General features: G+C 65.8%; 53 protein-coding genes, 1 tRNA gene and 1 riboswitch (2 of these 55 running past the window's edge). Of the genes, 29 read left to right on the top strand and 25 right to left on the bottom strand.

Going from position 1 to position 56,377, the window contains the following annotated elements; all coding sequences use genetic code 11:
* The 4 genes from JY500_RS03140 to JY500_RS03125 all read right to left on the bottom strand — a co-directional run.
* Positions 1 to 168, bottom strand: the 5' portion of a protein-coding gene (locus JY500_RS03140) for a M48 family metallopeptidase (protein WP_172200928.1). Its footprint begins 1,725 nt before the window's first position; 168 of the gene's 1,893 nt are visible here — the first part of the coding sequence; it begins with the start codon at positions 166 to 168; its stop codon lies off the left edge, out of view.
* Positions 169 to 242: 74 nt separating this feature from the next.
* Entirely contained in the window at positions 243 to 1,022 is a 780-nt protein-coding gene (locus JY500_RS03135; protein ID WP_206255048.1) for an ABC transporter ATP-binding protein, read from the bottom strand.
* The gene (locus JY500_RS03130) at positions 1,019 to 2,032 is read right to left on the bottom strand and encodes a FecCD family ABC transporter permease (protein ID WP_425493191.1); all 1,014 of its coding nucleotides are present in this window, start codon (positions 2,030 to 2,032) and stop codon (positions 1,019 to 1,021) included. The genes JY500_RS03135 and JY500_RS03130 overlap by 4 nt, the downstream gene beginning before the upstream one ends.
* A 37-nt stretch (positions 2,033 to 2,069) precedes the next feature.
* Positions 2,070 to 3,893, bottom strand: coding sequence for a TonB-dependent receptor domain-containing protein (locus tag JY500_RS03125; RefSeq protein ID WP_206255047.1), 1,824 nt, complete (start codon positions 3,891 to 3,893; stop codon positions 2,070 to 2,072).
* A 166-nt stretch (positions 3,894 to 4,059) separates the two neighbouring features.
* A riboswitch (cobalamin riboswitch) is annotated at positions 4,060 to 4,277 on the bottom strand.
* Positions 4,278 to 4,342: 65 nt separating this feature from the next.
* Here JY500_RS03125 and cobU point away from each other — a divergent pair.
* From cobU to JY500_RS03060, 13 genes are all read left to right on the top strand, one after another.
* Entirely contained in the window at positions 4,343 to 4,867 is a 525-nt protein-coding gene (cobU, locus tag JY500_RS03120) for a bifunctional adenosylcobinamide kinase/adenosylcobinamide-phosphate guanylyltransferase (RefSeq protein WP_206255046.1), read from the top strand.
* Between the two features lie 97 nt (positions 4,868 to 4,964).
* The gene (gene cobT, locus JY500_RS03115; protein WP_206255045.1) at positions 4,965 to 6,023 is read left to right on the top strand and encodes a nicotinate-nucleotide--dimethylbenzimidazole phosphoribosyltransferase; all 1,059 of its coding nucleotides are present in this window, start codon (positions 4,965 to 4,967) and stop codon (positions 6,021 to 6,023) included.
* Positions 6,024 to 6,036: 13 nt separating this feature from the next.
* On the top strand, positions 6,037 to 6,798 hold the full coding sequence (locus JY500_RS03110) for an adenosylcobinamide-GDP ribazoletransferase (protein WP_206256393.1): 762 nt from the start codon (positions 6,037 to 6,039) through the stop codon (positions 6,796 to 6,798).
* Entirely contained in the window at positions 6,783 to 7,337 is a 555-nt protein-coding gene (gene cobC, locus JY500_RS03105) for an alpha-ribazole phosphatase (protein ID WP_206255044.1), read from the top strand. Before JY500_RS03110 ends, cobC begins: the two co-directional genes overlap by 16 nt.
* Before the next feature lie 21 nt (positions 7,338 to 7,358).
* Positions 7,359 to 8,480, top strand: a complete 1,122-nt coding sequence (gene rfaQ / locus JY500_RS03100; protein ID WP_206255043.1) for a putative lipopolysaccharide heptosyltransferase III — start codon at positions 7,359 to 7,361, stop codon at positions 8,478 to 8,480.
* Entirely contained in the window at positions 8,477 to 9,616 is a 1,140-nt protein-coding gene (locus JY500_RS03095; RefSeq protein ID WP_206255042.1) for a glycosyltransferase family 4 protein, read from the top strand. The genes rfaQ and JY500_RS03095 overlap by 4 nt, the downstream gene beginning before the upstream one ends.
* An 88-nt stretch (positions 9,617 to 9,704) precedes the next feature.
* Entirely contained in the window at positions 9,705 to 10,115 is a 411-nt protein-coding gene (locus JY500_RS03090; protein WP_206255041.1) for a hypothetical protein, read from the top strand.
* A gap of 123 nt (positions 10,116 to 10,238) precedes the next feature.
* On the top strand, positions 10,239 to 11,996 hold the full coding sequence (gene msbA, locus JY500_RS03085; RefSeq protein WP_206255040.1) for a lipid A export permease/ATP-binding protein MsbA: 1,758 nt from the start codon (positions 10,239 to 10,241) through the stop codon (positions 11,994 to 11,996).
* Between the two features lie 2 nt (positions 11,997 to 11,998).
* Positions 11,999 to 13,852, top strand: a complete 1,854-nt coding sequence (asnB, locus tag JY500_RS03080; protein ID WP_206255039.1) for an asparagine synthase (glutamine-hydrolyzing) — start codon at positions 11,999 to 12,001, stop codon at positions 13,850 to 13,852.
* Entirely contained in the window at positions 13,845 to 14,969 is a 1,125-nt protein-coding gene (locus JY500_RS03075; protein WP_206255038.1) for a glycosyltransferase family 9 protein, read from the top strand. The genes asnB and JY500_RS03075 overlap by 8 nt, the downstream gene beginning before the upstream one ends.
* 26 nt (positions 14,970 to 14,995) lie before the next feature.
* Positions 14,996 to 16,321 carry a hypothetical protein gene (locus tag JY500_RS03070; RefSeq protein WP_206255037.1) on the top strand — a complete coding sequence of 442 codons (1,326 nt, stop codon included), beginning with the start codon at positions 14,996 to 14,998 and terminating at the stop codon, positions 16,319 to 16,321.
* Entirely contained in the window at positions 16,318 to 17,388 is a 1,071-nt protein-coding gene (locus JY500_RS03065) for a glycosyltransferase family 9 protein (protein ID WP_206255036.1), read from the top strand. The genes JY500_RS03070 and JY500_RS03065 overlap by 4 nt, the downstream gene beginning before the upstream one ends.
* Entirely contained in the window at positions 17,385 to 18,425 is a 1,041-nt protein-coding gene (locus JY500_RS03060) for a glycosyltransferase family 9 protein (protein WP_206255035.1), read from the top strand. The genes JY500_RS03065 and JY500_RS03060 overlap by 4 nt, the downstream gene beginning before the upstream one ends.
* 6 nt (positions 18,426 to 18,431) lie before the next feature.
* Here JY500_RS03060 and gluQRS read toward each other — a convergent pair whose 3' ends face one another.
* On the bottom strand, positions 18,432 to 19,382 hold the full coding sequence (gluQRS, locus tag JY500_RS03055; RefSeq protein ID WP_246479772.1) for a tRNA glutamyl-Q(34) synthetase GluQRS: 951 nt from the start codon (positions 19,380 to 19,382) through the stop codon (positions 18,432 to 18,434).
* 56 nt (positions 19,383 to 19,438) lie between these two features.
* Here gluQRS and JY500_RS03050 point away from each other — a divergent pair, with 56 nt between their 5' ends.
* On the top strand, positions 19,439 to 21,322 hold the full coding sequence (locus JY500_RS03050) for a sensor domain-containing diguanylate cyclase (protein ID WP_206255034.1): 1,884 nt from the start codon (positions 19,439 to 19,441) through the stop codon (positions 21,320 to 21,322).
* A gap of 152 nt (positions 21,323 to 21,474) precedes the next feature.
* Positions 21,475 to 21,828: a hypothetical protein gene (locus JY500_RS03045; protein ID WP_172200979.1), complete on the top strand. Its 354-nt coding sequence runs from the start codon at positions 21,475 to 21,477 to the stop codon at positions 21,826 to 21,828.
* Between the two features lie 150 nt (positions 21,829 to 21,978).
* Here JY500_RS03045 and ychF read toward each other — a convergent pair whose 3' ends face one another.
* The 8 genes from ychF to JY500_RS03005 all read right to left on the bottom strand — a co-directional run bounded on the left by ychF (position 21,979) and on the right by JY500_RS03005 (position 28,833).
* Positions 21,979 to 23,070, bottom strand: coding sequence for a redox-regulated ATPase YchF (gene ychF, locus JY500_RS03040; RefSeq protein WP_172200982.1), 1,092 nt, complete (start codon positions 23,068 to 23,070; stop codon positions 21,979 to 21,981).
* Between the two features lie 95 nt (positions 23,071 to 23,165).
* Positions 23,166 to 23,756 carry an aminoacyl-tRNA hydrolase gene (pth, locus tag JY500_RS03035; protein ID WP_206255033.1) on the bottom strand — a complete coding sequence of 197 codons (591 nt, stop codon included), beginning with the start codon at positions 23,754 to 23,756 and terminating at the stop codon, positions 23,166 to 23,168.
* A 46-nt stretch (positions 23,757 to 23,802) separates the two neighbouring features.
* A complete protein-coding gene (locus tag JY500_RS03030) occupies positions 23,803 to 24,399 on the bottom strand; it encodes a 50S ribosomal protein L25/general stress protein Ctc (protein ID WP_172200988.1) in 597 nt (198 codons plus the stop codon).
* Between the two features lie 91 nt (positions 24,400 to 24,490).
* Positions 24,491 to 25,444, bottom strand: coding sequence for a ribose-phosphate pyrophosphokinase (locus JY500_RS03025; protein WP_172200991.1), 954 nt, complete (start codon positions 25,442 to 25,444; stop codon positions 24,491 to 24,493).
* 127 nt (positions 25,445 to 25,571) lie between these two features.
* Positions 25,572 to 25,648, bottom strand: a tRNA-Gln gene (locus tag JY500_RS03020).
* Positions 25,649 to 25,667: 19 nt separating this feature from the next.
* Positions 25,668 to 26,534 carry a 4-(cytidine 5'-diphospho)-2-C-methyl-D-erythritol kinase gene (ispE, locus tag JY500_RS03015; protein ID WP_206255032.1) on the bottom strand — a complete coding sequence of 289 codons (867 nt, stop codon included), beginning with the start codon at positions 26,532 to 26,534 and terminating at the stop codon, positions 25,668 to 25,670.
* Entirely contained in the window at positions 26,531 to 27,103 is a 573-nt protein-coding gene (locus JY500_RS03010; RefSeq protein ID WP_206255031.1) for an outer membrane lipoprotein LolB, read from the bottom strand. The genes ispE and JY500_RS03010 overlap by 4 nt, the downstream gene beginning before the upstream one ends.
* Positions 27,100 to 28,833, bottom strand: a complete 1,734-nt coding sequence (locus JY500_RS03005) for a tetratricopeptide repeat protein (protein ID WP_206255030.1) — start codon at positions 28,831 to 28,833, stop codon at positions 27,100 to 27,102. The genes JY500_RS03010 and JY500_RS03005 overlap by 4 nt, the downstream gene beginning before the upstream one ends.
* A gap of 92 nt (positions 28,834 to 28,925) precedes the next feature.
* On the opposite strand from JY500_RS03005, the gene mutM reads away from it, so the two are divergent.
* Both mutM and JY500_RS02995 read left to right on the top strand, forming a co-directional pair.
* Positions 28,926 to 29,738, top strand: coding sequence for a bifunctional DNA-formamidopyrimidine glycosylase/DNA-(apurinic or apyrimidinic site) lyase (gene mutM / locus JY500_RS03000; RefSeq protein WP_206255029.1), 813 nt, complete (start codon positions 28,926 to 28,928; stop codon positions 29,736 to 29,738).
* Positions 29,739 to 29,898: 160 nt separating this feature from the next.
* Positions 29,899 to 31,863 carry a dynamin family protein gene (locus JY500_RS02995; protein WP_172201005.1) on the top strand — a complete coding sequence of 655 codons (1,965 nt, stop codon included), beginning with the start codon at positions 29,899 to 29,901 and terminating at the stop codon, positions 31,861 to 31,863.
* 66 nt (positions 31,864 to 31,929) lie between these two features.
* On the opposite strand, the gene JY500_RS02990 is transcribed toward JY500_RS02995, so the two are convergent.
* From JY500_RS02990 to rsmD, 3 genes are read right to left on the bottom strand one after another with little or no spacing between them, the layout of a single operon-like run.
* Positions 31,930 to 32,181 carry a YfhL family 4Fe-4S dicluster ferredoxin gene (locus JY500_RS02990; protein WP_172201007.1) on the bottom strand — a complete coding sequence of 84 codons (252 nt, stop codon included), beginning with the start codon at positions 32,179 to 32,181 and terminating at the stop codon, positions 31,930 to 31,932.
* A gap of 17 nt (positions 32,182 to 32,198) precedes the next feature.
* Positions 32,199 to 32,693 carry a pantetheine-phosphate adenylyltransferase gene (coaD, locus tag JY500_RS02985; protein WP_172201009.1) on the bottom strand — a complete coding sequence of 165 codons (495 nt, stop codon included), beginning with the start codon at positions 32,691 to 32,693 and terminating at the stop codon, positions 32,199 to 32,201.
* Positions 32,690 to 33,229, bottom strand: coding sequence for a 16S rRNA (guanine(966)-N(2))-methyltransferase RsmD (rsmD, locus tag JY500_RS02980; RefSeq protein ID WP_172201011.1), 540 nt, complete (start codon positions 33,227 to 33,229; stop codon positions 32,690 to 32,692). Before rsmD ends, coaD begins: the two co-directional genes overlap by 4 nt.
* A 167-nt stretch (positions 33,230 to 33,396) precedes the next feature.
* Here rsmD and ftsY point away from each other — a divergent pair, with 167 nt between their 5' ends.
* From ftsY to ftsX, 3 genes are read left to right on the top strand one after another with little or no spacing between them, the layout of a single operon-like run.
* Complete coding sequence (gene ftsY, locus JY500_RS02975; RefSeq protein WP_206255028.1) at positions 33,397 to 34,527, top strand: signal recognition particle-docking protein FtsY; 1,131 nt, start codon at positions 33,397 to 33,399, stop codon at positions 34,525 to 34,527.
* Between the two features lie 25 nt (positions 34,528 to 34,552).
* Positions 34,553 to 35,209, top strand: a complete 657-nt coding sequence (locus JY500_RS02970; protein WP_172201016.1) for a cell division ATP-binding protein FtsE — start codon at positions 34,553 to 34,555, stop codon at positions 35,207 to 35,209.
* On the top strand, positions 35,206 to 36,123 hold the full coding sequence (gene ftsX / locus JY500_RS02965) for a permease-like cell division protein FtsX (protein WP_206255027.1): 918 nt from the start codon (positions 35,206 to 35,208) through the stop codon (positions 36,121 to 36,123). The genes JY500_RS02970 and ftsX overlap by 4 nt, the downstream gene beginning before the upstream one ends.
* A gap of 95 nt (positions 36,124 to 36,218) precedes the next feature.
* Here ftsX and JY500_RS02960 read toward each other — a convergent pair whose 3' ends face one another.
* A complete protein-coding gene (locus JY500_RS02960) occupies positions 36,219 to 37,154 on the bottom strand; it encodes a carbohydrate kinase family protein (RefSeq protein ID WP_172201022.1) in 936 nt (311 codons plus the stop codon).
* Positions 37,155 to 37,286: 132 nt separating this feature from the next.
* The gene (locus tag JY500_RS02955) at positions 37,287 to 37,904 is read right to left on the bottom strand and encodes an outer membrane beta-barrel protein (protein ID WP_206255026.1); all 618 of its coding nucleotides are present in this window, start codon (positions 37,902 to 37,904) and stop codon (positions 37,287 to 37,289) included.
* A gap of 349 nt (positions 37,905 to 38,253) precedes the next feature.
* Here JY500_RS02955 and JY500_RS02950 point away from each other — a divergent pair, with 349 nt between their 5' ends.
* Entirely contained in the window at positions 38,254 to 39,081 is an 828-nt protein-coding gene (locus JY500_RS02950; protein ID WP_206255025.1) for a hypothetical protein, read from the top strand.
* A gap of 877 nt (positions 39,082 to 39,958) precedes the next feature.
* Here JY500_RS02950 and tpx read toward each other — a convergent pair.
* From tpx to JY500_RS02935, 3 genes are all read right to left on the bottom strand, one after another.
* Positions 39,959 to 40,462, bottom strand: a complete 504-nt coding sequence (gene tpx / locus JY500_RS02945; protein ID WP_172201034.1) for a thiol peroxidase — start codon at positions 40,460 to 40,462, stop codon at positions 39,959 to 39,961.
* Between the two features lie 101 nt (positions 40,463 to 40,563).
* The gene (locus tag JY500_RS02940) at positions 40,564 to 42,357 is read right to left on the bottom strand and encodes an ABC transporter ATP-binding protein (protein WP_206255024.1); all 1,794 of its coding nucleotides are present in this window, start codon (positions 42,355 to 42,357) and stop codon (positions 40,564 to 40,566) included.
* On the bottom strand, positions 42,354 to 45,023 hold the full coding sequence (locus JY500_RS02935; protein WP_206255023.1) for a M1 family metallopeptidase: 2,670 nt from the start codon (positions 45,021 to 45,023) through the stop codon (positions 42,354 to 42,356). The genes JY500_RS02940 and JY500_RS02935 overlap by 4 nt, the downstream gene beginning before the upstream one ends.
* Positions 45,024 to 45,295: 272 nt before the next feature.
* Here JY500_RS02935 and JY500_RS02930 point away from each other — a divergent pair, with 272 nt between their 5' ends.
* Positions 45,296 to 45,490: a hypothetical protein gene (locus JY500_RS02930; protein WP_172201042.1), complete on the top strand. Its 195-nt coding sequence runs from the start codon at positions 45,296 to 45,298 to the stop codon at positions 45,488 to 45,490.
* A gap of 14 nt (positions 45,491 to 45,504) precedes the next feature.
* On the opposite strand, the gene JY500_RS02925 is transcribed toward JY500_RS02930, so the two are convergent.
* A complete protein-coding gene (locus tag JY500_RS02925) occupies positions 45,505 to 45,909 on the bottom strand; it encodes a hemerythrin domain-containing protein (protein ID WP_172201044.1) in 405 nt (134 codons plus the stop codon).
* A gap of 283 nt (positions 45,910 to 46,192) precedes the next feature.
* Here JY500_RS02925 and JY500_RS02920 point away from each other — a divergent pair, with 283 nt between their 5' ends.
* The 7 genes from JY500_RS02920 to rpoH all read left to right on the top strand — a co-directional run bounded on the left by JY500_RS02920 (position 46,193) and on the right by rpoH (position 53,487).
* The gene (locus JY500_RS02920; protein ID WP_206255022.1) at positions 46,193 to 47,827 is read left to right on the top strand and encodes a peptide ABC transporter substrate-binding protein; all 1,635 of its coding nucleotides are present in this window, start codon (positions 46,193 to 46,195) and stop codon (positions 47,825 to 47,827) included.
* Between the two features lie 8 nt (positions 47,828 to 47,835).
* Positions 47,836 to 48,762 (top strand): oligopeptide ABC transporter permease OppB, encoded by a 927-nt coding sequence (oppB, locus tag JY500_RS02915; protein WP_172201046.1) that lies wholly within the window; start codon positions 47,836 to 47,838, stop codon positions 48,760 to 48,762.
* Between the two features lie 10 nt (positions 48,763 to 48,772).
* Entirely contained in the window at positions 48,773 to 49,726 is a 954-nt protein-coding gene (gene oppC, locus JY500_RS02910; protein WP_183634779.1) for an oligopeptide ABC transporter permease OppC, read from the top strand.
* A gap of 1 nt (position 49,727) precedes the next feature.
* Positions 49,728 to 50,843 carry an oligopeptide/dipeptide ABC transporter ATP-binding protein gene (locus tag JY500_RS02905; RefSeq protein WP_206255021.1) on the top strand — a complete coding sequence of 372 codons (1,116 nt, stop codon included), beginning with the start codon at positions 49,728 to 49,730 and terminating at the stop codon, positions 50,841 to 50,843.
* Positions 50,840 to 51,841: an oligopeptide/dipeptide ABC transporter ATP-binding protein gene (locus JY500_RS02900; protein WP_206255020.1), complete on the top strand. Its 1,002-nt coding sequence runs from the start codon at positions 50,840 to 50,842 to the stop codon at positions 51,839 to 51,841. Before JY500_RS02905 ends, JY500_RS02900 begins: the two co-directional genes overlap by 4 nt.
* A gap of 393 nt (positions 51,842 to 52,234) precedes the next feature.
* On the top strand, positions 52,235 to 52,471 hold the full coding sequence (locus tag JY500_RS02895) for a hypothetical protein (protein WP_172201060.1): 237 nt from the start codon (positions 52,235 to 52,237) through the stop codon (positions 52,469 to 52,471).
* A gap of 158 nt (positions 52,472 to 52,629) precedes the next feature.
* Entirely contained in the window at positions 52,630 to 53,487 is an 858-nt protein-coding gene (gene rpoH / locus JY500_RS02890) for an RNA polymerase sigma factor RpoH (RefSeq protein ID WP_172201062.1), read from the top strand.
* A 64-nt stretch (positions 53,488 to 53,551) separates the two neighbouring features.
* Here the strand turns inward: rpoH and JY500_RS02885 are convergent, their stop codons facing one another.
* From JY500_RS02885 to cyoE, 3 genes are all read right to left on the bottom strand, one after another.
* Positions 53,552 to 55,606, bottom strand: coding sequence for a FecR family protein (locus tag JY500_RS02885; RefSeq protein ID WP_206255019.1), 2,055 nt, complete (start codon positions 55,604 to 55,606; stop codon positions 53,552 to 53,554).
* A 128-nt stretch (positions 55,607 to 55,734) separates the two neighbouring features.
* The gene (locus JY500_RS02880; RefSeq protein WP_206255018.1) at positions 55,735 to 56,319 is read right to left on the bottom strand and encodes an SCO family protein; all 585 of its coding nucleotides are present in this window, start codon (positions 56,317 to 56,319) and stop codon (positions 55,735 to 55,737) included.
* Positions 56,319 to 56,377, bottom strand: partial view of a heme o synthase gene (cyoE, locus tag JY500_RS02875; protein ID WP_172201067.1) — the 3' portion only. Its footprint extends 838 nt past the window's final position; only the last 59 of its 897 coding nucleotides appear in the window; the start codon falls outside the window, past its right edge; its stop codon occupies positions 56,319 to 56,321. The genes JY500_RS02880 and cyoE overlap by 1 nt, the downstream gene beginning before the upstream one ends.

The following is a 56,377-nucleotide window of genomic DNA, read 5'->3' as shown; positions in this document are numbered from 1 at the left end:
TGGTGACAGGGCCCAGCCGATCATCAGCACCGCCGCAACGCCAAGCAGTACGACAAACCCCACCCCGGTCGCCGCCCGCATCGTGACGAGGAAGCGGAACCAGCGCGGATAGCGCAAAGCGCGCCGCCGGGCGCGGTCGAAGAGGCGTTCGAAGTCCTGTTCAAGCATGGGGGCGCAGTCTTCCTGCTTGCGCGGCGTCAGGCAAGAGGGCGCCCGACCGACGGCTGCGCCGGGCGCGGTACTCAGGCCGGGACAAAGTGCGGTCTGCCTGCATCGTCGAGCGCCCGCACCGGGTGGCCAAGCGCACGCCCAAACACCGACGCCGAGGCCACTTCGTCAACCGGGCCCGCTTGCCAGGCACCGTCGCCGAACAGGATCAGCAGATGACTCGCCCAGCGCAGCGCGAGGTTGATGTCGTGCAACACCATGACGATGGCTGCACCCGCGTCCGCGACGCCACGGAAGTGATCGAGCACCGCGATCTGGCCGGCGAGGTCGAGATGCGTGAGCGGTTCGTCCAGCAGATAGAGCCGTGGCGTCTGCGCGAGGAGTGCGGCAATCGACACGCGTTGGCGCTCGCCGCCCGAGAGGGTCTGCACATTGCGCCGCGCGAAGCCTGCCAGGCCCATGGCCGCCAGCGCGTCGGCCGCGATGCGGAGATCGTCCTCGCTTTCCCACTCGAAACGCTCGAGCCACGGATGACGCCCCACCAGCACCGCTTCTTCAACGCTGCTGGCGAAGGGGTCGTCCGGATGCTGCGGCAACCAGCCGCGGAGTTGCGCCAGTGTGCGGGCCGACCAGCGCGCCAGCGGCGCCCCGCCGCACTCGAGTTCGCCCTGCGACGGGTGCAGGCCGGCCAGCGCAGCCAGCAGCGTGCTCTTTCCGACGCCATTGCGGCCGAGTATCGCAAGCCGATCGCCGGCCTTGAGATCCAGATCGAGCCCACTCACGGCGCGGACCTGGGCGACGCCGACATCAAGGCGACGCGCACGCAGCAGCATGGATGTGCGTGCCTCGCTCATCGCGGATGCCGGGAGAGGAGCCACAGGAAAAGCGGCACGCCGATCAGCGCGGTCAGCACGCCAACCGGCAACTGCAAGGGCGCGACGACGGTACGCGCTGCAGTGTCCGCGATCAGGAGCAGACCGCCGCCACCGAGTGCCGAGGCCGGCAACAACAAGCGCTGGTCGTTGCCCAGCACCAGCCTCAGCAGATGCGGCACGACGAGACCGACAAAGCCCACCGCGCCGACTGCCGTCACCGCCGCAGCGGTGAGCAGTGACGCGAGCAGGAACACGATGGTCGCAACGCGACGCGTATCGACACCGAGCGCACGCGCATGCCGCTCGCCGCGGGCGAGCAGGTTCAACTCGCGCGCCATCGGCAGACTGGCCAGCACGCCAAGTATCAGTACGCCCAGCACCAGCCACGGGCGATCCGCCGCGCCTGCATCACCCATCAGCCAGAACAGCATGCCGCGCAGCGCACGGTCGGGACTGAGTGCAAGGAGCAGCGAAACCAACGCGCCGCAGCCGGACGCGACCACCACGCCCGTCAGCAGCAAGCGGGTCTGTGTCCAGCTACCGGAACCCCGCGCGATGCCGAACACGGCAAACATGCTGAGCAGGGCACCGGCGAGCGCCGCGCCGTCCACCCAAGGCGTGGCGAGCCCCAACAGCAGCGCCGACAGCGCGCCCACTGCCGCGCCACCGGAGATACCCAGCACATAGGGATCGGCCAGCGGGTTACGCAGCAGCACTTGCATCAGCGCACCCGACAAGGCCAGCAGGCCGCCGCAGCCGAAGGCAGCCATCGCACGCGGCAAGCGCAGCTGCGCCACCACGGTGGCGGCCATGTCGTCCGGCTGGCCGCGCAGCGCGTCGAAGATCGCGCGCGGCCCCGCTGCCACCTCGCCCGCGGCCAGTGCAGCGAAGAACGCCGCCAGCACCACGGCAGCGAGGCCAAGCAATACGAGCAGCACGCGGCGAGGGCGCATCGGCGAACGAGCGATTGCGATCGAAAGGGTGCTCATTGTCGCGCGCCCCGGCCTGCCAGCGAAATGCCTGCGCTCAGCGGGTGCTGAAACGCAGGCCCGCGAAGATGCTGCGTCCGGCCGTGCCGTAGCCGCGCACCGTCTCGTACTGCTCGTCGAAGAGGTTGTCGAGCCGCACTTCCAGTTGCGTTTGTGGCATCAGCTTCCAGTTCGCGACGAGATTGACCAGGGTGTAGGCGTCGAGCTTGTGCAGGTTCGCCGCGTCGTCGTAGCGATCGCCGACATAGCGCACTTCGACGCCAGCACGCCAGGCGTCCTGCACATAACGTGCGTTGAACGCCCCCTGCCACTCGGCACGCCTTGCGAGTTGCGTATCGGTATCCGGGTTACGCGCATGCAGCCAGTCGAGCGAGCCATCCACGACGAAAGCGCCAAAGGTATTGCCGGCTTCGGCGGTGACGCCATCCAGCTCGGCGTGCGCAATGTTTTGTGGCGTCCAGGTCTCATCCAGCGCGATCTGGTCGCTCACACGATTGCGGTAAGCGGTCAGCGATGCTTTGGCCTCGCCCGACTCCCACACCACGGCCGTCTCCACGCTGCGGCCCTGCTCGGCCTTCAGGTTGGGATTCGAGTAGCCGGGGTAGTAGAGGTCATTGAATGTCGGCGCGCGGAACGATGTGCCACCGCCGACGCGCACTCGCCACGCCTCGGCGAACTGCCAACCCCAGGCGGCCGTGCCGGTGGTATGCGCGCCGAATTGCGAGTTGTCGTCGCGGCGCACGTTGAGCTGCACGCGCTGCGCACCGTAGTGGGCGCTCCAGCCAGCGAACAAGGCATTGATCGTGCGGGACTGATCAAAGCTGCCTTCAGCCTTGGCCTGCTGCTGCAGCCATTCGGCGCCGAGCATCAGGCTGCCCGGCCCGATGCGGACATCGTTCTGCCACGACGCCTGGTCCTGCTCGGTGCGGAAGGTCATGCCGGTCGGATTCCACATCGCGTAGTCACGGCTGTCGTCCACCGAGCGACCAAGGCGCAAGGTGCTAACCCAGTTCTCGGCAAAGCGATCACGCAGGCTTGCGCCATAGCTCGCCACCTTCACGTCGGTATGCGAATCAAAACCGATGCCGCCGTCGTACCAGCTGCGGCCGTTGTTCTGCAGTGCAGTCAGTTCTAGCGCGTGACCATCGGCGATCTTCCAGCCGAAATTGGCCGCGAAACTGTTGCGGCGATAGCCGTCGTCGTCCGGGTCGTAGCTATAAGGCTGCTTGACCGGATCGTTGATCGCCGAATAGCCGTTCGTCTCCTGATGCGTCACGCGCAGGCCGCCGCTGAACGCGCCGTTCTTGCCCGACACCCCTGCCGCATACTCCTGCATGCCGTAGGTGCCCACGCCGGCAAACGCATCCGCCGCAAAGGGTTCCGTCGCGCGACGGGTGAAGATCTGGATCACGCCACCGATCGCGTCAGCACCGTAGAGCGCCGAAGCCGGGCCGCGGACGATTTCAATACGCTCGATATCGTCGAGCGACAGGTGTTCCAACGACGCGCCACCGCTGGTGGCGGATCCGATGCGCATGCCATCGACCAGCACGAGGCTTTGCGACGCGCTCGCGCCGCGCACGATGAGGCCCGCCGTCTTGCCAGGCCCGCCGTTGGAATAGAACTGCAGGCCGGGCTGGCGGCCGAGGAACTCGGTCAGATCTGCAACGCCGGCACGGGCGATTTCTTCGCGGCCGATCACCGTCACGTCGGCGAGGGTCTCGGCGATACGCGTCGCTTGCCGCGTGGCGGTGACGACGATCGTGCTGGTGGGACTATCGTCCGGCGCGGCGGCGAACGAAGGAACGGAAAACGCCGCGAGAACGGCGGCGGTGACGGGGCAAACCCGAAGGCACTTCATTTAGAGGCAACTCCCTGATCGTCCGCGCACGCGACCCCGCGTGCCGGACATGGCACACGGACAGCGCAACGGGGAAACGAGCAGGCAGGGCGCAAAGCGCTCAGGCTGATCAACCGACACCCCGCGGCCTGTCCTCCAGCGCAAACACCCTGCTGACACAAAGGCGCTTGCGGATGTCTGACGGGCCGGTATCCGGGCTTGCGAGCGGGCGCATGTGCGCCGGCCCTGCGTCGCCTTCCCGGGAACAATCCCAGTGGCCGATGACGCCGGGCTCTCGCCTACCGTTGCGGGGGCAGCACAGGAATAGTCCGCATGCGGACGCACCTGTTTCCCGTTTAACCCTGGCGCGCGACACGCCGGGGCACCTTTCAGACGAAACTCCGGCCGCAGCCGGAGTAAGCGCCGCAGTTTAACATTGCCGCTTTCGCGTCGCAGCAAAGGTTTCTCCGATGATCGAACTGGTACTCGGCGGTGCGCGCTCCGGCAAGAGCCGCCACGCAGCGCAACGGGCCGCCGCCGGCGCACTGCCGGTGACGCTGATTGCCACCGGGGAAGCGCTCGACGAAGAGATGCGCACGCGCATCGCGCGCCACCGGGCCGAACGCGACCCGCGCTGGAAGACCATCGAGGCCCCGCTCGACCTGCCACGCCAGCTGATTGTTCAGGCCCGCCCCGGCAACTGCGTGATCGTCGACTGCCTGACGCTGTGGCTCAGCAACCGCCTGCTCGCCGCGCCAGACGACGCCGGCGATGCCGCGGGGGAAGCTGCGGCAGCCGAGCTGATCGCAGCACTCAAGCGCTGCGGCGGACATGTGATCCTCGTCTCGAACGAAGTTGGCCTCGGGCTGGTTCCCGAAACACCCCTCGGGCGCGCCTTCCGCGATGCGCAGGGGCGACTGAATCAGGCAGTGGCCGCGATGGCGCAGCGCGTCGTGTTCGTTGCGGCGGGTTTGCCGCTGGTGCTGAAGGGCTGAGGCAAGCGCCAAGCGCACGCTTCACCCGGCGCAAAGGCTGAACGGCCCCTGCGTGCTAGCATCCGCCCCCTTCTGCCCGCCCCGGAATTCGTCCGCCATGTACGCCGATATCACTTCGCCCGACACCGCGCTGAGCGCGGCACTGCAAGCCCGCATCGACGGCAAGACCAAGCCGCCGGGCAGCCTGGGGCGAATCGAAGCGCTCGCAGCGACGATGGGCCTGATCCAGCAGAGCACGTCGCCCTCCGTGCGTGCGCCACATATCGTCGTGTTCGCCGGCGACCACGGTGCGGCAAAGGTGGGCGTGTCGGCCTACCCGCAGGATGTGACCTGGCAGATGGTGGCCAACATGCTCGCTGGCGGCGCGGCGATCAACGTGTTCGCACGCCAGGCCGGCATCGCGCTCTCCGTGGTCGACGCCGGGGTCGCACGCGAGCTTTCCGATCTGCCCGCCACCGGAGCAGACGGCACCCGTTTCGTGCGCGCGAAGGTCGCCGCCGGCACCGCGAACTATCTCGACACCGCCGCGCTGAGCAGTGACCAGCGCGACACCGCGATCGAAGCCGGTGCGCGGATCGTGCGCGAGCTGGCGGCAGCCGGCTGCAACACGATCGGCTTCGGAGAGATGGGCATCGGCAACACCGCGAGCGCATCACTGATCACCGCCGCCCTCACCGGCGCTCCGCTGGCCGACGTGATCGGACGCGGCACCGGGCTCGACGACGCGGGCCTCGCACGCAAACACGCGCTGCTGGCCCAGGCTTGGCAGCGCGCTGGCGCACCCCGCGATGCGCTGACCGTGCTGGCAGAGTTCGGCGGCTGCGAGATCGCGATGATGGTGGGGGCATTCCTTGAAGCCGCGCGGCAGAAGATGACCGTCGTCGTAGATGGTTTCATCGTCACCAGCGCCTTGCTGGTCGCTAACGCGCTCGCCCCCGCGGTGCGCGACTACTGCGTGTTCGCACACCGCTCGCAAGAGCCAGGTCACACCACGCAGCTGGCGCACCTTGCTGCGCAACCGCTGCTCGAACTCGATCTGCGGCTCGGCGAAGGCACGGGCGCGGCGCTCGCGATACCGTTGCTGAAGACGGCTTGCGCCATGCTGGCCGAGATGGCGAGCTTCGAATCGGCTGGCGTGAGCGGAAAATCCGCATAGCTGCGTGAGCATGCTGCGCTGGAATCTCGAACTCTTCTTCACTGCGCTGGGCTTCTTTACGCGCATCCCGGTGCCGCGCTGGGTGCCGTATTCGCCTGAGCGGCTGAACCACGCGGCGCGCTGGTTTCCGGCGGTGGGTTGGGTCGTCGGCTGCGTTGCAGCCGCCAGCTTGTGGCTCGCGGCGCAGGTATGGCCGCTGCCGGTGGCGGTGCTGATTTCGATGGCGATATCGATCCGCCTGACCGGTTGCTTCCATGAAGACGGCCTCGCCGACGCCGCCGACGGCCTGGGCGGCGGCTGGGAGAAGGCGCAAGTGCTCGCGATCATGAAGGATTCGCGGCTCGGCACCTATGGGGCGGTGGCACTGGGTCTTGCACTGGCCGGCAAATTCGCGCTGCTATGTGCGCTGGGCGCCGACAAGGCAGCGCTTGCCTTGCTCGTAGCACACCCGTTTTCGCGGCTGTGCTCAGGCACCTTGATCCGCCTGATGGACTATGTGCGCGAGGATGCACAGGCGAAAGCGAAGCCGCTCGCGGTACGCATGTCGAACGGCGAATGGCTGCTGTCGCTCACCTTTGGTGCCGCGCCCCTGATATTGCTCGCGCCGCGCCCCGCACTGGCGGCCTTGTGCGCAGGCGGACTCATCACGCTGTGGTGGGCACGGGTGCTGCACCGCCGGCTCGGCGGCTACACCGGCGATTGTCTCGGCGCGACGCAACAGCTGACCGAACTCGCCTGCTACCTCGCCTGGACGGCGGCATGGACCTCCATCTGATTCGTCACCCGGAAGTCGCGGTGGCGCCCGGCACCTGTTACGGCGCCAGCGACGTACCGCTCGCTGCGCCAATCGATGCGGCCGTCGCGCATCTGCGGCCCCTGCTGCCGACCGCCGCGGCGCTGTTCGCCAGCCCTTTGGCGCGCGCGCGCCTGCTGGCCGATGCGCTGGGCGAGCCGGTCATTGATGAGCGCCTGCGCGAAATCAGCTTCGGCGATTGGGAGTTGCAGACCTACGAGGCCATCGGCAAGGCCGCGCTTGACCGCTGGGCCGACGATCCGCTCGACCACCGCCCGCCCGGCGGCGAGTCGGCCTCCGAGATGAGTGCCCGCGTGCTGGCGTTCTTGAACGAACTGCAGGCAGAACGGCAAGGCGAGGCCGTCGTCATCGTTGCCCACGGCGGGCCGCTGCGCGTGATCGCCGGCCATCTGCTCGGGCTGCCGCCAGCGCGCTGGCTGACGCTCGATTTCGCTCACGCGCGCCTGACCCGCATCCAGGTCGAAACCTGGGGCACGACCCTCAAACTCTTCAACCGCTGACTGCGTGCTATCGTCGGCCCCATGCTGCTGACTGACCCGATTCCGCTTCACGAAGTACGCCGCGTGCTGGTGATCAAGCTGCGTCACCACGGCGACGTGCTGCTTACGGCCCCCGTGCTGCACGCACTGAAGGCCCGCGCGCCGCACTGCGAAATCGACACGCTGGTGTATCAGGAAACCGCGCCGATGCTGCAGGGCCACCCTGCCATTGCGCAGCTGCACGGCATCGATCGCAACTGGAAGAAACTCGGCCCGCTCGGGCAGGCCGCGGCGGAGCTGGGGCTGCTGAGGCGGTTGCGCGCACGCAAGTACGACCTGGTGCTGCACCTCACCGACCACCCGCGTGGCGCCTGGATCGCGCGCCTGACGGGGGCACGCTGGGCCGTCGGCCCCGCCCGCCCGGCACGCGGCCGGATGTGGCGCAAGGCGTTCAGCCATCTGCAGGGCGAGCCGATGAACGCCCGCCGCCATACGGTGGAGCGCAACCTCGATGTGTTGCGTCGAATCGGCCTCTACCCCGAATTGCACGAGCGCGTGCTATCGATCCACCCCGGCGCGAATGCCGACATGCGTGCGGATGCACTGCTGCGTGACGGCGGTGTTGAGGCTGGCCGCTTCATCGCGGTGCACCCGGTCTCGCGCTGGATGTTCAAGAGCTGGCCGGCAGAACACGTCGCCGAACTCTGCGGCCGGCTACAACGTGCCGGCTGGAAGCTCGTCTTCACCTGCGGGCCGGACGCCGACGAAAAGGCCTTTGTCGCACGCATTCTCGAAGCCTTGCCCGAACCGGCACTGAATCTCGGCGGGCAACTGAACCTGCGCGAACTCGCGGCCGTGATCGGTCGCGCCCGGCTGTTCTTCGGCGTGGATTCGGCGCCAATGCACATCGCTGCCGCGCAGCAGGTGCCTACGGTGGCCTTGTTCGGCCCCTCCGGCGAGCTGGAATGGGGCCCGTGGGGCGTACCGCACCGCGTGGTCAGTAGCCAGATCCACCCCTGCCGCCCGTGCGGCATCGACGGCTGCGGCGGCGGCAAGATCAGCGATTGCCTCGTCCAGCTGCCGGTCGATCAGGCCTGGGCTGCCGTGCAGGATCTGCTCAACGACACCGGCGGCACGCCGGTGGTGCACCTGCAGCGCGCGTGAAGCTCGCCCTCGTCCGCCAGCGCTACACCGCCTTCGGCGGCGCCGAGCGTTTTGTCGAGCGCGCGATTGCGGCACTTGGCCGCGACGACATCGAGATCACATTGCTGACACGGCGCTGGAGCGGCGAGCCCGCTTCGAATCTGCACCTGCGCAAGCTCGACCCTTTCCACATCGGCCGCACCTGGCGCGATGCGAGCTTTGCGCGCGCCGTGCAGCACGAGATCGCCAGCAGCGATTTCGATCTGGTGCAGTCACACGAACGCGTGCCCGGCTGCGATATCTACCGCGCCGGCGACGGCAGCCACCTCGGTTGGCTCACGCATCGCGCACGTGCCCGTGGCAAGCGCTTTGACGCACGCTGGTGCGGCCCCTACCACCGCTACACGCTGGCCGCCGAAGCAGCGATGTTCCGCCACCCGAAGCTGCGTGCGGTGATCTGCAATTCGCGCTTCATCCAGCGCGAGCTGATGGAGTTGTTCGGCCTGCCCGCAGAACGCTTGCCGCTGATCGAGAACGGTGTCGATCAGCAGCGCTTCCGCCCCGCGGGCGCCGACGAGAAGCGCGCCGCGCGCGTCATGTTCGGCTTGCCGGCGGATGCCGCCGTGCTTGGGTTCGTCGGCTCTGGTTTCGAACGCAAGGGGCTCGCCGCGGTTATCGAAACGCTGCCGCGCGACGCCCATCTCGTGGTCGCTGGCAAGGACAAGAGCGAGCCGCACTACCGGCGCATGGCGCAGCGCCTGGGCCACGGCAATCGGGTGCACTTCCTCGGCCCGCAGCAAGACGTTTCACCGATCTACCGTGCCGCCGACGGTTTCGTCTTCCCCGCCATCTATGAACCCTTCGGCAACGTCGTGCTGGAAGCCATGGCCAGCGGCCTGCCTGCGATCACCTCACCGAGCTGCGGCGCTGAATCGCTGATCGAACACGGCGCCAACGGCTGGCTCGCCGACGCATTCGACCGTGAATCGCTGCGCGCCGCGCTAGCCGAGTTGATGACTACGATCGACTCACCAGAGCGCCTCGCCGCCATCGCCAGCGCCGCGCGCCGAACCGCCGAGCAGCAAACACCCGAGCGAATGGCCGAGGGGCTGGTGGGGCTGTACCGGCGATTGCTGGGTAACTGCCTGGACATGTGACGCAGTTGGGTGGGCGATCCTCGGCGCTTGGCCAGAATGGAGCCCCCCCACACTCCTTACAAACGCGTCGAATCGCGTCGCGCCCGCCATGCAGCAACTCTTGTTAGTGTTGGTTTTCGTTGCCTTTGCCGTTTCCGCCCCAATCAAGGTGACTGCGCTTTGCGCGACACTGCTGCTGCTGATCACGCTCACGGTGGTGGCAGTAACTCACGCGGTGGCCGGCGTATCCACAACCGTCAGTTCGGCGTTCAAGGCCGTCTTCCTGTCGCTTTGCTTCCTTGCCATCTGGCTGCTGACGCTGCTCAGCTATGTCAAGGGAAGCGGCAGTGCCAGCTTTCATAACCTTTCGCTATTGATGCTGCTTGCAAGCCTGTTCGGGGCCTTTGTCATGGGTTTCAAGGTGGCGCTGCCATTGAGCTTCAGCTCCAGCGCAATCGTCGCAGTGCTGTCGGCGGGGATCTCCGGTGCGTTGATCTGGGGGGCCCGCAGCTACCTCTAGATCAGACGATCGCAGGCGGCCCTGCCGCGCTTACAAGCGCTGACGACTGCGCCTGACCCAATCGCACCGGGTCGGGCAGACCCCTCCGGTATAATCCGCGCCGTCTTTTGCCCCGGGGGCTTCATGTCTCAATCCACGCAGCTCTATCGCCGCCTGCTGAATTACGTTCGCCCATACAAGAAGGCGTTCGTCGCGGCGCTGTTCTGCATGATCATCGCCGGCACGCTCGAGCCAGCGATGGCCAAGCTGCTGCAACTGATGATTGACGAGGGCTTCACTGCGAACGCCTCGGCCAAGGTGTTCTGGTACCCAGCGGCCATCGTCGGCGTGTACTTCATGCGCGGCGTGCTGTCCTTCCTCACCGACTACGCGATGGCGTGGGTCGCCAACAAGGTGCTGCTGGATCTGCGCAACGAAATGTTCGCAAAGCTGATCCGCCAGCCAACGCCCTTCTTCGACAACCGGCCGGCCGGCCTGCTGATGTCGAAGGTCGCCTATGACGTGCAAGGGGTGCTGGACGCGTCGACCAACGCGGTGAACACGCTGATCGGCGACGCGATCAAGGTAATTGCGTTGTTCGGCTTCCTGCTCTACCTGAACTGGCAGCTCACGCTGATCGCATTTGTACTGGTGCCGCCGGTGGCGCTGGCGGTGCGCGCGTTCTCGGGCCGCCTGCGTCGCATGACGCGCGGCTCGCAGGAATCGATGGGCCTGATCAACCATGTGCTGGAAGAAGCGATCGGCGCGCACAAACTTGTAAAGGTGTTCGGCGGCCAGGTCTATGAATCGAGCCGTTTTCTGAGGGCCACGCAGCAGCTGCGCGGTTTCAACATGAAGGGCACCGTCGCCGCTGCAGCGCAAGGGCCGATCGTGCAGACGCTCGCGGCAATCGGCATCGGCAGCATCATTGCCGCGGCGCTGTGGCAGGGCCAAAAGGGCGGCCTCACGGTGGGCGAGTTCAATGCCTTCATCGTCGCGATCGCACAACTGGTGCCAGCGATGAAACGCCTCACCGATGTGAACGCACCGCTGCAGCGGGGGCTGGCGTCGGCCGAAAGCGTGTTCGAGCTGATCGACGCCGATACCGAATCGGACACCGGCACGCGCGAACTGGGTCAGGCGCGCGGCGATGTGCGCTTCGAGCAGGTGCGCTTCCGCTACCCCGGTGCCGCGCGCGACGCGCTGGACGGCATCGACCTCGCAATCCGGCCCGGCGAAATGGTCGCGCTGGTCGGCCAGAGCGGCAGCGGCAAGACCACCATCGCGAACCTGCTGCCGCGTTTCTACCCGGTCAGCGGCGGCCGCATCCTGCTCGACGACATCCCGGTGGAGGACGTTCGGCTGGAAAGCCTGCGCGCCAACATCGCACTCGTCAGCCAGGAGGTGGTGCTGTTCAACGATTCCGTGGCGAACAACATCGCCTACGGCGCAATGAGTGGCGCCACGCGCGCCGAGATCGAGGCCGCCGCAAAGGCCGCCAACGCTTACGAATTCATCATGCAGATGCCGAACGGTTTCGACACCGAGATCGGCGAGCGCGGCACCAAACTCTCCGGCGGCCAGCGGCAACGCCTGGCGATTGCGCGCGCACTGCTGAAGAACGCGCCGCTGCTGATTCTCGATGAGGCGACGTCCGCGCTGGACACCGAGAGCGAACGCGCGGTTCAGGCCGCGCTGGATGCGCTGATGAGCGGCCGCACGACACTGGTGATCGCGCACCGGTTGTCGACGATTGAACGCGCCGACCGCATCGTCGTGATGGACCGCGGCCACATCGCCGAGACCGGCACCCACGCCGAACTGCTTGCACGCGACGGTCTGTACGCCAACCTCTGGCGCATGCAGTTCCGGCAGGACGACGACACCAACGGAGCCACCTGAGCATGTGCGGCATCGCCGGCTACTTCGGCACCCGGCCGCTCAGCGGCGCCGCGGCCGAAGCCATGTTTGCCGCGATCGCGCGGCGCGGCCCGGATGCGAACCACGCCGTGTGCTGGCGCGACGGCCAACGCGGCAGCGAACCCGCCGGCGCGCAGCGCGCGTTGATGCACGCACGGCTGTCGATCCGCGATCCTCGGCCGGAAGCCGACCAACCGATGGGTAATGCCGACGGCAGCCTGTGGATTTGCTACAACGGCGAGGTGTACGGCTGGGAAGACGAGCGCCGCGCGCTCGAAGCACAGGGCGCAACCTTCCGCACCACCTCGGATACCGAGTTCATCCTGCGCGGCTACGAGGCCTGGGGCATCGAAGCACTGCTGCCGAAGTTGCGCGGCATGTTCGCCTTCGCACTGCTGGATCTGCGCAGCGGCACGCTGCATCTGGTACGTGATCGCATGGGCCTCAAGCCGATGGTCTATCACCATGACGAAGCGAGCCGCACGCTCGCCTTCGGCTCTCTGGTGCGCAGCGTGCTGCCAGCAGTGCCGCCGGCCGAACGCGATTTCGACCCGGAAGGCATCGACGCCTACCTCGCCCATCGTACGATCCCGGCGCCGCGCACGGTGTTCCGCGCCATCCGGCGATTGGAGAACGCCCATCGGATCGAGTTCGACCTCGCCAGCGGCCGCCTGACAAAGCGCCGCTACTGGCAGCCGACACCCAACGGCCGCGACCCGGCCGAAGTGCTGGACGAGGCCGTCCGCCTGCGCACCGTGGCCGATCGCCCCGTGGGCGTGTTCCTGTCCGGCGGCATCGACTCGTCGGTCGTCGCCAGCCGGCTCGCGCTGCAGGGCTATACCAACATCGAGAGCTTCACCGCCGGCTTTGACGACGCGGCGATGGACGAAAGCGCGCTCGCCGCGCAGATCGCCGCGTCGCTGGGTCTGCCCAACAACCGCATCGCCATGGCGAGCGATGTGTCCGGCGATTTCGAACAGGTCGTCGCCGACCTCGACGAACCCTTCGCGGACCCCTCGGCCTTCCCGACCTGGGCGCTCGCGCGCGAGGTCTCGAAGTCGGTCAAGGTGGTTTTGTGTGGCGATGGCGGCGACGAGATGTTTGCGGGCTACAAGCGCTACCGGCAACATCTTCGCTCCGCCTGGCGGCGCCATCTGCCGGCGGCCGCGGCGCTGCGCCCGGCCGGCAACGTAACGCCCGGCAAAGCCGAACGCCTGCGCCTAGAAGCCTCTCTGTCGTGGCCAGACGCCTGGTCGCTGCGCTTCTCCGGTTTCTCCGCCACCGAGCGCGAGGGCCTGCAGCCGGTACTCGGCCGCGTTCCAGCACATCGCTGGCGTGCCGCCGAGATTGGCAACACCGATCCGCTCGGTATGCTACTGGAGCTGGACCGCCTGAACTACCTGCCGGAATACATCCTGCGCAAGGCCGACCTGACCACCATGGCGCACGGCCTCGAGGGTCGCGCGCCGCTGATCGACCATGTCTTTGTCGAATCGCTGGCGAGCCTGCCAAGCGGACAACGCTTCACGCAGCCGGCCAAGGCCTGGCTCGCCGGGCGCTGCCCGCCCTGCCAATCGCTCGGCCTGCTGACGATGAAGAAGCGCGGCTTCAACCCGCCGATCCGCGCGCTGGTGCGCGAGGGCCTCGCCGCCCGGCTGCCCGGCTTCGGCGCGCGTTTGTCCCACGCCAGCGATGGCCAGCTTGATGCCGCGGCAATCGAACAGTATGTAGAGGCCTGGCGCAAGGACGGCAGCCTCTCCGAGGGGCTGCTGCAGTTGCTGATGCTCGACGAGAGCCTGCGCCAACTCGGTCGGCTGCGGAGCGCCATTCATGGCTAGCCGCGGCTTTGTGCGCGCATTGACGGTGCTGCGCGCACTGCCAACCGTGTTGCACAACCGCATCGCCCCCGCGGGCGGCGACACCCCGCGACGCATCCTGATCGCGCAGTTGCTGCTGCTGGGCGACACGCTGATGCTCGCACCACTGATCGCCAAACTGCGTGCGCGCTACCCGGCCGCGCAGATCGTACTGACCTGCCCGCCAAGCTTCCTGCCGCTGTTCGCGACGCGACCGTGGGATGTCGAAGCCCTCGGTTTCGATCTGCGCGACGCTGCGGCACTACCGCGGCTGCGGGCAAGCGGCCCGTTTGACCTGGCCGTGGTGCCAGCCGACAACCGCTTCTCTTGGCTGGCGGCGGCAGCGGGGGCACGGCACATCGTCGCCTTTGCCGGGGACGCGCGTTGGCGCAAGAACCTGCCGGTGACCGAATTCCGTCCGCTGCCAGTTGCACCGTCCGCTTTTGGCGACTTTGCCGCGACGCTGGTGGACGGCGACCCGCCGCCGCCCTATCGCGTTGGCGACTGGCCCGCGCCCGTTGCGCGTGAATTCGCCCGACCAATCGAGCCCTACGCCGTGATCCACCTCGGTGCCAGCAGCCCGCACAAACTCTGGCCGGTCGAACGGTGGCGTGAAGCCATTGATTACTTGCAGGGGCAAGGTCTGAACGTGGTACTCGCATGCGGGCGTGGCGAGGAGAAATTGATCAACGAGGTCGACCCGGCGCAGCGATGCCCGCGTTACGCCGGCACGCTCGACCTCGCGCAGTACTGGGCATTGCTTGCCAAGGCGCAGGTACTGCTTTGCCCGGACACCGGCATCGCCCATCTCGCACGACTCGCCGGCACACCCACTGTCACGCTGTTCGGCCCCGGTTCGCCGGTGTTGTTTGGCGCCGGCGAGTTCTGGCGCAACATGCCCTACGCCGGACTCTGGGAGCCGGATATCGCATGCCGTAACCAGCAGGCGGTATTCGAAAAACCGCTGCCCTGGGCCCGCCAGTGCTGGCGCACGCCGGCACAATGCGGCAATCCAAAGTGCATCCGCGCAGTGTCGCTCGATACGGTCCGGGTCAGCCTTGAAACCCTCCTCGCAAACGGACGTCGCGCTCAACCATGATGGCACCGGACGCAAACCCTTCGACGATGCAGCGTTTCATCGAAACCACCAGCCTCGCCGCGTTTGCGGCCCTGCTCTTCTTGTGGTCGGTGCCGGATGTGATTGCCGCCCGCAACGCGCTGCTGGCTTTGCTGCTGGTGCTTGCGCTGCTGCTGAAACCGGACTTTTCGCAACTCAGCGCCTGCTTGCGACAACGCAGCGTCGCAATCCCGCTGCTCGCGCTCACAGCCTGGATCGCACTGCATTGCGCGGTGCTCGCCTGGAACCCGGGGCGCGCGTGGCATGAAGCGGCCCAGTGGTTCAAGGCGGTGCCAATCTTCGCGCTGGGCGTTGCGCTCGGCCAGGGGCCGGGCTGGCGAACCCAGCCGAATCGCGTGTCGGCTTGGGGTGGCGCCACGGTCGTCGCCTACCTGATCTATCTGATCTTCCAGGTGATCTACAAACCGTGGGATCTGCCGGCGCCGGCGGGCCAGATCCTGCTGCAAACCACCCGGATCGGCTCCCGCGATCTGGCCAGCTACTTGGGTACCGCATTGGTCGCGCTGCAACTGGCCGACTTAGTCGCCTATTCCGCACGCGGCCGCGGTCTGGTGAACGGGCCGGTTTGGCTACGCGCGCTTGCACTGATCGCCGCCACCGCACTTACGGTTGCAACGATGACGCGCAATGCGCTGCCGATATTGCTGCTGCTCGGCGTAATTGCGGCCAGCGCATTCATCGCAACCCGCCCGCGCCAGACGCGACTGCGCGCCATTGCGCTGGTCGCCGTGGCGGCGGTACTGCTCGCCAGCGGCATCGCGATCAACGTGAAACACGACGCGCGCTGGGCCCGCTTCGCAACCTCAGTCGCGATCGGGCTCGACATCGAACACCAGAAGGCTTGGCTCGCACAGGAGCAAACCCCGCTGCCGCTGAACGCACAGGGCCTGCCGGTCGACGACTCGGCCTACATGCGCACCGCCTGGATGAAAGGCCTTCTGACCGAGATCGCGCGACATCCGCTCGGCGTAGGCTACGATCGCAACGCCTTCGGCAATGCGCTGCGGGCCGACTACGGCAAATGGGTCACCACCGGCCACGGTCATGCAGGCGTGTTCGATTTCACCGTTGGCGTCGGTATCCCCGGCGGCCTGCTGCTACTCGCCTTCTTTGTCGCGCTGGCGGCAGCCGGTTTGCGGCGCTGGCGGGACGATCGCGATGCCGCCGGCCTCGCCTTGCTGCTGTTCGTCGTCTCCTATGCGAGCCGCGCCTTCATCGATGGCATCGTGCGTGACCACATGCTGGAGCAGTTCATGCTCATCGCCGGTCTGCTGCTGGCGCTCGCCCACACCAACAAGGCCCAACAGGCATGAAGAGCATCCTCGTCATCCGCCGTGACAACATCGGCGACCTCGTCTGCACCACGCCGCTGATTCACGCCTTGCGTACGCGCTTCCCCGATGCCCGGATCGATGCGCTGGTCACGAGCTACAACCTGCCGGTGGTGTCGCGCAACCCGGATCTGGACGAGGTCTTCGCCTACACCAAGACACACCACCGCGTGCGCGGCAGCGAATCGGCGTTGGGGGTGCTGTGGAAGCGCGCGCGCCTGATGTACCGCCTCCGGCGGCGCCGCTACGACTGCGTGGTGCTTGCGAACTGCGGCTGCATGCCGCGCCCGGTGCGACTCGCGCGCCTGATCCAGCCTAAGCATGTGGTCGGCTTCACCGAGGCCGGCAAGCCCTGGGCGCGCCACATCGACATGGGCATCCCTGTCGAACGCCGACCGGAACATGAGGTGGAAGAATTGTTCCGGTTGCTGACGCCGCTGGGCATCACCGACAGTGCGGGGCCACTTGTGGTGAATGCAGATGCCGAAGCCACCACTGCCGCAGCACGTACGCTGCGCCAGCAACGTTGGTCGCGCGCGCGCCCCACGCTGGCAGTGCATATCAGTGCGCGGCTGCCCAGCCAACGCTGGCCGGCGCAACGCTTCATCGACACGCTGAGGACACTGGGGGGCGCAGGCGACTTGCAGTTCATGCTGTTCTGGTCGCCTGGCGACGAGAACAACCCGATGCACCCAGGCGACGACGGCAAGGCGAACGAGATCATCGCCGCCCTCGGGGCCGACTTCCCGATGCTGCCGTGGCCCAGCAACAGCCTCGACGAGCTGATGGCGGGCCTTTCGGTGTGCGACGGCATGCTTTGCAGCGACGGTGGCGCGATGCACCTGGGCGCATCGCTCGGTCTCCCGATCGCGGCCCTGTTTGGCAAGTCGGATGCGACGCGCTGGCACCCCTGGGGTGTCGCCCATGAAATCCTGCAACCGACGAGCCTTGAAGTGGCCGACGTGACCGCGCCGGAAGCTTTGGCAGCGCTGGCACGTCTGCGCCCGGCGATCGACGCACGGGCTCGCACGCGCGGCGTACTGAAATGACACCGCGCAGCATTCTTGTCGTGCGCCGCGACAACATCGGCGATCTGGTTTGCACGACGCCGGCCATCGCAGCCCTGCGCCACGCGTTTCCCGACGCGCGCCTGGCTGCCTTGGTCAATTCGTACAACGCCGACGTGCTCGCCGACAATCCGCATCTCGATGCGGTCTATGCCTACACCAAGCTCAAGCATCGTGAGGCAGGGCAGAGCGCATTCGGCGCAGTGTGGGCGCGTGCGAAGCTGTTGCACACAATCCGCCGCGAGCGCTTCGATGTCGCGATCCTGGGCAAATCATCGTGGGACAAGCACGGCCTGCGTCTCGCGCGGCAATGTGGCGTTGCGCGCACGATCGGCTTCGCGAGCCCCGACAGCCGTGCCCGCCAGCCGGATGTCGCCTTGCCGCCCCCCGATCCGCTGATCCATGAGGTGGAGGCGGTTGCGCAGTTGCTGGTGCCCTTGGGTGTGAAGACTTCGCCCGGCCCCTTGCAGGTGTTCCCGGACGTCGCGCTGGCCGCAAACGCCGAAGCGCGTTTCGCCGCGCTTGGCAAACGCCCGCGCCTGGCCTTGCATTTGTCCGCCCGCGAAGCCACGCGACGTTGGCCCGCGGAGCGCTGGATCATGCTCGCGCACGCCGCAGCGTATGCCGGCTGGGGCATCGTGCTGTTCTGGTCGCCCGGCGCCGCGGACGATCCGCGCCATCCGGGTGACGATGCATTTGCCGCCGAGATCGCTGCTGCACTCGAACAGATCCCGTTCGTCGCGTGCCCGACGCATGGGCTGCGCGAACTCGTCGCCGCGTTCTCACGCTGTCACGCCTTCGTCGGCGCCGACGGTGGCGCGCTGCACCTCGCCGCTGCCGCAGGGCTGCCCATGGTCGCACTGTTCGAGAACTCACCGCTCAAGACCAAGCACTGGTATCCGTGGCAAATCGCCCACGAGTTGCTGTGCGGCCCCGAGGCCAGCGTTGCCGGCATTGAACCGGAGCGGACCATTCTCGCACTGAGCAAATTACCCAAGCGCGAGCTGACGTCCGCGTAGGTAACGTCAGCTGCGCTGAACGGCGCTCCAGGCCGGCGCAGGCGCCATTGCACTACGCGGCAGGTGCGCGCGTGACCAGTTCGCGAGTCCCCATTCAAGCTGCACACTTACCGGCGCACCGCGCAGCTCGCGCGGCAGCGCGTGGCCGAGGAAGGCCAAGGCGTCCGTAAGTGCCTGCGGCGCCGGTTGCTCGGCCACCGCCAACGCAAGCGTCTGCTTCGAGAGCTTCTCGCCAGCCTGATTGCCGGCGACGGGCAGGTGCAGATAGTCCGGACGCCGATAACCTAACAGCTGCTGCAGAAAGAGCTGTCGCGGGGTGGAATCGAGCAGATCGGCTCCGCGCACGATCTCCGTGACCCCTTGCTCGGCGTCGTCCACAACCACGGCCAACTGATAGGCCCAGACCCCATCGGCGCGAAGCAGCACGAAGTCGCCGACCTCGTGTTCGATATCCTCGCAAACCCGCCCCTGCAGCGCGTCATCAAAACAGATCTCGCCGGGCGTTGTGCGCACCCGCCAGGCGCGAGCTTCGCGCCCTGGCGCCAACCCGCCCCGACACGTTCCGGGGTAGCGCAGAGCGCCGTCGCGTGCGCGTACGGTTGTCGAATCAGCGATTTCCTTGCGCGAACACGCGCACGGATACACCAAGCCCAACGCACGCAACCGGTCAAGCGCGGCCTCGTAGCGGTCGCCGCGCTGGCTCTGCCAGACGATGTCGCCATCCCACTCGAGGCCGAAGCGAGCGAGGTCTGCGATGATTGCGCGATCGGCCCCAGGCACGATGCGGGGCGTATCGACATCCTCGATCCGCAGCAACCAGCGCCCACCGCGCGATCGCACATCCAGCCAGCTGCCGAGGGCGGCAACCAGCGAGCCGAAATGGAGCGGACCGGTCGGCGACGGCGCAAATCGGCCGATGGGTGTGATGGCAGGCGCAAACGGGTACATAACGGACATTTTCGAGCCTGGCGGCAGGCGGCATACTTTGCGGCCGGACTGTATCACCCCCACGCATGGTCACCGACACCTCCTCCCCCGACACGCCCCTCGAACAGCGCCTGCTGATCGAGCGCGTTGCGCTGCTTGGCGAGAGTTGCCGCGTGGCAAGCCTTGGCGGCGTGATTGCAGTAGTGGTGATGGCGGCAACGCTGTGGCCAACCGCCGGTGCCCTCGCGACCACCGCCTGGGCCTTGGTGATGGCGGTTCTGGTGTTGTCGCAACTTGGTTTCCACCGCGTGATGTGCGCCCCCGATCTGCAGCCGCTGCGGGCCGAACGCCTCGAACAGCTTTATCACGCGCGCAATGCGCTGACAGGACTCGGCTGGGGCATCACGATCTTCTTTGTCGCCCGCCCTGACGACCTCGTCATACTGGGAACCGTGATCCTCATCGTCATGACAGTGGCCCTGGCCAGCGCCGGCACGCAGGCCGTCAGCCGCATGAGCTTCTTCACGATCGTCCTGCCCAGCCTTGCACCACCCGTCGCCTTGCTGATGATTCAGCCGCCACCCACGCTACCACTCGCCGGCTGGGGCTTGCTCGGCTACCTGCTGCTGCTGTTCGGCCTGCACGGCGCCTTCAATCGCATCCTGGTCGGCACGCTTCAGCGCCGGCTTGAAAGCGAAGCGCTTGCGCGCGAGCAGCAGGTGATCTTCGATACCGCCGCCGAGGCGATCGTCCTCGTACGGGGGCCGCATATCGTCAAATGCAATCAGCGCTTCCTCGAACAGATGCGCTGCCCGGCGGCAGACGTGGTCGGCAGTCCAATGTGGATCTGGCATCTGAATGCGGACGACTGGTCGCAGCACAGCGAAGCGGCATTGCACGCCTTCCGGGAGGCGCGCCCCTACACCTACGTGGCACCCATGCGGCGGCGGGATGGCAGTGCGTTCCGCGCCGAAATGACGGGTATGCCGGTGAGTGCTACGCACCCGGAGGCCGGTATGGTGTGGATGGGCTCGGATATCACCGAGCGGCTCGAGACCGAGACCGCGCTGCGCATCAGCGAAGAACGCTTCCGCCGGCTGATCTCGATGTCGTCCGACCTGTACTGGGAGCAGGACGCCGACCTGCGCTTCACCCATCTCTCCGGCGCCGGCATGGAGCGGATTGGCGCCGCGTTGCAGGACTGCATCGGCAAGCGGCGCTGGGAAGTCGCCAAGATCGAAGGCATCGCACCCGAACAATGGGCCAAGCACAAGGAACAGCTCGAAGCGCATGAGCCCTTCCGCGATCTGGTGTTCTACGTCACGCGCTCGGACGGCACCCGGCTATGGTTTTCCACCAGCGGCAACCCGGTGTTTGACGAGGACGGTCACTTCGCCGGCTACCACGGCATCGCCAGCGACATCAGCGATCGAATGCGCAACGCAGAACGCTACCGCCACCTTGCTTACCACGATCCGCTCACCGGTCTGCCCAATCGCCGCCTGCTGGCAGACCAGCTGGAACAAGCGATCGCGCAGGCAAAGCGGCGCGATGGCCTGGTCGGGCTGATGCTGCTCGATCTGGACGACTTCAAGATCATCAACGATTCCGATGGTCATGCCGTCGGCGACGCCGTGCTCGCCACGATCGCGCATCGCTTGCGCCTCGCCGTGCGCGATTCCGACACGGTCGCCCGGGTCGGGGGCGACGAGTTCGTCATCCTGCTGCCCGAAGTCGACGGCCCGCAGGCAGCCGAAGCCGTGGCGGCCAAAGTTCTGGAGGCGGTGCGCGAACCGGTTACTTCAGACCAGCGTGACTACCTTCTGGGTGTCTCGATCGGCATCGCGCTCTACCCGACGCATGCCGGCGGGGGCGAACTGCTGATGCAGCGCGCCGATGCCGCCATGTATCGCGCGAAAACCCTGGGCGGCCGCAGTGCAGTATTCGCCAGCGCGCCAGCGGACAACTGAGAAGGTCGTCACTCATACGCGCATCGCGATAGCGGCCGCGAAAGCGCCCTCCATTCACCATCCGGCATGCAGGGAGGTCATCCCGCTGCTCGCCCCGACGATCCCGCACCGGAATCGGGATACCCTTTGTCTTTTGCATCAGGAGGCATTCTGTGCCGCAACTACCAAGTGGCCGCCGGATCGGCCTATCCGCTGACAGCGTATTTGAACGGGTGCTCGCAGCCGACCCGGAAACCCTTAACGAGATCCGGAGCACGGTTCACGACCCGCGTGACCTGTTGCCGTTGATCGATCTGGTCGAGTTCATCCCGACCGTCGGCGCCAAGGAGCCGGGCGTGCCCAGCGCCACCGGCCTGGTCGCCGCCGATATGGGTAGCGAGCGCTGCAACTGGCCGGCCGCTGATCAGGACGCCCTGCGCGACTGGCTCAATTCCGCTGCAGCAGAGGAATGGCTGGAAGACCGTTTCGACGAGCTCGAAGCCGCGCTCGAGGATCAGGAAGACTGAGGGCGCGCGCGGCACGCCTGCCATGCTGCACGCCGGACATCGGAAGCACCGCAGCGTCATCCACCCCATCGCACCAACAAAAAGCCCCGCAGGCGGTGTGCCGTGCGGGGCTTTCTTCGGCGCCGCCAAGTGCTGGCGACGAAGTCGTGCTTAGACGTTGAACAGGAAGTTGAGCACGTCACCATCCTTGACGACGTATTCCTTGCCTTCGGAGCGCATCTTGCCCGCCTCTTTCGCGCCCGCCTCGCCCTTGTAGGCGATGAAATCGTCAAAGGCGATCGTCTGGGCGCGGATGAAACCCCGCTCGAAATCGGTGTGGATCACGCCAGCGGCCTGCGGTGCGGTGTCGCCCTTGTGGATCGTCCACGCGCGCACTTCCTTCACCCCTGCGGTGAAGTAGGTTTGCAGGCCCAGCAGATCGTAGCCGGCGCGAATCAGGCGGTTGAGACCCGGCTCGTCGTAGCCAAGATCGGCGAGGAAGGCCATCTTGTCCTCGTCTTCCAGCTCCGCCAGCTCCTGCTCGATCTTCGCGCACAGCGCGACGACCGGAGCCCCCTCCTTGGCTGCATGCTCGCGCAGGCGGTCGAGGTAAGGGTTGTTTTCAGCGCCGTCTTCCAGCACGTTGCCGACGTACATCGCCGGCTTGATCGTCATCAGGCACAGCGGCTTGAGCAACACCTTGTCGTCGTCGGACAGATCGAGCGTGCGAACCGGCTTCCCCTCGTTCAGGTGCGGCAACACCTGCTCAAGCACCGCGACCAGCTTGCGTGCATCCTTGTCCCCCGCCTTGGCCTTGTTCGTGTCGCGCTTGAGCGTGCGCTCGACCACAGCAAGGTCGGCCAGTGCGAGTTCAGTCACGATGGTCTCAATGTCGGCGATCGGGTCGACGCGGCCATTCACATGCACCACGTTCTCGTCATCGAAGCAGCGCACGACGTTCACGATCGCGTCGGTTTCGCGGATGTTCGCGAGGAACTGGTTGCCAAGGCCTTCGCCCTTCGAAGCGCCAGCGACCAGGCCGGCGATGTCGACGAACTCAACGATCGCGGGCTGAATCTTCTGTGGCTTGACGATCGCGGAAAGCTGCGCGAGACGCGGATCCGGGACCTCAACAATGCCGACGTTCGGCTCGATGGTGCAGAACGGATAGTTCTCGGCCGCGATGCCCGCCTTGGTCAGCGCGTTGAAGAGGGTGGACTTGCCAACGTTGGGCAGACCGACGATGCCGCACTTGAGGCTCATGATTTCAACTCTTTCAAAAGCGAACCGCGCATCACGCGGGTCGGGACGCGAATTTCGCCGCCCCACGCTTGAGCATGGGCCCGCGAAATGCGCGCTCAGGTCTTGGGTTTCGGTTTGGTATTCACGGCCGCCGTGGCACGCTCCCACTCACCAGCCTGCATTTTTGGCCAGGCATCAAGCGCACGGCCGATCGATTCGTCGATGAGGGTCTGCTCATCACGCGACGGCCGGTGGAGCACAAAGTTCGCCACCTGATTGCGGTCGCCCGGGTGGCCGATGCCAATCCGCAGGCGCCAGAAGTCCGGCGTACCGAGATGCGCCTGGATATCCTTGAGGCCGTTGTGACCGCCATTTCCACCGCCGCACTTGAGCTTCAATTGCCCCGGCAGGATGTCGAGCTCATCATGCACAACGAGAATCTCGTTGGGCTGGATTCGATAGAAACGCGCCAGTGCGCCAACCGCCTGCCCGGAACGGTTCATGTAGGTCTGCGGCAGCAGGATCCACATGCCGGCCGCGCGGGCATTGCCCACGACACCGTGGAAGCGCGACTCATGCGACAGCGACACACCGAGTTCGCGCGAGAGCAGCTCACAAAACCAAAACCCGGCGTTGTGCCGGGTTTCGACATACTCGGGCCCCGGATTGCCGAGGCCGACCACCAGTTTCGGCGCGACTTGCGTCATGCGTCTCCAGTCTCCGGCCTCGACTACGGGTTGGCCTCGCTCAGGCTCAGGCCTGGGCTTCGCCTTCGGCCGCTTCGCTGCCGCCCTTGGTCTTCATGATGGTCGCGACGACCGGGTCACCGTGGGTGACAGCCTTCACGCCTTCCGGCAGCTTCAGGCCCGACACATGGATCGAAGCGCCCGAGGCGAGATCCTTCAGGTCGACTTCGATGAAGGCCGGCAGGTTGCCCGGCAGGCACTCGACGTCCACTTCGTTCATCACGTGCGACACGATGCCGCCTTCGAGCTTGACGCCCGGGGCGATGTCAGCGTTGACGAAGTGCAGCGGCACCTTGGTGTGCATCTTGTGGGTGGCATCCACGCGCTGGAAATCCACGTGCAGGATCTGCTGCTTGTAAGCGTGCCACTGGGTGTCACGCACCACTGCGGTTTCCTTGGCGCCTTCGACTTCGATCGTCAGCACGGAAGCGTGGAAAGCTTCTTTGCGCATGGCGTGGAACAGATCGTTGTGATCCATCGTGATCTGAACCGGGGCCTTGTCGCCACCGTAGATGATGCCGATTGCCTTGCCAGCGCGACGCAGGCGGCGGCTCGCACCCGTACCTTGTTCGACGCGCTTTTCAGCCTTGATAACGAATTGCATGGTGATACTCCGTTTGCCTCGTCCGCGACCAGACGATGGCGGGTTAAAGACATGGGGCGCGGTCACCCGCACCCCATGTCCGGAAAACTGATTACTCGTCGGTGAACAGCGAGCTGACCGACTGCTGGTTGTTGATCCGCATGATCGTATCGGCCAACAACGAGCCGATCGAGATCTGGCGGATACGGTTGCAGCCGCGTGCATCTTCACGCAGCGGAATCGTATCCGTAACGACCAACTCGTCCAGATCAGATTCGGAAATCCGGCTCACCGCCGCGCCCGACAGCACCGGGTGCGTGATGTACGCGAGCACCTTCTTCGCGCCATTTTCCTTGAGCGCCTGGGCTGCCTTGCATAGCGTGCCGGCGGTGTCGACGATGTCGTCGACGATCACGCAGGTACGGCCCTTGACGTCACCGATGATGTTCATCACTTCGGAAACGTTGGCTTTCGGACGACGCTTGTCGATGATCGCCAGATCGCACTCGAGTTTCTTGGCGTAGGCACGCGCACGCACCACACCGCCAACGTCGGGCGAGACAACCATCAGGTCGTCACCACGATGACGCGCGAGGTCGTCGAGCAGCACCGGGGTCGAGTAGATATTGTCGACCGGAATATCGAAGAAGCCCTGGATCTGGTCGGCATGCAGATCGACCGTCAGCACGCGCTGCACACCCGAAGCCTGCAGCATGTTGGCGATGACCTTGGCGGTAATCGGAACACGGGCGCTGCGCGGACGACGATCCTGGCGGGCATAGCCGAAGTACGGAATCGCAGCAGTGATACGGCCGGCCGACGCGCGTTTGAGCGCATCGGTCATGACCAGCAGTTCCATCAGGTTGTCGTTGGTCGGATAGCACGTCGACTGCAGCATGAACACGTCCTTGCCGCGGACGTTTTCGAGCAATTCGACATTAACTTCACCGTCGGAGAACCGACCCACGGTGGCCGCGCCGATCGACATACCAAGGCGCTTGACCACATCAGACGCCAGCTTCGGATTGGCGTTACCCGTAAAGACCATCAGGCTGCCGAAAGCCATGACCGACCCCTATGCGTTGGAGATTTCAGCACCCGAAGCGCACAGCGCGCACCGGATCAACCGCTCTCCGCCGGTTCCGGGAACCGACAGAAAAACAGCGGGCAGGCCTAGGCCTGCCCGCTGTGTTTGGCTGGGGAAGAAGGATTCGAACCTTCGAATGCCGGAATCAAAATCCGGTGCCTTGACCAACTTGGCGACTCCCCAAGAAACCTTTACTGCTGCTCTACCGCGCCGGACCCGCCCAATCGTGCAACGGATGCCAGTCCAGCCCCCGCGCCGACCACGCCACCACTTCGGCGGGCAGCTTTGCGAGCACTGCCTGCGCTTCGGCCTCGCTCTCGCAAGGCAGGAACACACAGGCGCCAGAACCGCTCATTCTGGCATCTCCCATCGCGCCGAGCATTTCAACCGCTTGAGCAACCGCAGGGTAGCGGCGGCATACGACTGGCTGAAGATCGTTCCGCGTTGGTGATCCCGGAAAGCTCGCAATTATGGTGGGTTCTGTATTTCTTGTCAAATCCTCGGCGGAAAAAATTTCAGCGGTTGGCACCTGAACGCCGGGCTCGACCACAACATACCAAGCCGGCGCCAGGTCGAGCGGCTGCATCCGTTCGCCCACACCTTCGACAAACGCGCTGCGGCCAAAGATGAAAAACGGCACATCCGCGCCGAGTTCAAGCCCCCAGGTCTGCAAGGTTTCGCGCTCGGCATTGACGCCCCACAGCACATTGAGCGCAAGCAGGATCGACGCGGCATCCGAACTGCCGCCACCGAGCCCGCCGCCCATCGGCAGACGCTTCTCGACCTCGATATCCACGCCGAGTGCGACGCCCGCTTTCTGCTGAAGCAGGCGCGCCGCGCGTACGACCAGATCCTGCTCGGGAGGGACGCCAGCGAGTTCGGACAGGCGATTGATCTTGCCGTCATCGCGAACCGTCAGGGTGATCCAGTCACTGCGGTCGAGCAGGCGGAAGGCGCTCTGCAGCAGGTGATAGCCGTCGGCGCGACGGCCAACCACGTGCAGAAACAGATTGATCTTCGCCGGCGCCGGCACTCGCGCGACACGGCCGCGCACATCCACACCACTCATTCCACGACTCCGTGCAACCACGATTCGATCTTGACGCGCACCACCACATCTCCTTGCCTGGCTTCGATCAGGCTCGGGCCGGCGACGGATTCCACCGCGCCGTAGCCGGAATAACTCAAGAGCCAGCCGCTATCGCGCATCGACACGATACGCGCGTCGGAATCCCGCTCGATCGCGACAGCGCTGGCGCCCGGCTCGGCACGCAGCCAGCCGGAGAACTGGCGCAGCGGCAGCGGCACACCGATCACCTGCTCGGCAAGCGCGACATCATCCGCAGCCTCGAAGGCACGCCCATCGCCGAGCTGAACATGCGCGCGTTGCGGATCGAGCTGCAGCTCTGCGACCGTCTGCCCCAGCGGCGTTTCAAGACGCACCGTGTCGCGCATGCCAAGGTGCGTCCAGTTCAGACGCAGTACGTCGGCGCGGCTGGCCTGCCTGACCAGCACGCGGCCGCTCAGCGAATAGTCGCCTGCGCGAAGCGGCGCCTGCTGCGGCGCCGTGGCACAAGCATTGAGAAGCGCCGCCGCGACCAGACCCAACGCGGCGGCGATGCGACGCCCGAAGCTCATGGTGTGAAACGTTTGATGACCTTCGCGAGTTCCTCATTCTGAGGATGCGCGGCAAGGGCGTCCTGCCAGGTCTTACGGGCGTCGTCCTGGCGCCCCATCATCCACAGCACCTCGCCAATATGCGCGGCAATCTCCGGATCCGGCCGCACCTCGAACGCCCGCTTCAGATGCTCATAAGCGGATTCCAGATTGCCGCTTCGATACAGCACCCAGCCCATCGAATCGAGGATGAACGCATCGTCCGGCGCCAGCTCAAGCGCCTTGCGGATCAGTGTATTGGCCTCTGCAAGACGGATGTTGCGATCCGCAAATGAATAGCCGAGCGCATTGTAGGACTGCGCCTCGTCGGGCTTGAGCTTGATCAGGCGGCGCAAATCGCGCTCCATTTCGTCATACTTGCCCAGGCGTTCGGCCAGCAACGCGCGGTCGTAGATCAGCTCGGTCTGGTCAGGCTGCTTGCGAATCGCGGCATCGAGCAGCGCATAGGCCTCGGCCGCGCGATCGAGTTCCCGCAGGATCTGCGCTTCGGCAAGCAGGAAGGTGTTTGCTTCCTTCGGCTCGGCAGCGCGCAGGCGCGCGAGTTCGCTGCGCGCCCCAGCCAGATCGCCGCCGCGAGCCTGCAAGAGGGCTGCGCGAATCCAGGCCGAGTTGCGCTGCGCACCGCCGGTGATCGCGCGATACGACAGAATCGCCTCGGGAATCCGCTTCTGCTCCTCCTGAATCTGGGCAATCTGCATCCGGACCGTATCCGGGTCGGGCTTGCCGAGCACCAGCAGGCGCTTGAATTCAGCCTCCGCCGCATTCGCGTCACCCGCCTGCAGCAACAGCAAGGCCCGGGTGTAGCCGATCTCGCCGTTGTCCGGCGCCAGCGTCACCAGCTTGTCGAACTCCACCCGCGCCGCGTCGTACTGCCGATCAGCGGCCAGCAAACGGGCATAGGCATGCTGGATATCAACCGACTGCGGCTGCTTGCTGCGGAAGGCGGCGAGGAAGGCGATCGCGTCCTTGGTTCGCCCCTGTTGCTGCTGCAGTTGCGCCTTGAGCAGCGCCGCCGGCTCCCAATCGCTCTTGCGCACCAGCGCAGCGTCGAGCGAGGCCAGCGCAGCATCGGCATCGCCTGCATTGAACGCCGCATGCGCACGCGCGAAGTTAGCCTCGGGCAACTTCAGATAGGGCTCCGTGAGCCGATCCACGCTGCGCCGAACCTCGGCCTTGTCCGGGTAGCGTTGCAAGGTGCCATTCAGCGCCATCAGCAGTCCCGCCGGGCCCTCTGGGCTTTTTGCCAGAATGCGTGCGAGCTGCGGCTCCAATTCATCGAGCTGCCCCATGCCGCCGGCCAGCAAACCGGCGAGCATCTGCACCGCCTGCAGGTTATCCGGCTCCAACTTGTTCCACAGGCGTGCAGCCTCAAGGGCGTCCGGTACGCGGCGTGCGTAGAGGGCGATCTCTGCGGCGCGATGGGCGATGCGCGCATCCTGCGTTTTTCGCGCCAGGTCCAGATAGCCTTGCGACGCCAGCTCCAGATTGCCGCGCGCGCCAGCAATTTCCGCCAGCAGAAACTGGTACAGCACTTGTGGCGTCAGGGCGCTCGCCTGCTCTGCTGCGGGGCTCTGAGCAGGCGCCGACTGTGTCGCCGCGGGCTCGTCGGCACGCGCCACGAACACGCCGGCGCCAAGGCACAGCCCGAGCACGAGGCGCGAAACGGTTTTCAGCAACGGGCGCGGCGACATGGCGGAAACTCCAATCCGGGTAGGCGTCATCTGGGACAGTCGGAAGTAACATGCGTTCGTCCGATGTTATCAGCTTGCCGTGATACCCCTCGATGCCCGAACTGCCTGAAGTTGAAACCACTTGTCGCGGCATCGCGCCGCATGTCGAGGGCCGCACCGTCACCGCGGTGGCTGTGCGCGAGGCACGCATGCGTCGCCCGGTCCCGCCCGAACTGGCTGCCGAGTTACCGGGGCAGACGATCGCATCGGTCACCCGCCGCGGGAAATACCTGTTGCTGAGCGCCCCGGCGGGCACCGTGCTGATTCACCTCGGCATGTCGGGCAGCCTGCGGGTGGTGCCGCCCGATGCGCCGCTGCGCAAGCACGACCATGTCGACATCGTGTTCGGCGCGCACGCGCTGCGCTATCACGACCCACGACGATTCGGCGTGATCGACTGGTGGGTCGCGCCGATCGACACGCACCCACTGATTGCACCGCTTGGCATTGAGCCGCTCTCCAGCGCCTTCAGCGGCCCCTGGCTGTATCGAGCTACGCGAGGGCGGCGCAGCGCGATCAAACTCTTCCTAATGGATGCCCATACGCTGGTCGGCGTCGGCAACATCTACGCATCCGAAAGCCTGATTCGCGCTGGCATCCGGCCCAGTACGCCGGCCGGGCGAATCTCCGCTGCGCGCTGCGAGCGACTGGTGGAGGCCGTCAAGGACACCCTGCGCGCGGCGATCCAGGCCGGCGGTTCGACGCTGCGCGATTTCGTTGGCAGCGACGGCGAGCCCGGCTATTTTCAACAGGAAGCCTTCGTCTACGGGCGTGCAGGCTTGCCCTGCCGGCAATGCGGAACGCCGATCCGGCAGCAAGTGATGGGCCAGCGCAGCACCTTCTGGTGCCCGGTGTGCCAGCACTGAATTAGCGCGCACGCGAGCACCCGCGCAGCCGATTACCGTTCGTCGGCCGCGGCCCGCCCAGCCGGACTGAATTTCGTTATGCTTGAGGAATTCGTCAAAATCCAGGCGCTGATCGTCGGCGCGGGCCGCTGGCGGCTGATCTCCACCCCCGGGAGCGGGTATGAACCTGACTGACAGTTTCTCCGAGTTTTCAGAGTGGCGCGACAGCGTCGGCCAGTCCATTTCGCAGCTGAAAACCTGGCTCACCCGCAACGAGGTCGGCGACGCCCAGACCGACTTGCGCCTGCGCTACCTGCTCGAGCGCCTGCGCGACGAGAAGCTCACCGTCGCTTTCGTCGCCGAGTTCTCGCGCGGCAAGTCCGAGCTCATCAACGCAGTGTTCTTCGCCGACTACGGCGACCGCATCCTGCCCTCCTCCGCCGGCCGCACCACCATGTGCCCGACCGAGTTGCAGTGGGAAAACGGCCAGTCGCCGTCGATCCGCCTGCTGCCGATCGAAACGCGCGGACGCGGCGCCAGCGTTCAGGAATTCAAACGCCACCCGGAAGAATGGATCACGGTCCCGATCGATGTTGAATCGACCGAGAGCATGCAGCGCGCCATGGCACGCGTTGGCGAGACCAAGCGCGTCGCGCCGGACGAGGCGGAGCGCCTCGGCTTCGCGGTGGATCCGAGCGGCAAGAAGGGCACGCGGGTCGAAGAAGATGGCAAGGTCGAGATTGCGGCTTGGCGCCATGCGCTGATCCAGTTCCCGCACCCGTTGCTGAAGCAAGGTCTCGTCGTGGTCGACACCCCGGGCCTGAACGCGATTGGCTCCGAACCCGAGCTGACGCTTTCGCTGCTGCCCAACGCGCACGCGGTGCTGTTCATTCTTGCCGTGGATACCGGCGTCACGCAGAGCGATCTGGCCGTCTGGCAAGAACACATCGTTGCCGGCAAGGCGCAGCAGCGCGGCCGCGTGGTGGTGCTCAACAAGATCGACAGCCTGTGGGACGGCATCCGCTCCGAATCGCAGATCGACAACGAGATCCGCGGCCAGGTCACCAGCGTGGCGCGCACACTGTCGGTACCGGAGAACCAGGTATTCCCGGTTTCGGCCCAGAAGGCGCTGCTCGCCAAGGTGACGCGCGACCCGGACCTGCTCGACCGCAGCCGCGTCGAAACACTTGAGAGCGCGCTGACCAGCGAGCTGCTGCCGACGCGCCAAGAGATCGTGCGCGACAACGCGCGCGGCGAAACCGGCGAGATCATCCGCCGCACCCGCGAGCTTTTGAATGCGCGTTTGCGCGGCGTTCAGGAGCAGGTGCGCGAACTCTCCGAGTTGCGCGGCAAGAACCGCAGCGTCATCGAGTACATGATGCGCAAGGTACGCGCCGAGAAGACCGAGTTCGAACAAGGCCTGCAGAAGTACCACGCAACGCGCAGCGTGTTCACCAGCCTGTCGAACAACCTCTACGCACACCTTGGCCTCGACGCCCTTCGCCACGAGACCCGGCGCACGCGTGAAGCGATGCTGGATGCGAACTTCTCGCGCGGGCTGCGCGAGGCGATGGAGAGCTTCTTCGATCAGCTGCGCGGCAACCTGCGCAAGTCTTCGGACGAGGTCGGCGAGATCCAGCGCATGCTCGACACGATGTACAAGAAGTTCGCCATCGAGCACGGCCTCAAGCTCGCCGCGCCGTCGAGCTTCTCGACGCTGCGCTACGAGAAGGAAATCGAGCGCCTGCGCGCCGCCTTCAACCAGCAGCTCAACACCGTCGGCGCGATGGTGCTGCACCGCAAAGGCACGGTCACGCAACGCTTCTTCGACACGATTGCGCTGGAAGCCCGCCGCACCTTCGAAATGGCCAACCGCGACGTTGACCAATGGCTGCGCGCGGTGATGAGCCCGCTCGAAACACAGGTGCGCGAGTATCAGATCCAGCTCAAGCGCCGGCTTGAAAGCGTCAAGCGCATCCACGAGGCCACCGGCACGCTGGAAGAGCGCATCGCGGAGCTCGATCAGGCCGAGCGCGGGTTGCTGCAGCAGATGGCCGAGCTGACCCGCCTGGAGCGCGGCATCGCCGCCGCAATTGGCATCACCGGCGATCTGGCCGAAGCCGAGGCTCCCGCCCGCGCCGCCTGATCAGTGCGGTAGCCGGAAACGCAAACGGGCGGCCAAGGCCGCCCGTTTCTATTGCTGCACCGGCGCTTACTTCTGCGCGGTCAACTTGAGGAATTTGTCCATCAGCTGATCCTTGGTCTCAACGCGTTCCGGATTCAGCGGGATGCAGTCGACCGGGCAGACCTGCTGGCACTGCGGCTCGTCGTAGTGACCGACGCACTCGGTGCACTTGTTCGGGTCGATTTCATAAATTTCGGCACCTTGCGAAATCGCGTTGTTCGGGCACTCGGGCTCGCACACGTCGCAGTTGATGCATTCGTCAGTGATCATCAAAGCCATGGCTTCTTACCTCTTCCTTACCCTCGCAGGGCGCTAATCTTCTCTCTCAACCGCGCCTGCACGGCCGGTTGCACGAACTGACTCACATCGCCGCCGAGCAGTGCGATCTCGCGCACCATCGTCGCCGACAGGAACATGAACTCATCGGCCGGTGTCAGGAACACGTATTCGACCTCGGGATACAGCCGGCGGTTCATCCCGGCCATCTGGAACTCGTATTCGAAGTCCGACACGGCACGCAGGCCGCGCAGCACGATGCGCGCATCCTGCTTCTTCAGGAAATCCAGCAGCAGGCCGGAAAACCCGTCGACCTCGACGTTCGGATAGCCGCTGAGCACCTCGCGCGCGATCTGGACCCGCTCGTCCAGTTCGAAGATCGGCCGCTTGCCGCGGCTGTCTGCGACCGCGACGATGACCTTCTCGAACATGCGCGAAGCGCGCCGCACGAGGTCTTCATGACCGCGCGTCAGCGGATCGAACGTTCCCGGATAAACCGCTACGCGTTCCCTCATGCGTCGCCTCGTTGCAGTAGTTGATAGTGAACTTGTCCGGCCTTGCCGGCCTTGACGGCACGCAAGCCACCCAGGGTTTCGACCGGCGATTCCGCTTCGACGTACACAAAGCCGTCATCGGCCAACATCCGTTCGAGCTTCGGCGCGAGCCGCTCCAGCCACTGCTGGCGGAACGGTGGATCAAGGAAGATCAGATCGAAGCGGCGTGGTGTTGTGTCGACCAACCTCAGCGCGTCGCCACGTTGGCATACCAAGGCCTCGCCCCCAAGCAGGCGGGCGTTTTGCTGCAGGACAGCATACGCAGCCGGGTCGCGCTCAACAAGCAGCACATGGGCAGCACCGCGCGAAGCCGCCTCGAAGCCGAGCGCCCCGCTCCCGGCGAACAGATCCAGGCACGACCAGCCATCGAGATCCTGCCCCAGCCAGTTGAACAAGGTTTCGCGCACCCGGTCGGGCGTTGGTCGCAGCCCCGGCACATCCGCCACCTGCAGGCGGCGCGAACGCCATTGGCCGCCCACGATGCGCAATTGGCTCATCGGGCAGCTCCGGACACCGCAAACTCAGGATGGATGGGGGGCATCTGCTAGACTTCTGGGTCGAATTTTCCTGCCGGCGCAGCCTCTGCAGGCTACTGCGGGCGCAGCATATTAGCGGCACACGGGCTTGCGCGCCACTCGCGCACCCGGCATCCACGGAAGCTCCCATGTTCGATTTCTTCAAGAAGAAACCCGCCGACAGCGCTGCGCCGCAGCCAAGCCCTGCCGCGCCAGCGCCCGCAACGGCCCCGGAAGTGGCGCCGGTTGAAGCCGCGCCGATTGCTTCAACGGTAACCGCCCCGGCCGCTGCGCCAGAGACGAACAGCGCGCCGGCGGACGCACGCTCTTGGGCCGCGCGCCTGCGCGACGGCCTGTCGAAGACCCGCGCGAAGCTGAACGCCGCGGTCGGCCCGACACTGGGCGCCGACGTCGGCGACGTGATGTCGGACCTGTTCTCACGGCGCAAGATCGACGACGAACTGCTCGACGAGATCGAGACCACCCTGCTCACGGCCGACTGCGGTGTCGACGCGACGCAGTACCTGATCGACGAAATGCGCAAGCGCTGGAAGCGCGACAAGCTCGAAACCGGCGAGCAGCTCAAGGGCGTACTGATGGAACTGCTCGAAGGCCTGCTGACGCCGCTGCAGCAGCCGCTCGACATCCACACCCACAAGCCGACGATCATCATGCTGGCCGGCGTGAATGGCTCCGGCAAGACCACATCGATCGGGAAACTGGCCAAGCGCTTCCAGGCCGAAGGCAAGAGCGTGTTGCTTGCGGCGGGCGACACCTTCCGCGCCGCCGCCCGAGAGCAACTGCAGGAATGGGGCCGCCGCAATGATGTGACGGTGATTTCGCAAGATGGCGGCGACCCGGCCGCCGTCGTGTTCGACGCCATCAACGCCGCACGCGCCCGCGGCATCGACATCGTGCTGGCCGACACCGCCGGCCGCCTGCCTACGCAACTGCACCTGATGGAAGAGATCGCCAAGGTGCGTCGCGTAATCCAGAAGGCGGACCCGACCGGGCCGCATGAAGTGTTGCTGGTGCTCGACTCCAACATCGGCCAGAACGCGCTGGCGCAACTGGCCGCCTTCGACAAGGCGGTTGGCGTCACCGGACTGGTCGTGACAAAGCTCGACGGCACCGCCAAGGGCGGCGTGCTCGCCGCCATCGCACGTACCAACCCGAAGCCGATCCGCTTCATCGGCGTGGGCGAGCGCATCGACGACATGCAGCCCTTCGTGGCGCGCGAATTCGTCGAGGCGCTGTTCGACGCCGCGCCTGCCAAGTAGCCGATCACAGCCAGGAGCGCGCCGCGTGATCCAGTTCGACAACGTTTCGAAGCGCTACCCCGGCGGGTACGAAGCGCTGATCGGCATCAACCTGCGCATCGAGCGCGGCGAGTTGGTCGTGCTGCGCGGCCACTCGGGCGCTGGCAAGAGCACCCTGCTGAAGCTGCTGCCGGTACTCGAGCGCCCCACCAGCGGCCGCGTGCTGATCAACGATCAGGACGTGAGTCGCTTGTCGGCCGGGGCGATTCCCTACCTGCGCCGCAGCCTCGGCCTCGTCACGCAAGACAGCCGCCTGCTCTACGACCGTAACGTGCTGGACAACGTGATGCTGCCGCTGATCCTCGCCGACATGCCGGTACGCGACGCCAAGGCGCGTGTCCGCGCGGCGCTGGAGCGCGTCGGCCTGGCACAGCATGAACGTTCGATGCCGATTTCGCTTTCGGGCGGCGAACAACAACGCGTCGCGATCGCGCGCGCGATCGTCAATCGCCCGACCATGCTGATCGCGGACGAACCAACCGCCAACCTCGATGCGGCCTATGCGCAGGACATCGCTGCGCTGTTCCGCGACTACAACGAAGCCGGCGTGACGATGATCATCGCGACCCACGACGAACGCCTGTTCGCCGATCGCGCGCCGCGCCGCATCGAACTCTCGAAGGGAAGGCTGGTGAGCGCATGACCCGCTGGTTCGCCCTCCACGGCATCGCGCTGACGCGCGCCGTCAAACGCCTCACCCATACCCCGCTCGGCACCCTGCTATCGGTGCTCGTGGTTGCCATCGCGCTGGTGCTGCCCGCCTTGGGCTATGTGCTTGCCGACAGCGTCGCCCGACTTGCACAAGGCCTGTCCGGCCAACCCGAGATCAGCCTCTTCATGGAAGTGGGCGCCGACAAGGCCAAGGTCGCCGCAGTCGAACGTGCGCTGCGCAGCGACAAAGGCGTCACCGGCCTGCGCTTCGTTCCGCGCGACGAAGCGCTCAAGCAGCTGGCAAGCGGCAGCGGCCTGGGCGACGTAACCCGCGCGCTCGGTGAGAATCCGTTGCCCGACGCCTTCATCATCACCCCGCACAGCGACGCACCCGCCGAGTTCACACGCCTCGCCGAGAGCTTCCGCAAACTGCCCGGCGTCGCGCATGTGCAACTCGACACCGAATGGGTGCAGCGGCTGGCAGCGTTGGTAAGCCTTGTGCACTCGGCGGTCGGTGCACTGGCCGGCCTGCTGGGCGCCGCGCTGGTCATCGTCACCTTCAACACCATCCGGCTGCAGATCCTGACGCAGCGGCACGAGATCGGCGTCAGCCTGCTGCTCGGCGCAACCCAACAATGGGTGCGCCGCCCCTTCCTGTGGTTCGGTGCGCTACAAGGCGCGCTCGGCGGCCTCGCCGCCTGGGGGCTGCTGCTCGGCATCCTGGCGCTGATGCAGGGGCCCGCCACCCGACTCGCGGAGTCCTACGGCATCCCGCTCGAACTCGGCGGTCCGGATCTCCTCGGCGTAACCGTGCTGATCGGTTTCGCAAGCCTGCTCGGCTGGCTCGGCGCCGCGCTGTCGGTTCGCCGGCATCTGCATGCGGCCGGTGAGCGCGGTGACGACTGAACCCGGCTGCACGGCCCCGAGGCTGCGAAATCGATAGCACGTAAAAAAGGCCGGGGTGCAAACGCCCGGCCTTTTTTGTTACTGCCTATAGCAGATCAGAACGGCCGTGCGCCGTAGGCCTTCTCGAACCGCGCCGCGATCTCATCGCGCGTCGGCGCGTAGTTCTGCGGGCCGCGAACTTCGATCTTGTAAGCGCCCATCACGCTTGCAAGCTGACACGCCTTCTCCAGCGACCAACCGTTGGATAGCCCGTACAGCAGCCCGCCGCGGTAGGCATCGCCGCAACCGGTGGGATCAGCGATCGCGGTGATCGGCACCACCGGTACGCGCGTCTCGCGCCCGTCAGCAAAGATGTCCGAACCTTCGCCGCCGCGCGTGACAACCAGCCCCTGTACCTTGGCCGCGATCTGCGGCAGCGTGAGACCGGTGCGCTCGCACAGCAGGTGTGCTTCGTAGTCGTTGACGGTGCACCAGGTCGCCCAGTCGAGGAACTGCAGGAAGTCCTCGCCCGAGAACAGCGGCATCGCCTGGCCCGGATCGAATACGAAGGGGATGCCCGCGGCGTGGAAGTCGCGTGCGTGCTGCAGCATGCCGTCTCGACCGTCCGGCCCGACGATGCCGAGCTTCACGCCGGCCGCATCCGCCACATGGTTCTGGTGCGAGAAGCTCATCGCGCCGGGGTGGAAGGCGGTGATCTGGTTGTCGTCCAGATCGGTGGTGATGAAGGCTTGCGCGGTGTAGCTGCCCGGCACCTCGCGCACATGCGTATCCGGAATCCCGAGGTCGGCCAGGCGCTTGCGGTACGGCGCGGCGTCCTCACCCGCCGTGGCCATGATCAGCGGCGCACCGCCGAGCAGCTTCAGCGCGTAGGCAATGTTGCCGGCGCAGCCGCCGAACTCGCGCCGCATGTCCGGCACGAGGAAGGAAACGTTCAGGATGTGGATCTGGTCGGGCAGGATGTGCTTCTTGAAGCGATCCTGGAACACCATGATCGTGTCGTAAGCAATCGATCCGCAGATAAGGACGGACATGGCGGCTCCAAACTTTGTAAAGCCGCGATTCTAAGGCGGACGAGGGCAATCATCGCCGTGCGATTCGCTGAAGCGAGGAAGACCAAAGGCCGGGGCACGCCCGGCCTTCCGAAGCGCATCGCAGCGCCGAAATCAGAACCCGAACACGACGTTCACGCCGCCGTAGCTGGCGTTGACCTTCTCCTGGTTCGAGATGTCGTAGCGCCAACCGCCCACCTTGAGCGATTCCGGCTCGTACTCCTCGATACCAATTCGGGCGTTGACCCAGCCTTGCTTCGTGATCCGGTAGCCCGCCTCGATCACATAGCCCACGGCGTTCTTGTAGTCGACCGTCTCCGTCGCAGCGCCGTCGCGCTTGAGTTCCGCGCTGATGCTATTCACGAAGCGCAGGCCGGCGCCGAAACGCCACTTGTCGACACCGGTGTAGTAGCCCATCAGCTCGAAGGGCACGCGCGAGAAGGTGGCATCGCCGTTCTTGGCGCTGGCGTAATCGGAATGGTAGTTCAGCGTAGCCTGCACCGAGATCGGCATGTTCGTCGGCGCCCACAGCGCGCCAGCGCCGATGCTGAAGAGGTTGCCGGCACGCAGTTCGGTGGAACTGCCATCGGTGTAGGTGATGGTGGCGATCTCGTCGCCGCCGTACGTGAGGCCACCGGTCAGCGCGAAGAAGACGGAGCGGCCTTCATCGGCCTGGGCACTCAGGGTGCAAAAACAGGCCGCAACGGCGGCCAACAGCATTTTCTTGTTCATCTTGGGTCGGGTCGTTGTGCTCGCGAACCATCGCGGCGAGCTGCGCGAGCGCTCATCCGGCTTGGCGGGCGCGGGCGGATTCTGCCGTGTGTCCTGCCCATCGCGTGGCCCATTCCGTCACGCCAAGTCATGGTGATGTGCCGCGATTGATCCTGCGCAAGCGGGCTTGCGCGTAGGGCCGCGACGGGACATACCCGCCGCAGAGTGTGAAGTAGCCTCGCGCGGCAAACGGGCCATCCGCGGACAATGCCGGCGAAACACTGCGCTGCCTGCAAGCGCACCGAGGCCGCAGCCGATCTGCCGAACCGATCATGAGCCATACACCACATGCTTTCCGGAGAACTGCGTGATGCCTGCGCTGAGTGTGAAAACCCGCTGGGTGCTGGGCCTGCTGGCCGTGACCGCGCTGCTCGCCAAACCCGCCTACGACTACCACCTCGCTCGCCAGGCGCGGGCCGCGGCGCAGGCACGGTATGCCGCGGACAAGGCGGAGTTTCAGCGTTTGTGCCGCGAGGTTGCCGGTTACAAGTTCTATCGAAAGGCTGAGAACGTTGAGGGGATTCTGCTCTTGAAGGTACGTCGCGATGGTGACTGGCAGGATCTTATGGCGCCGGGGGCTGCCTTTGCGCTGGAGGGCACTGATGAGAGCTACATATCCAGCTTTCTCTATAACCGCGATCCAATCACGACGGCGGGCGATAACAGTTACTTCGTCGACGGCGGCCAAGCGGCATCGTCTATCTCCGGCTTCAAATATGTCGAAGTCGTCGATGAGAGAAATGGCGAGCGGGTTCACTACACGCCACGCTGGGACGAACCGTGGCAGTACGACAAGTCCTACTTAAAGGGCTACATCAAGTTCTGGCTTGATAAGAGCCCTCCGCTAGACCCCCCCCGCTATGCGGTGACCTTCGAAGACCACGTCGTCCCTGAAGAGCGGGCGCGCGGCTTGGCCAGCAGCACCGTCAAGGTGATCGATACGCAGACCAATGAAGTGATGGCCGAGATGCTCCGCTATGCCTGGAGCCCGCCAGGCGCGTTCTCAAGGAGCGCCACTCCTTGGCTATCAGCGTACAAGTGCCCAGGCGTTGGGCATGGGTCAAGTACGGCAACTCGTCAATTTGTCGACCGCGTGCTCGTTCCCCCGGGTGCGACTGCACCCCCTCCGCCCAAGTAGTGAAGGGGCGTAGATTGGGTTGAGCGTAGCGAAGCCCAAGGGTTGGCTTGAGCGCGGGTTGCGGCGGCTGGCGATTCGCGTGGTCGCGTTGCAAGCGTGCGTTGGCCGGGGTCCCGCCCCCGGCGGGCGTGTTACTTCTTTTGCTTCGTCAAAAGAAGTAACCAAGAAAAGACGACCCGGCGTTCGCGGCCCTGCGGGCTGCCCTCACTGCGGTATCGCCCGTCGGCCGGCCTCGCGAACTCGGCGCTTCGCGCCTCAAACAGCGAGTCCGGACTACCCCGCCGGCCGACACCTCCGTTCGGCGCTCTCGACGGGACCCAAAGTCAAAACCATCAGCGGCGCGACGCTTGGGCGTTGTTCGTAGCCTGGATGAAGCACGGCGGAATCCGGGGTGGGTGCATTCATCCGTTCCACCGGAACTACGAATACGTCGCAGCGGTTGATCGCCGACGCTTTTCAATCCCCCTCTGAAACGCCGAGCAGCGCAGAAGCATCGGGTTCCGACATGCGAAGCATGGCGGTGGCGAGGACTGTTTGAGCTCCGAGCGCAGCGAGGGCGAGTTCCGCAGCCACCCGATGCTTCGAGCAGCGCAGGGCACCCCTTGCGCAGCAAGGGGCGTTGAAGCGGGGCGATTTTCTTTGGGTACTTTCTTTGTTCGCACAAAGAAAGTACCCCGGCCGCCGGGCCGGGACCCGGCTTCAGCGGGACGGCCGGCGCAAATGGGCCACGCCAATCGCGAGCCCAATCGTTGGGTTTCGCGTAGCTCAGCACCAACCTACGCCCCACTCCCCGTCCAAGCCACAAAACAAAAGAGCCCGCACTCAGCGGGCTCCTTCCACAACGCACACGACCGTCGCAACGGCCGCAACCAAAGCCTTACTTCAAGGCCGCCAGCGCCGCCTCATAGTTCGGCTCGTTCTTGATTTCGCTGACGAGCTCGCTGTGCAGCACCTTGTTGTCGGCATCCAGCACGACCACCGCACGGGCGGTGACACCGGCGAGCGGGCCACTGGCGATGTCCACGCCGTAGGCCTGCTTGAAGGCCTCGCCACCGCGCATGGTCGACAGCGTCATCACGTTCTTCAGGCCTTCGACTTCGCAGAAGCGCTTGGCGGCGAAGGGCAGGTCGGCGGAGATGACCAGCACGACGGTGTTGTCGAGCGACGAGGCCTTCTCGTTGAACTTGCGGGTCGAGACTGCGCAGGTCGGCGTATCGAGCGAGGGCACGATGTTCAGCACCTTGCGCTTGCCGGCGAACTCGGCGAGGCCATGGTTGGCGAGGTCGGCGCCGACCAGCGCGAACTCGGCGGCGGTGCTGCCGGGGGCCGGGAAGGTGCCGGCGACATCGATCGGGTTACCGCCCAGAGTGACTGTGCTCATGGTGTTGCTCCTGTCAGGGTTGAGGGTGGTGTTGCGGGCGCCATCTGTCGGGCGCCTCGGGTTCTCTGTTTGTACGCGTTTCGCGTGACAAGTTCGCGAGCCTACACCGAATCGGCCGCAGATTCGGCCACCGTGCGTTCGCCCGTCTGCAGGCGCCACAACGCGGCGTACTGGCCGCCGAGCGCGAGCAGCGCGTCGTGCGTGCCCTGCTCGACGATGCGGCCCTGCTCCATCACATAGATGGTGTCGGCGTGCCGCACGGTGGACAGCCGGTGCGCGATGATCAGGCTGGTGCGGTTGCGGGTGACGCGTTCAAGCGAGCGCTGAATCGCAGCCTCGGTCTCGTTGTCGACCGCGCTGGTGGCTTCGTCCAGCACCAGGATCGGCGGGTTCTTCAGAATCGCGCGGGCCAGCGCGATGCGCTGCCGCTGGCCGCCGGAGAGCTTCTGCCCGCGCTCGCCGACCGGCGTGTCGTAGCCCTGCGGCATCTGGGCGATGAACTCGTGCGCTTCAGCCGCCACTGCGGCGGCGACAATGTCGTCCCGCTTGGCCGTTGGCAGACCGTAGGCAATGTTGTCGGCGACGGTCGCATCGGCGAGGAAGCTGTCTTGCGCGACATAGCCGATCGCGCGGCGCAGGTCTTGCAGGTTGGCCTCGCCGATGGCGGTGTCGTCGAGCAGGATGCGGCCACGCTGCGGTTCGATGAAGCGCAGCAGCAGCTTCACCAGCGTGCTCTTGCCGCTGCCGGTGCTGCCGACGAAGGCAACGGTGTGGCCGGCCGGCACCGTCAGCGAGATGCCCTGCAGCGTGGGCTGTTCGCCGTAGGCGAAGTGCACCGCGTCGAAGGTCAGCGCGCCCTTCACCGAACCGGCCGGCAGGTGACGGCCCTCGTAGGGAATCGCAAGCGGCGTGTCGATCAGGTTCATGACCCGTTCGATCGAAGCCATCGAGCGCTGGTACAGATCGGTCATGTCCGCCAGCCGGGTCAGTGGCCAGAGTAGGCGCTGCGTCAGGTACACCAGCACCGAGTAGCTGCCGACACCCAACTCGCCGTTCAGCGTCAGGAAGCCGCCGTAAAGCAGCGTCACCGTAAAGCCGGCGAGGATCGCCATGCGGATCACCGGCGTAATTGCGGCGGAGAGGCGGATTGCCTCGGCATTGCGCACCCGGTAGGCGTCGGAGCCCTGGCGCACATGCTCGGCCTCGTAGGCTTCCGCGGTGTAGGCCTTGATCGTGGCGATACCGAGCAGGTTGTTCGACAGTCGTGACGCGAGCGTGCCGGCCGCCTCGCGCACACCGGCATAGCGCGGCGCAAGCCGGCCCTGGAACCAGAAGGCGCCGTAGAGGATCACCGGCACCGGGATCAGCGACAGGAAGGCGAGTTTGGCGGTAAGCGCGAAGAACACCGCGCCCACCATCAGCGACGAACAGAACACCTGGATCAGGTCGTTCGCGCCGCCGTTGAGGAAGCGCTCCATCTGGTTGATGTCGTCGCCGAGGATGGACATCAGGTTGCCGGTGCGCTGGCGCTCGAAGAAGCCCATCTCCAGCCGCTGCACATGCTGGTAGGCCTGCTGGCGCAGGTCGTGCTGCAGGTTCTGCGCGAGGGTGCGCCACTTCACGTCGTAGAGGTACTGGAAGAACGATTCGCCGACCCAGATCAGCGCGGTGACCGCGGCCAGCAGCACCAGTTGGTCCTTCGGCTCATGCACGCCGACGCGTGCGAGGAAAGAGTCCTTACGATTGACGACTACATCAACCGCAACACCGATCAGCACCTCCGGCAGCACATCAAAGAACTTGTTGAGCACCGAGTACAGCGAGGCGAGCCAGACGTCGCGACGGTAGGCGCGCGCGTGGCCAAGCAGCCGGGCAAGCGGGTGCTGCGCAGTCATGACGGATCCCCCTTCGGTGGCTCGGACGCGCCTGACGAGGCGGTGGCTGCGCTGTCCGGCAAGCCCAGCACCCGCGCCAGCGGCTCGCCAATGCGCTGCCAGGCTTCGATGTTGCGCGCGCTGGCAGCGAGCGCCTGCTTCACGGTGGGCCGCTCGTCATCCGTCAGATGCGCCGCCGCATAGGCGTCGATCTCGGCCGCAAGGGCTGCATCGCGTGCGCCGTCCAACGGACTGCTGACGATGTAACGGCGGGCCCAGGTGGAGGCGCGCGCAAACAGTGTGTCGATATGCGCCTGAGTGAAGGCCCACACCTGCCGTGCATGGCCGTGCTCAGCCAGCCACCCCGCGAGGCTGTCGCGCACCGCGCGCGGCAGGGCATCTTCGAGGCTCAGGGCCAGCACCTTTTCCGCCGCCTCGGGCGTCGGTGCATATGCGAGCGCGTTGCCGTAAGCCCATTCGAGGCCGGTATCGCGGTTCTCCCGGCTGCGTGCAAGCAGGGCGTCGAATTCGGCTGGCGTTGCGTGGGCGGCGAACACCTGCAGCAAACCCACATAACGATCGCGCGACACATTTGGCTCGGCGCGCGCGAATTGCTGGCGCGCCAGCCCGATCACGCCAACATCGCCCGCCAAGCCGCGCAAGGTTTCCACGTCGGCAATCAAGATCGCGAACGCGGGTTGCTCCTGCTGATCGGTCGGCAGCGCCGCCAGCCGCTCGCCCACCGGCGCCAGCCAGCCACGCACACGAGCATCCCAAGCGGCCGCGTGTGGCGTGTTGCGTGCGAACCCGCGTACCGCACGCATCACAGCAATCGCGCTGCTCCAGGTTTGCGGCGTATCGGACACCGGCAGCGCGTCGAGCATCGCAACGACCGTATCGATCCGCACGTCGCCGGTTTGCGCGAGCGCCCAGGCATCGCCCAGCAGGCGTGCGCGCTGCTCCGAACTGAGTTGCGGGAAGCGCGCCAGCAAGGCGTGCAGGCTGTTGTCATCCCAAGCAAGGCGCCACAGATCGAAGGGCGAAGGCTCGACACTACGCATCGTGCGGCAGGCGGGGCCGGTGACGACCTGCGGTGCGCTGCCCAGCTCGATGCGCTCGCGAGCAGCGCCATCCTGCGCCGCCAACTGCAGCGGCAGCGGCCATTGCTCGTCCGCCCCGGCAATCGCGCCGAAACCATAGCGCTGTTGGCGCAGGCTGATCTGTTCCTGCCCCTGCTCACAGGTGCGGCTGGCGAACACCGTCGGGTGGCCGGGGCGAGTCGTCCACGCCTGCGCGAAGGCCGCAACCGGTTTTCCGCTGCGCTTGGCGAGTGCGTCCCATAGGTCCGCGCCCGTTGCGTTGCTGTAGGCATGCTTGCCAAGGTAGCTGCGGATGCCATCGCGCAGACCCTGCTCACCCAGGTACTGCTCGATCAGGCCGATCACCATGTGGCCCTTGTTGTAGGTGGTCGCATCGAAGGAATCGAAGGCTGCGCGATCGCTGGCAACGGCGCGCGCGATCGGCTTCGCCGTGGGCAGCGCATCATCCAGCATGGCCTTGTCGCGCTCGTGCCCGAGGTTATCGAGTGCGCGCCACGCCGGATTGAGCTCCCGCGCGGCCTTCACGCCCATCCATTCGGCAAAGGCTTCGTTGAGCCACAGATCGTCCCACCAGGCCATCGTCACCAGGTTGCCGAACCACTGATGCGCGATCTCGTGCGCGATCGTGGTGAAGCTGCCTTCCCGCTGGCGGAAACCGGCGCGGTCGGGATCCATCACGAGCAGGGACTCGCCATAGGTGATCAGCCCCCAGTTCTCCATCGCGCCCCGCTTTCCGGGTACCGCCAGCTGATCGAGTTTGGGCAACGGATAGCGGATGCCGAACCACTGGTGGTAGTAGTCAAGCACCTGCCAGGTGGCGGCCATCGCGTAGCCGGTTTGCTGGCTGAGGCCTTCAGTCGTCCAGATCGCCAGTTCGATGCCGTCGTGCGTGGCGCGGGCCGCCTCGAATTCGCCCACGGCGAGCGCGACCAGATACGACGCCATCTTCGGCGTCGGCATGAAGCGCACTTCCTTGCGGCCGTCGGGCAGACTGCGTTCGCTCGCCTGCGGCATGTTGCCCAACACGGTGAAGCGGGCCGGGGTGCGCACACCGATGTCGAAGCGGGCGCGGAAGACGGGCTCATCGAACAGCGGCATCATTCGGCGCGTGCCGATCGGCTCCATGTCCGTCGCGAGCATCCGCTTTTCGACGCCGTCCGGGGTGCGGTAGCGCGCCACGTACAACCCCTCGCCGTTCTCTTCGATACGGCCCTGCCAGCTCAGGCCCAGCGTGTGGCGCCCTGGCTCCAGCCTGCGCGGCAGCCGGATCGTGATGGTCTGCGCCTGGGCGTCCGCCTCGACGGGCATGGCCTGCGCGACGCCGTCCAGCGCGTCCGCGCGCACCGTCAGTGCGTCGGCGTGCAAGACGATCTCGCGTGTGGCGCGGCGCAGGTCGAAGCGGATTGTCTGGCGGCCGGAGAAGCTGTCGGCGTAAGGATCGGCGTCCAGCTCGACGCGATAGTCGACCGGCACCACGCTGCGCGAGAGCGCGCCCGGCACCTGATCGAGTTTGAAGGCATATGCCGCGCCGGCACACAGCGTCAGGCTCAGGCCGAGAAGGCTGCCGCCAAGTCTGCGCAGGAACATCGTTGTCTCCATCGGGTGCGCTGGCAGGGGGCCAAGCGCCGAGGGCGACAGTTTAGGGCCAGACGCAGCGCTTGCCGGCTAGTGCAGCGCGACGCCGCCCAGCAAGGAGGCCGGCACCCGCACAGCGCAGTCGACAACCGGGACGGTGACTCACGGCTGCCGGGTGCGGCCCGCGAAATTCGTCACGCTTGGCGCGACGCAATCTTTGACAAGCACCTTTGTGCAAAACCCGGACAATTGCATCCATCCCCTTTAATGCGCCCGAGGTCTGGATGTCCGCAACGCTCCCCCTTCCCTGTGCAGGACGCTGCCGGCACTTTGCGCCGGAAAGCTCGCATTGCCACCTGCACGGCAAGGGTATCGAAGCGCCGTTCGAGCAGCGCTGCGATCACCACGAGGTGATGGAGTCGTTCTCGGTAAGTAGCAATCTTTCGCTGCTCGACGGCCTCGATCTGGACCGGGGCTGACCCCGGCCAGGCAATCAGATCGCGTCCGGATCGAAGGACATGCCGGCGCCGGGTTCCAGCGCCTCCCACACGATGTTTTCTTCAAACGCGACGTGCGCGGTCAATGCCGCGGCAAACGCACGCACGCCTTCCACCGTAGGTGTGGCCAGCGCATCGGCGAGTTCGCGCAGGCGCTCGTGATCGCGCCGCGTGCGCTCAGCCAGCTCGGTTCGCCCTGCCGCCTCCAGGCGCGGCAGCACATGTTTTTCTTCTTCCTCGAAATGCGCCGAGAGTTCGCGCTCGAACGTATCGCGAATCCGCTGCGCAACTGCCGGCAGCGCAGACGGGTCTTCCGGCGTGAGGGCCCGCACCGCGAGTGCGAGCTTGAGCGCCGAAGCGTGTTCGTGAGAAAGATGGATCAGGCGAGGGCTGCGTGTCATGTGTGGTTCTGGCCTAGCGGTTCGGAAGCCCCGTCTGCTTGGACGGGAAAATGGCAGATTCGCATTTAACGGCAAAGTTCTGCACCAAGGATTGAGGCGGATCAAAGCGCGCCGATCGCCGCCAAGGCAGGCATGTTGCTTGCACGGTACCCTCCGAACGCCTACCCTTGCCCGCTTTGCCCGGTACGGCAAGCCCGGACACACGCCGGACGCCCTTGACCGCTGCGCAGCCCAACCGGGCAGCGCGATACCGGGATGCGCCCCATTCAGGAGCCCAGAAACGATGCACATGCCCCAACGGCTTGCATGCTTGATTAGCGCTGCAGCCGCGCTATCCGGCGCGATCGGCGCATTCGCGGCCGAGGTGCCGCCGGGCACCAAACTCCATCCGGTGCAGGAGATCGTGCGCGGCAACGCCACCGAACCCGCAACCTTGGACCCCAACAAGTCCGAAGGGCGACCAGAGTCCAGCCTGGCGCTGGAAATGTTCGAGGGTTTGGTCAGCCTGGATACCAACGGGAAGGTGATCCCCGGCGTGGCGCAGAAGTGGGAAAGCCTCCAGAACGGACAGGCCTGGCGCTTCACGCTCAGAAGCAATGCCAAATGGTCCGACGGCAGCCCCGTGACCGCACACGACTTCGAATACTCGTTCAAGCGTATGGTCGATCCGAAGACCGCGTCGCAATACGCCTGGTACCTCGGCAAGGCGAGCAACATCAAGAACGGCACCGCAATCGTCGAGGGCAAGGTACCGCCATCCGAACTCGGCGTAAAAGCGCTCGACGACCACCACTTGCTGATCTCACTCGAGCAACCCGTCTCTTATCTGGTCGCGACCCTCGCACACGGAAGCCTGATGCCCGTGCCGCTCAAGGTCATAGAGAAGCACGGCGACAAGTGGACAGACCCCGGTGTCATGATTTCAAACGGCGCCTACAAACTCGCCGAGCGGGTCGTCAACGAGCGGATCGTGATGGTGCGCAACCCGCACTACTGGAACAACGCGAAGACGGTAATTGACAAGGTCACCTTCCTGCCGATCGTTAACCAGTCGGCCGAGTACCAGCGCTATCGCGCCAACGGCATGGACATGACCGCCGACGGCGGAGTACCGCCAGAGCAACTGAAACAGATCCGCCGCGAGATTCCGAACGAGCTCGTGACTTGGCCGCAACTGGGCACGTACTTCTACGCATTCAACCTGCGCAAGAAACCCTTCGATGATGTGCGGGTGCGCAAGGCACTATCGCTCGCGCTGCAGCGCGAAGTCATCGCACAAAAGCTTGTCGGTACCGGCGAGACGCCCGCCTACAGCTTCACGCCTGAGACAGCTGAAGGCTACGTACCTGTAGTCCACGAGTGGCAACGCTGGACACAAGCCCAGCGCGAAGACGAAGCACGCCGACTGCTAGCCGAGGCCGGATTCACCAAGACACGACCGCTGCGCTTCGAGCTGCTCTACAACACGAACGAGAACCATAAGAAGATCGCGCTTGCCGCGGCATGGATGTGGCGGCGCATCGGGCCGGTCGAAGTGGTACTGGTGAATCAGGAATGGAAGAGCTTTCTTGATTCGCGCAGCCGCGGAGAGTTCGAGGTATCGCGTTTCGCGTGGATTGCCGACTACAACGAACCTTCCACAATGCTGGATCTGTTCCACTCCAAGCACGGCAGCAACGACAGTAAGTACAACAATCCTCGCTACGACGCGATCATGGAGCAGGCCAAAGTAACCGCCGATGCGGACGCCCGTGCGCGGCTGTACCAGAACGCCGAGCGCATCCTTGCGCAGGACTTTCCTACGGCCAATGTGTACCACTACAGCGTGCGCCACCTGATCAAACCATGGGTCAAGGGCTACGGCCACAACCCGGAGGGCCGCATCCTCACGCGCGACCTCTACATCCTCGCGCACTGAAGCCGCCCATGCTCAAGTTCATCCTCCGCCGCCTGCTGCTTGAAGCCTTGCCAACCCTGCTGGTGCTGGTGACGGTCACCTTCTTCCTGATCCGCCTGGCGCCCGGCGGCCCGTTCTCGTCGGAGGCGAACATGCCGCCCGAGGTGATGGCTGCCATCGCGGCCAAGTACCGACTCGACCAGCCCGCCTGGCAGCAGTACCTCGGTTACCTCGCCGACCTGGCGCGCGGCGACTTCGGCCCCTCGTTCAAGTACAAGGACTTCACTGTCAACGATCTGGTGTGGGCCGCCGCGCCAGTGAGCTTCCGCCTGGGCTTGATGGCCTTCGTCGTCGCGGTCGTGGTCGGCATTGCAGCGGGTGTGACCGCCGCGCTGCGGCAGAACAGTTGGGTCGATTATTCGGTGATGGGGATTGCGATGATCGGCGTAGTGCTGCCGAACTTCGTGCTCGCGCCGGTGCTGGCGCTGGTCTTCGCAATCGGCCTCAAGTGGTTGCCCGCCGGCGGCTGGGAGGGCGGCAAGCTGATCTACGTGGTGCTGCCGGTGGCGGTGCTGTGCCAGCACTACATCTCGGTAATCGCCCGCATCACCCGCGGCAGCATGATCGAAGTGCTCGGCAGCCCCTTCATCCGCACGGCACGCGCCAAAGGCCTGCCGGCGGGCTACATCCTGCGCCGGCATGCGCTGCGCCCGGCGCTGCTGCCGGTGATCTCCTACCTCGGCCCCGCCTTCGTCGGCATCATCACCGGCTCGGTGGTGGTCGAGACCTTCTTCGGCATCCCCGGCATCGGACAGCTCTTCGTCAACGGCGCACTGAACCGGGACTACCCGATGGTGCTCGGGCTGACGATCCTGATTGGTACGCTGACGATCTTCTTCAACGCGGTGGTCGACATCCTGTACGGCTTCATCGACCCGCGCATCCGCATCCACTGAAGGGCCGACGATGCATTCGCCTTCCCACGCGCCGTCGGCGCCCACCTTGGTCGAACGCCTCGCGCGACCGCTGCCGCCGCTACCCGGGCTCGACGACACCCTGTCGCAAAGCATCCGGGGTCGCAGCCTGTGGGCCGATGCCCGCCGACGCTTCCTGCGCAACCGCGCAGCGCTCGCGAGCCTGGTGATCCTCACCGTGATCGTGCTGCTGTGTGCCTTTGGCGCCTTGCCGTCGCCGCACGCCTTTGACGAGCCGGATTTCGACAACATGCACGTCGCCCCCGCCACCGACACCGCACACTGGTTCGGCACCGACAACCTGGGGCGCGACCTCTATGTACGCACCCTGCTCGGCGGCCGCATCTCGCTGATGGTCGGCGCCCTCGGCGCGCTGGTCGCTGTGCTGATCGGCACGCTCTACGGCGCGACCGCCGGTTTCCTGGGCGGCAAGACCGATAGCGTGATGATGCGCTTCCTCGAGATTCTCGCCAGCTTCCCGGTGATGTTCCTGGTAATCCTGCTGATGACCTTCTTCGGTCGCGAGTTGTGGCTGATCTTCCTCGCGATCGGCGCGGTCAGCTGGCTGGACATGGCGCGCATCGTGCGCGGCCAGACCCTGTCGCTCAAGCGCAAGGAATTCGTCGAGGCGGCGCGAGTCTGCGGCGTGTCGCGCTGGGGCATCATCACCCGGCACATCGTGCCCAACGTGCTGGGCATCGTAGCGGTGTATGCCACGCTGCTGGTGCCCTCGATGATCCTGTTCGAGAGCTTCCTCTCGTACCTCGGGCTTGGCGTGCAGGAGCCGATGACCTCATGGGGCGCACTGCTCGAACAGGGCGCCAAGTCGATCGAGGCCGCGCCCTGGGAGCTGGGCTTCCCGGCCGCTTTCCTCGTCACCACGCTGTTCTGCTTCAACTTCATTGGCGACGGCCTGCGCGACGCGCTGGATCCGAAGGACCGCTGATATGGACCACACCCACGCTCCGTCCCGTTCGCTGCCCCCCGAGGGGGCGCTCGGCGGCTTCGGGCGGCCGCGCGCCGCCGGTGCCCTGCTCGACGTCCGCAACCTGAACGTCCGCTTCGCCACGCCGGAAGGCGAGGTCGCCGCGGTTAATGACCTCTCGTTCTCGCTGCAGGAAGGCGAATCGCTGGGTATCGTCGGCGAGTCCGGCTCCGGCAAAAGCCAGACTGCGTTTGCGCTGATGGGCCTGCTCGCGAGGAACGGGCTCGCCACCGGTGAAGTGCTCTACGGCGGCGCCAATCTGCTCGCGCTCTCGGAAGCCGAATTGAACACCCGCCGCGGGGCCGAGATCGCAATGATCTACCAGGACCCGATGACCGCGTTGAACCCCTACCTGACGGTCGGCGACCAACTCACCGAGGTACTGCGCTTCCACAAGGGGCTGGACCGCAAGGCCGCATTGGCGGAATCGGCGCGCATGCTGGATGCGGTGAAGATTGCAGAGTCGAAGAAGCGTCTGACCATGTACCCGCACGAGTTCTCTGGCGGTATGCGCCAGCGGGTCGTGATCGCGATGGCGCTGCTGTGCCGGCCGAAACTGCTGATCGCGGACGAACCGACCACCGCGCTCGACGTCACGGTGCAGGCGCAGATCCTGCGGCTGCTTCAGGATCTGCGGCGCGACTTCCGCACTGCAGTGATCATGATCACGCACGATCTGGGCGTGGTTGCCGGGGTCTGCGACCAGGTGCTGGTGATGTACGCCGGCCGCGTGATGGAACAGGGCCCGGCGGAAGCGCTGTTCGCGCAGCCCAGTCACCCCTACACGATGGGTCTGCTGCATGCGGTACCGCGGATGGATCACCAACACGGCAGTGACCGTCTCGCGACCATCCCCGGCAACCCGCCCAACCTGCTCGCGCTGCCGCCCGGTTGCCCGTTTGCGCCACGCTGTGTTGAACGCGACACCGCCTGCCTCGCCCCTGCCCCCCTCACCGCCTTTGGTGAGGGCCGTCGTCGTGCCTGCCATCGGCCACTCGAACAGCTTCGCTACACCGATGCCACCGCAGCACCCGCAGCCGATAGCGCGCAAGCCAACGATCGGAGGATCGCACCGTGAGCGCGCCCCTGCTTGAAGTTCACGACCTGCAAGTCCAATTCCAAGTCGGGCGAGAGGGCTTGCTGCCTTGGTCAGCACCGCGGCTGCTGCGGGCGGTCAACGGCGTGAGCTTTACCCTGAACGCCGGGGAAACACTGGGCATCGTCGGTGAGTCCGGCTGCGGCAAGAGTTCGCTCGCACGGGCACTGATCGGCCTTAACCGGATCGCAGGCGGCAGCGTGAAGCTGGCCGGGCGCGAGCTCGCTGGGTTGCCCGAAGCCGACTGGCAGCCGCTGCGCGCCGACCTGCAGATGATCTTTCAGGACCCGCTGTCTTCGCTGAACCCGCGTATGACCATCGGCGACATCATCGGCGAGCCCCTGCGCACGCTGCGCCCGGGCATCGGTGCGCAGGCGGTGAACGCTGAAGTGGAGCGCGTGATGGCGCGCGTCGGCCTGCAACCCAACGTGATCAACCGCTACCCGCATGAATTCTCGGGCGGCCAGTGCCAACGCGTCGGCATCGCGCGTGCGCTGATCGTCAAGCCGAAGCTGATCATCTGCGACGAACCGGTGTCGGCGCTGGATGTGTCGATCCAGGCCCAGGTCATCAACCTGCTGATGGATCTGCAGCAGGAAGACGGCCTCGCACTGGTCTTCATCGCCCACGACCTGGCGGTGGTGCGTCACATCTCAAACCGCGTGCTGGTGATGTATCTCGGCCGCGCGATGGAGATGGCCGATGCCGACGCGCTGTTCCGCGCACCAGCCCATCCCTATACCCGCGCTCTGCTCTCCGCTGTCCCGATCCCGGACCCGGCACGCGAGCGCAGCAAGGCAGTGCAGATCCTCGAGGGCGACCTGCCAAGCCCGATTGCGCCGCCCTCTGGCTGCGTGTTCCGCACCCGCTGCCCGCTCGCCATCGAAGCCTGTAGCGCAGCGATACCGCCTCTGACCGCCCAGGGCGGCAGCACCCATGCGGTCGCCTGCACGCGCGCACCGCTTGAGCCGGCAGGCTGATCAGTCGGCGGCCTCACGCAATTTTCATCAAGTCATGACGCCCATTGCCAACCGTACCGACCCGGGCTGCGGCATCGCAATATGAAACAGGGCCCACGGCGCCTTTCGCTGCGCCCATTCAGCCGCAATTTATGACCAAATTCGCTGGACCAGCCTGCGCAGCGCTTCTCGGGCAGGGTGCGCGAACACGCTGCGCGGCATTTATCCCAAGTTCATTTGCTGCAACGCAAAACGCGTTCTTGCCAACTGGATAGCTTTTTGTCATTTTTGGCGCTTAAAATCGCCAAACACAATCAAGACGCGACTTCACCACAAGCGAAGAATCCGCGACAGAGACAAAACCCGATCGCGCTCCAACAACGCGACCGTTCTTCCAGAGCGAGAACACAAGACATGAGCACGCAAACCCAGAGCTTCGAAGTCGGACATCGCGTCCGCATCGGTCACCTCGACGCCGGCGCTGCCGCCCGGCAGGCCTTTTTCAACGGACGCACGGGCACCCTGGTGCGCAAGAACCGCCTCGGCGGCAATGCGCGTGAAGCCATGTGGTACGTCAAGGTTGATCCGGACGAGGCCTGCGCTTCGCTGGAAGCGCTGTTCTACGCATCCGAACTCGAACCCGTCGCCTGAGTGCGCTGCACGGCCGTTCCGGCACACCGCAATTGAGTGCGCCGGAGCTGCCGTTGGTCTGCATGCGGAAACAAATCCCGGGAACAAAATCCGTTATTAGCACTCTCTAGCGTCGAGTGCTAACATTGTTCCAGAGGTAATTTGTTGGAGGTATGCAGATGACCACATCGCTGTCGTTCCCCGTCCCGTCCGCACTGGGCAGTCTGGATCAGTACGTTCAGGCGGCGAACCGGTTCCCGATCCTGACGGAAGCGCAGGAGCTTTCGCTCGCACGCAAACTGCGTGATGAACAGGATCTCGAGGCCGCGCGTCAGCTCGTGCTCTCGCACCTGCGGCTGGTGGTTTCGGTCGCCCGCAACTATCTCGGTTACGGCCTGCCGCACGGCGACCTGATCCAGGAAGGCAACGTCGGCCTGATGAAGGCCGTCAAACGCTACGACCCGGATCGCGGCGTACGTCTGGTGAGCTTTGCCATCCACTGGATCAAGGCCGAGATCCATGAGTACATTCTGAAGAACTGGCGCCTGGTGAAAATCGCTACCACCAAGGCGCAGCGCAAGCTGTTCTTCAACCTGCGCAGCATGAAGTCCGACAGCAGCACGCTGACCACCGGCGAAGTGGCCGAGATGGCGCGCGTGCTGGGCGTGAAGCCGGAAGAAGTGCGCGAGATGGAAACCCGCTTCTCGGGTGGTGATGTCGCGCTTGAACTGGGCCCGGAAGAGGATGACGACGGCCGGGTCGCGCCGATCGCCTATCTGGCCGACGCCAACGCCGAACCGACCGCCGTGCTCGAGGCGCGCGGCCGCGACCGCCTGCAAAGCGAAGGTTTGGAGAGCGCGCTGGAAGCGCTGGACGAACGTAGCCGCGCAATCATCCGCCGCCGCTGGCTGGCTGACGACGAAAGCGCGACGCTGCAAGAGCTGGCCTCCGAATACGGCGTCTCCGCCGAGCGTATTCGCCAGATCGAAGCCAAAGCACTGCAGAAGATGAAGGGCGCGCTGGCGGCTTACGTCTGACCCGGCTGCCAGGCCCTCCCAAATGACCAAGGCCCCGCAAGGGGCCTTGTCGTTTTCGCCCGCCCTACTCGCTTTGCTGCCCAGGGCGGCGCGGCCGATCCTGCTCCGGTCGCCCGTGTTCGCGTGGCTCGTGCGCGCGATTGCCGCCGCCTTCAGGCGCGCGCGGCGCCTGCGGGCCGACGGCCGGCATCGCCTGGCGATCGGCGCGCGGTTCTACCGGCCGCCCTTCCGGCACGCGCGGGCGTGGCGCCGCGTGCTGCGCCTCTGCGCCGGACACGCCCGACACCCCTGGCATGGGCATCGAGCGCGGCGGATTGCCGTGCGGCTGCGGCGCTGCCGGCTGTTCGCTGCCCGGTGCGGGCGGCCAACGCCGGGGCGGCGCCCCCTCGCTGCCGCGCGGCATCACTGCCGAATCGGAACGGCTCGCCTCGCCCCCTTGCCTCGGCATGCCCGGTACGACGCCGGGCTGGTTCTGTTGTGGCCCGATGTTAGGCATGCCCGGCTGGCGCTGCGGCGGCGCGGATTGTGGCCGCACGTCGCGCTCGATCGGTATCGTTGGCATCGGGGCGCTACGCGTTGGCGGTGCCGCCGGGGCTGGCCGATCAACCGGCGCTGGCGGCGCGGCACGCTCGCCGCCCCAGCCCTGCGGCGCCCGACGCGGATCGCCGATCGGATAGCGCGGCAGGTCACCGCGCTGCGGATCCCCCGGAATACGAGGCGGCATCGACTGCGGCCCCGGCCCGCCGGACGGGCGCGGATCCGGTACTGGCATGTCACCCCCGCCCGGACCGCGCGGCGGACGCGGCGTGACGCCCGGCGGTGGGGGCGGCGCGCCACCGATCGGCAAGTGCCGAATGACATCCGTGTTCACCCCGCCCTGACCATGCTGTATCGGGCGTTGGCGGAAGAAGTCGTCACGCGACACAAAGGTTGCGGCGTCGCGCTGCGCGCCATAGCGGTAGTCGATCGGCCGGCGCGGGTAGTCGCCATTCGGGCCGCCCGGCATCGGCGGCATGCGTGTGACGTGCGTGATGTTGATACGCTGGATGTAGGTCTCGCTGTAGGTGTAGACCGGGCGGTACACCTCGAAGGGCGCAAGCGGGAACCAACCGACGACCGGGCCGAGACGAACACTGATCGAGAAGCCCGGCGCGCCACCGTAAAAGCCGACCAGCGCCGGCGCATAGACCGGCCGCGCAACATAGCTGCCCGGTGCCCACCCCCAGCGCCCACCGATCATGATCCAGCGGCCATAGTGGAAGGGCGCAAAGCCCCAGGGGGCGTCGTCGATCCAGGTCCAGCCCCAAGGTGCCACCCACGCCCAGTGGCCGTAACGGTAAGGCGCCCAACCGGGCGCCACCGCCACCGGGTACCACAGCGGGCCGTAGCGGCTGTCTTCCTCCCAGCGGCCGTGACCATCCAGCGCTTCGATGCCGGTCATCTCGGGCGACACATAGCGGCTCGACGCAAGCCGATCCTGTTCGCGGTCACGACGCTCGGCCCATTCATCAAAGCTGCTGCGACCAGCTTCTTCCGACGCCACAAGGCGCAGCGCTACCGCATCCAACTCAACGCGTTGGCCGGCAAGCACGGTAAGCCGCTCGGCAATTCCGCTGACACGCGCACGGCCGGCAAACACGGAGACCCAGGCACGGCGTGAGCCAGGGTCGTACTCCAGAGCATAGTCGCCCGCGCGTTGCGCCTCGACACGCACACCACCGGCACTCATCACGAGCTGATCGTCATCCGGCAGGCTGCGCAGGCGCACACGTGCCACGCCGCGTCGCACTTCAAGCGCGATGGCTGCATCGTCGACGCGGTCAAAATTGAGTTGTGAATCGGCATCCAGCCGAACCGAAGTACTCCCGATACGGACTTCTGCGCGACCATCCGTCGCGGTCCAGAGCCCGATGCCGGACGTTACCGGCATGTTCACATTGATCGGTGCCCAGTCCTGACTATCGGCTGTCCATGCCTCGATCCGACCTTCGACATAGCTGACCCGGCCGACCCGCCCCGGCGGGTCCGGCACCTCGGCCGATGCCTGCGCCATGAGGCAGAGCGCGCCGATGAGCGCACACACCCAACGCAAGCCGCCGTCTGCTCGCCACTCCCGCATGAAAGCCCCCAACGCGCCGCGCGCGTACCAGAATCGCCACGCCGACTTGGCGGGCGTACACGCTCAACGCCTCACTGTTCAGCGTAGCTGACGGCGGCGGGGCTGCGAGTTGTAACAGTCGGTGAAGCTTACTTGCCCGCGATCAGGAGGCGCAGATCGTCGGCGATGTTCTGCGGTGTCTCGCCGTGGCGGATGTACAGCCGCAAACGACCCTGCGGATCGTAGGCATAGGTGCCGGCAGTGTGATCCACCGTGTAGTTGCCGCCCGCGATGTCCCCCTGCTTCTGCGCGAAGATGCGGAAGTCTTTCATCACACGCTCGGTCGTTGCGGCATCACCCCGCAGGCCGAGGAAAGTGGGGTGGAAGGCGGGCATGTATTCGGACAGCAGTTGCTGGGTATCGCGCTCCGGATCAACCGTGACGAAGACCACCTGCAGGCGCTCGCCATCGGCCCCCAGCAGCTTCACGACCTGAGCCATCGTCGAGAGATTGGTCGGGCAGACGTCCGGGCATTGGGTGTAGCCAAAGAAGACGGTGACCGCCTTGCCCTTGAATTCGGCGAGCGTGCGCGGTTTGCCATGCTGGTCGGTCAGCGTAAAGGCTTTCGCATAGTCCGCCCCGGTGATGTCGGTGGCGTGGAATTTCGGGGCGTCAGAAACGCCGCAGCCGCCTAACAGGGCGGCTGCGAGCACGGCAAGAAAGCGGCGGCGCATCACAGGTAGTGGTCGATCAGCAGGGCGGCGAACAGCGCTGAAAGATACACGATCGAAT

Source organism: Niveibacterium microcysteis (genome assembly GCF_017161445.1).
In the GTDB taxonomy this organism is placed as follows: domain Bacteria; phylum Pseudomonadota; class Gammaproteobacteria; order Burkholderiales; family Rhodocyclaceae; genus Niveibacterium; species Niveibacterium microcysteis.
Note: the sequence above shows the minus strand (reverse complement) of the source record. Positions and strands in the feature narration are given on the sequence as shown.

Bases quoted from the DNA above. Each gene is read 5' to 3' on its own strand.
- asnB (WP_206255039.1), top strand. From the start codon at position 11,999: ATGTGCGGCATCGCCGGCTACTTCGGCACCCGGCCGCTCAGCGGCGCC.
- msbA (WP_206255040.1), top strand. From the start codon at position 10,239: ATGTCTCAATCCACGCAGCTCTATCGCCGCCTGCTGAATTACGTTCGC.
- rsmD (WP_172201011.1), bottom strand. From the start codon at position 33,229: ATGAGCCAATTGCGCATCGTGGGCGGCCAATGGCGTTCGCGCCGCCTG.
- JY500_RS02895 (WP_172201060.1), top strand. From the start codon at position 52,235: ATGAGCACGCAAACCCAGAGCTTCGAAGTCGGACATCGCGTCCGCATC.
- JY500_RS02930 (WP_172201042.1), top strand. From the start codon at position 45,296: ATGTCCGCAACGCTCCCCCTTCCCTGTGCAGGACGCTGCCGGCACTTT.
- cobT (WP_206255045.1), top strand. From the start codon at position 4,965: ATGTACGCCGATATCACTTCGCCCGACACCGCGCTGAGCGCGGCACTG.
- tpx (WP_172201034.1), bottom strand. From the start codon at position 40,462: ATGAGCACAGTCACTCTGGGCGGTAACCCGATCGATGTCGCCGGCACC.
- cobC (WP_206255044.1), top strand. From the start codon at position 6,783: ATGGACCTCCATCTGATTCGTCACCCGGAAGTCGCGGTGGCGCCCGGC.
- JY500_RS02955 (WP_206255026.1), bottom strand. From the start codon at position 37,904: ATGAACAAGAAAATGCTGTTGGCCGCCGTTGCGGCCTGTTTTTGCACC.
- JY500_RS02885 (WP_206255019.1), bottom strand. From the start codon at position 55,606: ATGCGGGAGTGGCGAGCAGACGGCGGCTTGCGTTGGGTGTGTGCGCTC.
- mutM (WP_206255029.1), top strand. From the start codon at position 28,926: ATGCCCGAACTGCCTGAAGTTGAAACCACTTGTCGCGGCATCGCGCCG.
- JY500_RS02905 (WP_206255021.1), top strand. From the start codon at position 49,728: ATGGACCACACCCACGCTCCGTCCCGTTCGCTGCCCCCCGAGGGGGCG.
- cobU (WP_206255046.1), top strand. From the start codon at position 4,343: ATGATCGAACTGGTACTCGGCGGTGCGCGCTCCGGCAAGAGCCGCCAC.
- oppC (WP_183634779.1), top strand. From the start codon at position 48,773: ATGCATTCGCCTTCCCACGCGCCGTCGGCGCCCACCTTGGTCGAACGC.
- JY500_RS03090 (WP_206255041.1), top strand. From the start codon at position 9,705: ATGCAGCAACTCTTGTTAGTGTTGGTTTTCGTTGCCTTTGCCGTTTCC.
- JY500_RS02925 (WP_172201044.1), bottom strand. From the start codon at position 45,909: ATGACACGCAGCCCTCGCCTGATCCATCTTTCTCACGAACACGCTTCG.
- JY500_RS03060 (WP_206255035.1), top strand. From the start codon at position 17,385: ATGACACCGCGCAGCATTCTTGTCGTGCGCCGCGACAACATCGGCGAT.
- ftsY (WP_206255028.1), top strand. From the start codon at position 33,397: ATGTTCGATTTCTTCAAGAAGAAACCCGCCGACAGCGCTGCGCCGCAG.
- JY500_RS02940 (WP_206255024.1), bottom strand. From the start codon at position 42,357: ATGACTGCGCAGCACCCGCTTGCCCGGCTGCTTGGCCACGCGCGCGCC.
- pth (WP_206255033.1), bottom strand. From the start codon at position 23,756: ATGACGCAAGTCGCGCCGAAACTGGTGGTCGGCCTCGGCAATCCGGGG.
- gluQRS (WP_246479772.1), bottom strand. From the start codon at position 19,382: ATGTCCGTTATGTACCCGTTTGCGCCTGCCATCACACCCATCGGCCGA.
- ychF (WP_172200982.1), bottom strand. From the start codon at position 23,070: ATGAGCCTCAAGTGCGGCATCGTCGGTCTGCCCAACGTTGGCAAGTCC.
- JY500_RS03075 (WP_206255038.1), top strand. From the start codon at position 13,845: ATGGCTAGCCGCGGCTTTGTGCGCGCATTGACGGTGCTGCGCGCACTG.
- rpoH (WP_172201062.1), top strand. From the start codon at position 52,630: ATGACCACATCGCTGTCGTTCCCCGTCCCGTCCGCACTGGGCAGTCTG.
- coaD (WP_172201009.1), bottom strand. From the start codon at position 32,693: ATGAGGGAACGCGTAGCGGTTTATCCGGGAACGTTCGATCCGCTGACG.
- JY500_RS02990 (WP_172201007.1), bottom strand. From the start codon at position 32,181: ATGGCTTTGATGATCACTGACGAATGCATCAACTGCGACGTGTGCGAG.
- rfaQ (WP_206255043.1), top strand. From the start codon at position 7,359: ATGCTGCTGACTGACCCGATTCCGCTTCACGAAGTACGCCGCGTGCTG.
- JY500_RS03005 (WP_206255030.1), bottom strand. From the start codon at position 28,833: ATGTCGCCGCGCCCGTTGCTGAAAACCGTTTCGCGCCTCGTGCTCGGG.
- JY500_RS03125 (WP_206255047.1), bottom strand. From the start codon at position 3,893: ATGAAGTGCCTTCGGGTTTGCCCCGTCACCGCCGCCGTTCTCGCGGCG.
- oppB (WP_172201046.1), top strand. From the start codon at position 47,836: ATGCTCAAGTTCATCCTCCGCCGCCTGCTGCTTGAAGCCTTGCCAACC.
- ispE (WP_206255032.1), bottom strand. From the start codon at position 26,534: ATGAGTGGTGTGGATGTGCGCGGCCGTGTCGCGCGAGTGCCGGCGCCG.
- ftsX (WP_206255027.1), top strand. From the start codon at position 35,206: ATGACCCGCTGGTTCGCCCTCCACGGCATCGCGCTGACGCGCGCCGTC.
- JY500_RS02880 (WP_206255018.1), bottom strand. From the start codon at position 56,319: ATGCGCCGCCGCTTTCTTGCCGTGCTCGCAGCCGCCCTGTTAGGCGGC.
- JY500_RS02960 (WP_172201022.1), bottom strand. From the start codon at position 37,154: ATGTCCGTCCTTATCTGCGGATCGATTGCTTACGACACGATCATGGTG.
- JY500_RS03010 (WP_206255031.1), bottom strand. From the start codon at position 27,103: ATGAGCTTCGGGCGTCGCATCGCCGCCGCGTTGGGTCTGGTCGCGGCG.
- JY500_RS02995 (WP_172201005.1), top strand. From the start codon at position 29,899: ATGAACCTGACTGACAGTTTCTCCGAGTTTTCAGAGTGGCGCGACAGC.
- JY500_RS03065 (WP_206255036.1), top strand. From the start codon at position 16,318: ATGAAGAGCATCCTCGTCATCCGCCGTGACAACATCGGCGACCTCGTC.
- JY500_RS03030 (WP_172200988.1), bottom strand. From the start codon at position 24,399: ATGCAATTCGTTATCAAGGCTGAAAAGCGCGTCGAACAAGGTACGGGT.
- JY500_RS03135 (WP_206255048.1), bottom strand. From the start codon at position 1,022: ATGAGCGAGGCACGCACATCCATGCTGCTGCGTGCGCGTCGCCTTGAT.
- JY500_RS03050 (WP_206255034.1), top strand. From the start codon at position 19,439: ATGGTCACCGACACCTCCTCCCCCGACACGCCCCTCGAACAGCGCCTG.
- JY500_RS02935 (WP_206255023.1), bottom strand. From the start codon at position 45,023: ATGTTCCTGCGCAGACTTGGCGGCAGCCTTCTCGGCCTGAGCCTGACG.
- JY500_RS02950 (WP_206255025.1), top strand. From the start codon at position 38,254: ATGCCTGCGCTGAGTGTGAAAACCCGCTGGGTGCTGGGCCTGCTGGCC.
- JY500_RS02920 (WP_206255022.1), top strand. From the start codon at position 46,193: ATGCACATGCCCCAACGGCTTGCATGCTTGATTAGCGCTGCAGCCGCG.
- JY500_RS03025 (WP_172200991.1), bottom strand. From the start codon at position 25,444: ATGGCTTTCGGCAGCCTGATGGTCTTTACGGGTAACGCCAATCCGAAG.
- JY500_RS03070 (WP_206255037.1), top strand. From the start codon at position 14,996: ATGCAGCGTTTCATCGAAACCACCAGCCTCGCCGCGTTTGCGGCCCTG.
- JY500_RS03130 (WP_425493191.1), bottom strand. From the start codon at position 2,032: ATGAGCACCCTTTCGATCGCAATCGCTCGTTCGCCGATGCGCCCTCGC.